Source organism: Acinetobacter sp. 24-47-66, assembly GCF_056779755.1.
In genome coordinates, this window is the sequence record NZ_JBWYIL010000013.1 from 1 (window position 1) to 57,671 (window position 57,671).

Consider the following 57,671-nt stretch of genomic DNA (forward strand, 5'->3'; position numbering starts at 1 on the left):
TCAGAAGTGAAACCTCTTAGCGCTGATGGTAGTGTGGGGTTACCCATGTGAGAGTAAGTCATCGCCAGCTCATTATTCTAAACACCCCCTTCAATAGAAGGGGGTGTTTTTTTATGCAGTAAAGAAAAAAATAAACAAATAAAATTAAGGGAAATGCATGGGGTACTGGAATATATCCGTTAAATACATTTTTAATCTTAAAATTGAAAAAAATAATCATATAGACGATAAATTTTATGTCTTGAACAGTTATAGCAACCTCTCTTATCCATCTGATGCTCAAATTCATAATGTATGATTAGTCTCTATTGGTATACCTGTGTACATAGAAAAATGATCGCATAATCAATTGGTCGTGGTTGTATTTTAATGCTTTAAATAATGAGTGACTAAAATGCATGCGAGATGCAATAGAGGCATTTACATAATAAAAAGTAAGAGTGAAAAATATATTACTTAATTACTCATGAACAGAAGTTGCTTGAGAGGTCATGATATAGTGAATTTAAAAGTTTTAAATCCGAATATATTTAAGGATACGCGATGACCAATTCAGAAAAAAAAATTGAGTGTGATTATTCTCTTTATGTTGCCTCTAAAGCATCCCAAACAGGTCAATGGCTTGAAGTAAAAGATAAATTTAGCCAAAAAACATTTGCCCGAGTAGCCTTAGCAGATGCAAATACTTTAGAAAAAGCAATCCAATCTGCAATTGATGCAGAACAGGCAATGGCAAAATTAGAACCATTTCAAAAGCAAAAGATTTTATTACATTGTGTCAAACGCTTTGGCGAAATGAGAGAGGAATTAACTGCAATTCTGATTGCAGAGGGTGGAAAGCCATTAAAAGCAGCTCAGGCTGAAGTTGAGCGTCTTATAAATACCTTTCAAATCGCTGCTGATGCTGTTACACAAATGGACGATGGGCGTTTAATGCCATTGGCTGTGACAGCTGCTACACAGGGTTATACAGGTATGATTAAACATGTTCCGATTGGTGCTATATCATTAATTAGTCCTTTTAATTTTCCACTTAATTTAACTGCTCATAAAATTGCACCTGCAATTGCAGCAGGGTGTCCTTTCGTACTGAAACCTGCGTCACTTACACCAGTTTCTGCTCTAAAAATTGCAGAAGTATTGGCGGAAACTGATTTACCTCAAGGTGCATTTTCAGTTTTACCTTGTCCTCGCGAACAGGCAGATATCTTGGTAACCGATGACCGATTCAAATTACTCAGTTTTACTGGATCGGATGAAGTCGGTTGGGATATGAAAGCACGTGCTGGTCGAAAAAAAGTCACCTTAGAGCTTGGTGGAAATGCTGCTGTTTTAATTGAACCTGATACTGAAATATCTGATGTGTTAATTGATCGTCTTATTGGGGGAGCTTATAACCATGCAGGTCAAGTTTGTATTAGTGTCCAAAGAATTTTAGTCCATGAAAATATTTATACGGATTTAAAGAAGAAATTAATTTCCAAAATTAAAAAAATCAAAGCGAGCGATCCAAATTCAGACTTGACCTTATGTGGCCCTATGATCAAGGAGGGAGAAGCTAAAAGGCTTAAAAAATGGGTCGATAAAGCGGTAAAGAAAGGCGCCAAAGTTTTAGTCGAAGGTCAGGTAAAAGGGGCTTTATTTGATCCAATATTGCTAGAAAATGTTGATACGTCTTTAGAAATTTATAAAGATGAAGCTTTTGGGCCAGTAGCTATTCTAGAGAAGTATAAAGATTTTGAAAAAGGCATTGCTACAATTAATCAAAGTCGATTTGGTCTACAAGCTGGCGTTTATACACAAAGTCTGAATAAAATGATGTATGCGTGGAATCATTTACATGTAGGTGGTGTCATCATTAATGATATTCCATCATTCCGTGTGGATAACATGCCTTATGGTGGTGTTAAAGATTCAGGTCTAGGTCGAGAAGGGATTCAATCAGCAATTCGAGATATGCAAGAAGAACGATTGCTTGTGATTAAACAAGGATAAATTATTATTTATGTTAAAAGGAGCATAACGCTCCTTTTAAATTATTTAGTTTAGATTAACGCTGTGATTTAAAAATAAACATATTGAGTTAAAATTAATCAATAAGAATAAAAAAATGATGAAACACAGTTTTTTCCTGAATTAATTACAGAAAAATCTGATTAAAAGCGCTATTGTTAATTCATTAAACATCCTTTATTTCATCTTTCTTTAACCAAGAATATTAAATAAGGGGTGGTTTGTAATTCGAAAAAAATGCTCAAAAGGCCATTTCTGATTCAAACAACAAAATTTTAATGGTATGCAATTACTTGCGAGATAACATCAACAATAGCAGTAAGCGTGTACCCATTTACGGATTAGGTACTATATGACAGCTTCACGTGAAAATTGGAGCGCCAGATCAGGTTTTATTATTGCAGCTATTGGTTCTGCAGTAGGTTTAGGCAATATTTGGCGTTTTCCCTATGTCGCATATGAAAATGGTGGCGGGGCATTTTTAATCCCTTATCTGGTTGCAATTTTTGCTGCCGGTCTTCCACTTTTATTTTTAGATTATGCAGTTGGACATAAATACCGTAAGGCCCCACCTACAGCTTACAAGAAGTTGATGAATGGTGAATCATTGGGTTGGTGGCAAGTCGCTGTGACATTAATTATTGGTATTTACTATGCCAGTGTATTGTCATGGGCGGGTAGTTATATGTTCTACTCATTTGGTCAACAGTGGGGAAGTGATACAGAAAAATTCTTTTTCACCACCTATCTTCAGAATGGTGAAGGCTTAGCATTTGGATTTGTTCCGACCTTATTTATAGGTTTGGTTGTCGTTTGGGCGATCGTTATGTTCATCCTGTATGGTGGGGTGAAGAAAGGCGTGGAATTGTCGAATAAGATCTTTATGCCCTTGTTGGTGGTTTTATTTACGATTCTCGTGATTCAAGCTATTCGTTTACCAGGTGCTGTCCAAGGTTTAAATGCATTCTTTACACCAAACTGGGAAGCGATGGGCAACTATAAAGTGTGGTTAGCTGCATTTGGCCATATCTTTTTCTCGTTATCCGTTGGTTTCGGGATTATGTTGACCTACGCTTCGTATTTGAAGAAAAAAACGAATTTAACTGGTTCTGGACTAGTCGTTGCTCTTGCAAATTCATCTTTTGAAATTTTAGCTGGTATTGGGGTATTTGCAGCATTAGGTTTCATGGCCTACAGTGCGGGTGCTTCAGTTGATGATGTGGTATCTGGTGGTATTGGTTTAGCTTTTATCGCTTTCCCTAAAATCATTTCAAGCATGGGGGCTGGCGGAGACTTATTTGGCTTCTTGTTCTTTGCATCTTTAACAGTTGCAGGGATTACATCCATGGTCAGTATTCTTCAAGTTCCAATCGCAGGTTTTCAAGACAAGTTAGGATGGTCTCGTAAGAAGGCTGTGACAATTATTGCAGGTGGTTCAGCAATTGTTTCAACTTTATTGTTCTCAACTCACAGCGCGATTACCTTTGTCGATATTATCGATTACTTTGCCAATAATATTGGTATTGTCGCGGGTGGCTTATTATCAATTGTATTGGTGTCATGGTTCCGTCGACCATTGTTAAAGCAACTTCAAGAGCATGTAAATCAATATGCTAGTATTAAGCTAGGTGTTGGTTGGAACTTCATGTTGACGATAGTCACGCCAATTTCATTGTTAGCTGCGTTATTGCTAACTTTGAACTCAATATTTACTGAAGGCTATGGCGGTTATCCAATTGAGATTCTATTGCCAATTGGTGGCGGTGTAGTTGCAATCTTTGTATTCTGTGCGGTTGTTTTTAGTCGTCTAAAAGACAATGGACCTGAGGAGAAATAAGATGAATACTTCTGCTTTAATGATGCTTATTATCTCAACAGTGCTGTTATGGGGTGGTCTTATTTTAGCCATGATTCATTTGGCAAAAAACCCAGATGAGCTTGAAGATTAAACTACTTCAGATCAATATTAAAAAAGCCATGACACGAGTCATGGCTTTTTTATATGTCGGTAAATTAGAAATAAACTATCTTAAAAAATAGCATTAAATCTTTTGAATTAAACAATAATAGAATCCATCACCATGACCTTGTTGTGGCAATAACTGACGGCCGTGGATTTGTTCAATTCCCCAATTTACATTTAATTTGATTTCTTGAGCATCTGCATGCGTGTTGAAGAAATCAATCATTTGGTGTTCATTTTCAGCTTTCAAAATCGAGCAGGTAATATAAAGCATTGATCCGCCAACTTTGAGTTGTAGCCACATGTGATTCAGAATTTGTTTTTGAAGTTCAACCGTTTGTTGAATATCGGTAGATTGGCGAAGTAAACGAATATCTGGATGACGTCGTACAACTCCAATAGCAGAACACGGTGCATCAAGAATAATACAGTCAGCCTGTTCAGGTGCAGACCATACCGTAGCATCAGCAGTGAGTATTTCCACTGGAGCATACTGATTAAGTGCAAGACGCTCTAAGTTTTCACTTACGCGGCTTAAACGCTTTGTGTCGTGATCGATCGAATACAGCTTTTTAGGACGATAACACTCTAAAATATGTGCTGTTTTTCCACCTGGGGCCGCACATGCATCAATTACGATTTTATCATCAAGATTTGGCAACAAGGTCGCGCAAAGTTGAGCATGTTCATCCTGAACAGAAAAACCACCTTCTTCAAAGCCAGGGAGGTGAGGAATATGCACGGATTGATCTAAGATAATGCCGACATCGGACCATTCACATGGATGAGCATCAATCCCTTCTTCATCAAGAATATCTAAATATTCCTCACGGCTTACCTGTCGTTCATTTACACGTAGTGTCAAAGGCGCAGCCAGTTTAAGCTCAGCTGAAAGCATTTCAAGATACTCTGGCCAATCTTTTTTCAAACGCTTAAATAGCCAACTAGGTAAACCATGGGCTTGGTCTAATGCTTCGCCGAATTCTTCAGTTTCACGTGAAACACGACGTAGAATCGCATTCACGACGCCACTTAAAGCCTCAAAACCAAGTTGTTTGGTGGCTGTTACCGTTTCTGAGATAGCCGCATGTGCTGGAATACGCGTGCAAAGCAGTTGATATAAACCTAAATATAGGCAGCTTTCAACGGTTTCATTGTTGAGCGGTTTAGTCAAAAGAGGGAGAGTAATTGCTTTAAGTGCATGCCATTGGCGTAAAGTGCCTAAAGTCAATTCATGAAATAAGGCCCGATCACGCTCACCAACCAATGAAAGATGTTGGGAAAGAACAGAGGTGAGGGATTGCCCATTCTGAACGGCTAGTAATGTTTTAATCACATGTCCGCGTAAATTTAAATGAGAAGATTGTTGGCTCATGCGAAGATCTGTCCTGGCTGCAATTTTTGACTTTGTAGAATTTGTGCAGCATTGAGCGCTTTACCGCCTGGCCACTGAAGTTGAGTGAGGCAAATCACTTGATGATCACCACACACAACGTGAACACCATCCTGATCGACAGCGATGATTTCACCGATTTGTTGAGTTGATGGAGTGAGTGAAGAAAGTTTCGAATTCCAAATACGTAAATTGTTGGTTTCATCAATAGGAGTGAAAGCTACGGGCCAAGGATTGAAAGCACGGATATTTCGATCAATCGTCACAGCATCATTTGCCCAGTTAATTTGAGCTTCAGCCTTCGACAGTTTATGTGCATACACTGTAAGTGATTCATCTTGAACTTCACGTGTATCTAAATAATGCTTTAAAGTGTCTTCACTTTCTAAAACAGCGAGAGTGGCTTCAGCCCCTTGTTGAGCCAGTTTATCATGTAAGGTTGCGGAAGTATCTTCAGCCGTAATAGGACAGATCGTTTTAAACATCATATCACCAGTGTCTAGACCAGCTGCCATTTTCATGATCGTAATACCTGTTTCAGTATCACCTGTCGCGATAGCACGTTGAATAGGGGCTGCACCTCGCCAGCGAGGCAATAAGGAACCATGAATATTCAAGCAGCCGTATTTAGGTGTATCCAAAACGACTTGAGGCAAGATTAAACCGTATGCTGCGACCACCATCACATCAGCATTGAAAGACTTGAGTTCAGCTTGAGCAGCCAAACCGTCCTCAGTCGACGATTTAAAATGTAAAGGTTGGTAAACAGGAATATTGTGCTCAAGCGCCAATTGCTTTACCGCTGACGCTGTCAGTTTTTGTCCACGTCCTGCTTTACGGTCTGGCTGCGTATACACAGCAACAATTTCATGAGAAGTCTTTAGCAAAGCTGCTAATGCACTCGCTGCAAATTCAGGGGTTCCCGCAAAGATGATTTTCACTCAGACACTTCCAAAACAATATAAAGAACATTATATGCCAAAAGCGATTTTCGCCCAAATAAGGTCGTAATTTGAAACGTTTTCATGTGCATGTTGTGCTTAAGGTGTGATTAATAAAATTTATGTATTTTTAAAAAAAGATTCATGAAAGTTTTGTATTACGATTTCAGATAAGGGTTTATAGTAGATCACATCTCTTACATCGATTTAGATCGTTGAGGGCAAATCAGACCTATACGAACAATTGCAAGCAATGGTTAACTGTTAATCAGAAAGCTGTCATAATAGAAGTAAGGTTCAACTGATTTAGCCTTATATTTCAGTATCATTTAGCCAGATTGAATATATATTCATCGAGCTCAGCTTAAGTTGGAAATAAAAATGCCTGACTATCGTTCGAAAACATCAACACACGGAAGAAATATGGCGGGTGCACGTGGCTTATGGCGTGCAACTGGAATGAAAGACGAAGATTTTGGCAAACCAATTATTGCAGTAGTCAACTCATTCACACAATTCGTACCGGGTCATGTGCATCTTAAAGACTTAGGTCAGCTTGTTGCACGTCAGATTGAACAAGCGGGTGGTGTAGCTAAAGAATTTAATACAATCGCAGTAGACGACGGTATTGCAATGGGTCACGACGGAATGTTGTATTCATTACCATCGCGTGACTTGATTGCTGACTCAGTCGAATACATGGTCAATGCACACTGTGCAGATGCAATGGTTTGTATCTCGAACTGTGACAAAATCACACCAGGGATGTTGATGGCGGCAATGCGCTTAAACATTCCTGTGGTGTTTGTTTCAGGCGGCCCGATGGAAGCTGGTAAAGTCCAAATTCGTGGTGGTGAACAAGCGATTGACCTTGTGGATGCCATGATTGTTGCTGCAGATGACAACTACACAGATGAAGAAGTAAAAGCATACGAACGTTCTGCATGTCCAACTTGTGGTTCATGTTCAGGGATGTTTACTGCAAACTCAATGAATTGTTTGACAGAAGCATTAGGTTTATCATTACCGGGTAATGGTTCAACACTTGCAACGCATGCCAACCGTAAAAAACTATTTGAGCGTGCGGGTCAGTTGATTGTTGAAATCACAAAACGCCATTACGAACAAAATGATTACAGCGTATTACCACGCAACATTGCCCCTAAAGCTGCTTATGAAAATGCCATGACTTTAGATATCGCGATGGGTGGTTCTACCAATACAGTACTTCACTTATTAGCGGCTGCGCATGAAGCAGAAGTTGATTTTACAATGGACGATATCGATCGTTTATCACGTAAAGTGCCTGTACTGTGTAAAGTTGCACCTGCGGTTAAAAATGTTCACATGGAAGATGTCCACCGTGCAGGCGGTATCATGTCGATCCTTGGCGAACTAGACCGTGCAGGTTTGTTAGATACTTCTGTACCAACCGTACACGAAAAAACATTAAAAGACGCTTTAGATAAGTGGGACATTATTCGTACTGAAAATGAAGAGGTATATAACTTCTATAAATCAGCACCGGGCGGTGTACCAACACAAACAGCATTCTCACAAGACCGTTACTACACACGTCTTGATGGCGACCGTGAAAATGGCGTGATTCGTAATGCAGAACATGCTTTCTCTAAAGACGGCGGTTTAGCAGTCCTTTACGGTAACATCGCACTTGATGGCTGTATTGTCAAAACGGCTGGCGTTGATGACTCAATTTTGAAATTCAACGGTACAGCACGCGTATTTGAAAGCCAAGATGATGCAGTTGAAGCAATTTTGGGCGGCAAGATCGTAGCAGGTGATGTGGTTCTGATCCGTTACGAAGGGCCACAAGGTGGTCCGGGTATGCAAGAAATGCTGTATCCAACAAGCTACTTAAAATCAAAAGGTTTGGGTAAAGACTGTGCGCTTGTGACTGATGGTCGTTTCTCTGGTGGTTCATCAGGTCTTTCAATTGGTCACGTGTCTCCAGAAGCGGCTGAAGGCGGTGCAATTGCATTGGTTGAAGATGGCGATCGTATCGAAATTGATATTCCAAACCGTACGATTCACTTAGCAGTTGCTGATGATGTATTGGCAGCGCGCCGTGAAGTGCAAGAAGCTAAAGGTTGGAAGCCTGCGAAAGAGCGTCCACGTAAAGTATCTAAAGCACTTAAAGCGTATGCAATGCATGCAACAAGTGCTGCAAAAGGTGCGGTACGCGATATCTAATCTGCTTATAAACTAGATCAATCATGATTCAAAAGCATCCTTCGGGATGCTTTTTTAATCACGAAAAGTTTGAATTTCATCTGAAAGCGTCAATTACATTAATGACAATATTTGATAGAAAGGTCATAAATATTGATCAATTCTCTTTGTCTTGATATAAGTTTTGCTCGCGTTCAAACTTTTTTAGTTTAGAAAAAGCGATGAATTCGATACTTTGAGCACATAATTTACCAGTAAAATCATCTGAGGCACATCTCATGTCATTGTTACGCCGTTGGTTTGATCCGCTACGATCGAGTTGGTTTTATCAGAAACCAAATCGTCAAGAGGTCTTGTCAACTGAGCAGGGTTTAACGATCTATCTTCGTTTAGATGATGTGTATAGTTATCTTGCAGTCCAGCAATTGGCACAATTAAATGACATTTTAAAAGATGAAATTAAGCCTTTAAAAATTGTTATCTCAGATACTGGTGCTGAAGCTCCAAATGATATGAGTCCTGAAGAGTGGCAAGATTACAGTCTACGTGATGCCCAAATTTTAGCGTACCAGCATCGTTTCGGATTCGATAATGAAAAGCCTGAAATACCAAGTGCTGAAGCGATTCAACAGGCAGAAACGATTTTACGAAATACCCCATTAACAGGTGAAAATTTTCTCTATTTATTGGAAGATGTCTTCCATATGTTGTGGCAACAGCAGTATGGAAAATTACGTACTTTGTATGTCATGGCTAGTCGACATCGAAAAGAACAACAAATCGCTGAGCGAACTTTTGATCACACGCCAGTTTTAGCAAGTTTTTTTGAGCTCGGTAATCGTCGGTATCATGCGGTAGATGATTTATTAAGATTGACCCGCCGTTTAAAACAACAAAGACTCTTGACCGGTAATCCTATTTTTCTCATCAATCATATTGAGTGGCGGGAACACCTAATGAATGATGCTGAAGAATTATCTGAGATTCAGGCGATGAATCCTGAGTTAGACCTCTATATTGCATTAGAAGATCCGATCTCTTGGTTATTATTAGCTTATATTAAAGAGGAACTTGCCGATTATTACGATATCCAACTTACCGTTTATCCATTGCAATATCAGGGACGAGATTTATTTGATTGGAGTTTGGCAACGCGTTTATCTAAACGAACAGAAGTAAAATTTACGCCGTTTTGCCGACCGACTCAGCAGGCGACATATGAAATAGCACGATTGTTTTACAGTGTGCCTGAGGATCAACGTCTTGATGCAATGTATGAAATCTTGCAGGCTGTATGGAGTAAAGGTAAAGATCTATCGTATCGACCTCATATTCAAGCCTTAAAACAGAGCTTGAATATTACGACGCTCACTGAAGAGTCGATCAGTCAAAAGCTAGAAGAAAATCAATTACTCTGTGAGATGAAATCACAACCTGATTTACCAGTGCTTGAGCTTCGTATCGATGGAAAGAGTTATGTGTTTAATAGCTTATATCGTGTATGGATGATTGAAAGTATTTTCAGTAATGTGTTAGAACAAAAGTACAAAAGTGAAAATGAATCTGAACACAGGGATACCGAATCAATTGAAAATCAATAAAGAAAAATGCGAAACCCTTCAGCAAGCTCGAGCACAAATAGATTCAATTGATCAAGCCATAACAGAATTAATTGGTTTACGCCAATATTACGTAGATCAGGCAGTGCGATTTAAAAGAACTATCCAAGATGTACAGTCACCTGAACGTGTTGAAATAGTGATTGAAAAAATACGTGAATTGGCTACAAAGAATGGTGTAGATCCATTACTCATGGAAAAAATATATCGAGAGATGATTCAACACTTTATTCAAAGAGAGTTAAAAGAAATACGACCATAATAGTCGGAATTCTTAATAAGAATGAGGAACTTAGTTTCCTCTTTTATTCATTGAAATTTACAAAATATATAGCCGATTTGTGAACTGGTTCAACAAAGCTTGGTGTTACAAAAAATAATATTAAGTTAACATTTGGATACATCACTTTTTAGACTGACGGTCGAAGGCGCTATGGATACCCAGTTACAATTAGAAAAAATAGTCAAGGATCTTGAAAACTATAAAGTAGCCATTGATGCACATTCAATTGTAGCCATAACAGATGCACGTGGCGTCATTACTCATGTCAATGAGAAGTTTTGTAATATCTCACAGTATTCTTATGAAGAATTGGTCGGATCAACACATAAAATTATTAATTCAGGCTATCACCCGAGAAGTTTTTTTAAATATATGTGGAAAGCCATTTCGAGTGGAGAAATTTGGAAAGGCGAAATTTGTAACCGAGCTAAAAATGGTTCTTTATATTGGGTTGAAACCACGATTGTGCCGCTTAAAGATAATAATGGCGTTTTACAAAACTATATCTCCATTCGAACTGATATCACACAGCTAAAAAATTCCGAAGACCATGCACGTTATATGGCATTACATGATGAATTAACGGGATTGCCTAACCGCCGTTTTATGCAAGAACGCATGTTGGAGGTGATTGAATCATGTAAACAAAATGGTACACATAGTGCACTCATGATGTTGGATTTGGATAACTTCAAAAATATTAATGACACGTTAGGACACGATCGTGGAGATGACCTACTCAAAATGGTCTCGGTGCGCCTTATGGAGTGTGTGGCACAGCAGAATGCAATTGTCCGTCTTGGTGGAGACGAGTTTTTAATTATTCTTTCAGATTTAGATCCAGATGAAACGATTGCTAATCAAGCAGTGATGCAAATCGCTGATAAAGTTCGTGCTGCATTAAATGAGCCTTTCGTATTAAAGGATAATAAAATCCATACTAGCTCTAGTATCGGAATTTTTATTTTCCGTAATTCAAAATTGCCAAAAAATGAGTTGCTTAAGTACGCCGACATGGCGCTGTATCAAGCTAAAGAAAATGGTAAAAATTGCATATGTGTTTTTGATCCTGAAATGGAACAAAGTGTTATTGCTAAAGCTGCTTTATTAAATGATTTAAGATTAGCTTTATTACGAGATGAGTTCCAACTTTATTATCAGATTTTAGTAAATCGTGAAGAGGAAGTGATTGGGTATGAGGCCTTGCTACGTTGGAGTCATCCTGAACACGGTTTGATTTTACCAGGTCGATTTATTGAAGAAGTGGAGAAAACTGATCTCATACATGATGTTGGTAATCGTGTATTAGTATTAGCATGCCAACAGTTAAAAGATTGGAGCCAATACCCAGAATCTTCAAACTGGACGATTTCAGTCAATATTAGTGTCGAACAATTCCGTAAGACTGACTTTGATAAAAATGTGCTTCGGATTATTGATGAAGCAGGAATTGATCCAACATTATTACGTTTAGAACTTACTGAAAGTATGTTCTATACCGATATGCATAACTCAATTGAGAAAATGAAAAAGCTCATCGAGCGTGGATTAAGATTCTCTATGGATGATTTTGGAACAGGATATTCTTCATTGAATTACCTCAAAATGCTTCCACTGGATCAACTCAAAATTGATCGTTCATTTGTAGAAAATATTGTCGGTAATCCACGCGATATTGCTATTGTGAAAACGATTATTGATTTAGCACAAATTCTCGATCTGAATGTGGTGGCAGAGGGTGTAGAAACTGAAGAGCAGTTCCAAGTTCTGAAAGAAAATGGCTGTAATACGTTTCAAGGCTATTATTTTGGTCGACCTCAACCGATTGAAAAAAATCTTAAAATACTTAATTAGAATAAAAAATTAAAAAAGAGAGCATTAAGCTCTCTTTTTTTATATGCGATAGATTTTTAGTTAGACTTTCCACCTAAGCTAAAGAACCAATTCAGGAATAATGCAGCAAAGGTAGCCGTTCCAATACCACCTAAATTGAAGCTACCAAATTGAAGCGCAAAGTCACCAGTACCTAAGATCAGCGTGATCGCAGCAATCATGAGGTTTTTATTTTTAGAGAAATCGACACGATGTTCGATCCAAATTTTAGCACCAGCTATGGTAATTAAACCAAACACCACAATTGATGCACCTGCAAGAATCGCAGTTGGAATGGTTTGAATAATTGCACCAAATTTTGGTGATAAGCCAAGGAAAATTGCGAATACACCTGCGATGGCGAAAATAATCGTGGAATAGACACGTGTCACAGCCATCACGCCAATATTTTCCCCATAAGTGGTCATGCCTGGAGCACCTACACCACCGGCTAATGATGTTGCAACACCATCGGCTACAAACGCTTTACCAATATGTGGGTCTAGATTTTCACCAGTCATGGCAGAGACTGCTTTGATGTGACCTAAGTTTTCAGCCACTAAAATTAAAGCTACAGGAGCAATGATGAGCATCGCGTCCGTACTCAACTCAGGAGCATGAAAGTTAGGCAGACCAAACCATGCAGCTTGTGTAATCGGCGTGAAGTTAATTGGAGTACCGTAACCCATGATATTCGTAATAACAAAGTATACGATATAAGACAGCACCAAACCCACAAGTAAAAGTAGGCGTTGTAGCATCCCTTTGGTGAATACTGCAATTGAAGCCATACACATGACAGTAATCAATGCCATCCACATATTAAATGGATTACCCGCGACACTTTTTACCGTTACCGGTGCAAGATGCAGACCGATGATCATGACCACAGAACCTGTTACGACAGGAGGCATGAGCTTTTCAATCCATCGAGTACCTGTTGCCATCACCAGAAAACCAATTAAGGCATAAAGGACACCACAGGCAATAATTCCCCCAGCAGCTAATGCAATATTCGCATTTGCTCCAGCACCGGCATAGCCCGTTGCCGCGATGACTACACCAATAAAAGCAAAGCTTGAGCCTAAATAACTGGGCACTCGACCGCCAGTGATGAGGAAAAATAACAGGGTACAAATACCTGACATTAATATAGCAAGATTAGGATCAAAACCCATTAATAATGGTGCTAAAACTGTCGCACCAAACATGGCAAAAGCATGTTGAATGCCAAGAACTACACTTTGCGCAGGAGGTAAATATTCGGTCGTGCCAACAGGACGCGTATCAATATCATCCGTGAAGGGACGCCATTTAGGAAACCAACTGGTCATAAAGTGAGCACTCAATAGTTAAATTGTGCACATCATACGCCTGTTTTATGAGAAATCATCTGTTTCTTGAAAAATTATTAAAACTAATGGTCTGACTTTTATTGAATTTTTACCCATCGGTAAAAAAAATATGTTTTAAAAATAAAGTAAAATCAGCCTATTGCAATTCAGCTATATCAAAAAAATCTATATCCATATTGAGTAAAAAATTTATAGGTGCTTTGTTGTTATTACTGAAAATTAGAATAAAGTCTTTAAATTGCTCAAGCCCATAAAGGTACTTGAGCATAGACAGTCGTGAAATCAACCCGTATTACGTAATCCAGCAGCAATACCTGCAATACTTACCATTAATGCATGGTCAACCTCAGTTTGTTCGACAGTTCGTTCAGCTAAATATTCGCGACGTCTTTTCATGAGTTCTGCTTGTAACAGGTGTAATGGAAGAAGATAGGGTTTACGAATCTTCATGGCTTGATCAAGAACTTCATTAGAACTGAGTAATTTAGATTCACCTTTCATTGCCAATAAAGTTTGTACTGCGTCATGTAAGCGTTGGCGTAGTTCCGCACCCAATACTTTAAGATTTTCATCTTGGGTGAGATGAGATTCATAATACAATGCGACATTGCTATCTGATTTAGATAGCACCATCTCCAACATATCAATTAAAGTTTGGAAATAAGGCCATTGTTCTAACATTTCATCTAGCTCAGCTTTGTGACCTTCTGAAATGACTTGATTGATGGCTGCACCAGTACCTAACCATGCTGGAAGCATTAATCGAATTTGAGTCCATGCAAATACCCATGGAATTGCACGTAAGGATTCAATACCACCGCTGATTTTTCGTTTCGCTGGTCTTGAACCCAAAGGTAGCATCTGTAATTCAAGCTCTGGCGTCACGGTTCTTAAGTATTGGACAAAATGAGGGTTTTCGCGGACTGTTTGACGGTAAACATTCACAGAGAGTTCCGTCATCTTGTGCATCAACTCGCGCCATGCTGCCTTGGGTTCTGGTGGTGGGAGTAAAGTCGCTTCTAAGGTAGCTGCGGTATAAATTTCTAAATTTTGCAGTGCGATTTCTTCTAATCCAAATTTGAATCGGATCATTTCGCCTTGTTCGGTCACACGGATTGCACCTGAGATTGAGCCAGGTGGTTGTGAAAATAGTGCTTGTTGGGTTGGAGCACCACCACGACTAATTGAGCCACCACGACCATGGAACAAAGTGAGTTGTATACCATGTTGTTTGGCAATAGCTGTTAACTCTTCTTGTGCACGGTACTGAGCCCAATTCGCAGACATGAAACCTGCATCTTTTGCTGAGTCAGAGTAACCAATCATGACCTCGTGCTTGTTTTGAATATGTTGTTTGTACCAATGCATACTGAATAAAGTATTCATGGTCGAAGCTGCGCCATCTAAATCTTTTAACGTTTCAAATAATGGAACTACACGCAGAGGTTGCTTAATACCTGCTTCTTTTTGGAGTAATAGAACCGCCAAAACGTCACTTGGATATTCCGCCATTGAAATAATATAAGCACCTAGACTTTCAGCAGGTTGTTCTGCCAAAGTTCGCATGGTAGCGAATACTTCTTGAACATCAGGATGCTCAATAAGACTTTGAGCAGATTCATTAAGATGTTTAGGAAGTAAAGGGCGTTTGCTTTGCAGTTCTTGTAATAAGAAGTTTTGACGGGCTTGTTCAGTCCATGTCTCAAAATTGCCAAGTCCAAGATACTCAGTAATCGCTGAAATTGCTTGACGATGACGACCTGACTCTTGGCGAATATCTAGTTTTAATAACTCAATACCGAAACAGTTCACGCGATAAATAAAATCGAGTAACTTTCCTTGAGCGATACCGGAAAGGTTTGAATCGACTAATGAGCGATAACATAACAATAATGGCTGCAACAACTCATCTTTGTGATGAATAATCTGGCTACGATCCACATCAGAATGTTGACCTTGTAATTTTGCAGTGAGCCATTCTCTTGTAATTTTTAAGCGTTCACGTGTTGTTCTTAAATATTCACGATAAGGCTCTGGATGAGGCTGACCTAAGGCAGTCTTTAGTTCATCACTGCACGCCTGAACAGAAAGCTCCCAACGTAAATCTTCAATATCTCGGAGGTAGAGATCCGCGGCTTTCCATCGAGATAACCATAAAACTTCTTGAGTCACTTTGTGTGTGACATTTGGGTTTCCATCCCGGTCACCACCCATCCAAGATGCAAACCGCACAGGTGCAATATCTAAAGGTAAAGCTTGAGAACAATGCTCTTGAACCAATTGATTCAATTCACGGACAAACTTAGGAATAGCGTTCCATAAAGTTTGCTCAATGGTAGTAAAACCCCATTTTGCTTCATCAATTGGGGTTGGACGATGTTGGCGAATTTCATCGGTTTGCCATGCTGAACAAACCAATTGTTTTAATTCAGAAAGAACTTGAGCGCGCTGTTTGGGGGTCAGCTTTTGCTGATCAAACTTAGATAAACACTCGTTGATCCCATCATATTTTTGGATCAAGGTGCGACGACTAACTTCCGTAGGATGTGCGGTGAGTACAAGCTCAATATTTAGCTCACAAATTTGTTGATAAAGGGTTTCCGCTGAAATCAGCTGTTGTTGAAATTTTTCAAAAAGGGGAATAAGGACATTTGCTGCAGCACCGTTTTCATCAAACTCATTTTGGCGACGGCTACGTACCACATGATATTGTTCTGCAATATTGGCAAAGTTCAGAAAATGTGAAAAAGCGCGTGTCAGTGGAAGAATCTCATCATCTTTTAAACTTAAAAATAAACTTTCTAATTGTTTTTCAGCTTCGCTATCACCATCACGTGCACCTTTCGCGAGTGCACGAATTTGTTCAACTTGATTAAACAAATCTTGTCCAGCTTGTTCTTTTAAAGTCTCTCCTAAAAGATTACCGAGTAAGCGTACGTCTTCACGTAATGGAGCATCAATTTGTTGAATCATTTTTTTCTCCTTTTCTTGTTCTTTTGACTATACCGCTTATTCATGACATGCCAAGCGATTGCAAAATAATTTAAAGAAAATTAGGTGAAAAATACGCCATTTAAGAATGGAGAGAGCTATTTTTTGTATTTCAGCATAAATAATTCGATGGCTTGATGAATAATTTCATCACATTCTGCTTCACTGGGAACCTGACGAACACCTAACAATACTTCATGATGTCGATGCCCTAAGAGTAAAGAAAGGAGCAAATGTGTTTGCTTTTCAGCATCATCTTTCTGGATAAATCCGTGCTCAATCGCTTGAGCAAAAAAATCAGTCCAAACCACAAATAACCGCTTATGAGATGCATTATAAAAAGGTTCAGCCAAAGGATTTTGCTCTGCTGCCAATTCTAATAATAAATGCTCAAGCTTAATGGCTTCAGGAAGATTGACAATTTGCAGCGCTAAACTACATACCTGATAGAAGTCTTCTAAAAAATTGGATTCAGGGTGTAATTGGATTCGCCGAGCATTGATTGATTCTTCGCACGTTTCTGCAATTGCATAAGTAAATAACGATTCTTTATCTTGAAAATGGTTATACACCGTCAGTTTAGTCACGCCAGCTTCTTTGGCAATTTGATTCATGCTTGAACCATGAAAGCCCTGTTTTAGAAACAAACGTTTAGCTGCCTCTAATATTTGTTTCTTTTTAACTAAATCCTTAGGACGTCCAATATTCATTTGCACAAAAAAATCCAAAAAAAACAGTTTAGGTCATACCTTGAAAAATGATTTTTAATTACTGTACCATGCGGTATATTAATTAAAAAATAATCAAATTAATATCCCTAATTTGATTTGCCTAAAAATTGACATAAGAGCAGTGCACATGAGTCCTCAAAAATTTGCCACATACAGTTTAATGCTCATTTGTAGCGTGATACTTACCGCGTGTAGTAAGGATAAACCCACAGAGGAACAAATTCCATTTGTGATGGTTGCCCAGCCGAATACGTCCCAAGATGAACTGAAAAGTTATGCAGGAGAAGTTCAGGCGAGACAGCAAACGGCATTGGCTTTCCGTGTTGGAGGACAAATTACTGAACGCTATGTTGATGTTGGGGATCGAGTCAAAGTCGGGCAAGTCTTAGCAAAATTAGATGTGAAAGATGCTCAACTGCAGTTAAATGCTTCAAAAGCTCAGTTAGAAAGCGCGCAATCTGCAGCCAAAATTGCCGAAGAAGAATACAAACGCTTTAAGCAGTTATTACCTATTAATGCGGTGAGTCGTTCGCAATATGATGCCGTAGAAAATCAATATAAATCGGCCATGTCAAATTTAAAACAAGCACAATCAAATTATGCAGTGAGTAGTAATCAGACGGGATATAACCAACTCATTGCCAATAAAAATGGCGTCATCACTGAGCGTAGTATTGAAGTTGGTCAAGTGATCGCTGCAGGGCAGGCAGCATATCAACTGGCGATAGATGGTGATCGTGAAGTGGTGATTGGTGTCCCAGAGCAAGCAGTATCAGAAATTAAAACAGGTCAAAAAGCTTGGGTTACGCTATGGTCAAAACCAGAGGAGCGTTTCGCCGCATATGTGCGTGAAATTTCACCTGCTGCCGACCAATCTAGAACATTTAGTGTCAAAGTTGCTTTGACTGAAGGGCGTTCAGCAATTCAACTTGGACAAAGTGCGCGAGTATTTTTTTCAAATACCAGTTCAAATGTGATTAATGTTCCTTTGACCAGTGTATCTGCAACAGAAGATCAGCCTTATGTTTGGGTTGTGAATCCAGATCACAGTATCCGTAAGGTGAATGTTCAAATAGGTGCTTATGGTCGTGATACGGTACCTGTGACCCAAGGTTTAAAAGCTTCTGATTGGATCGTGGTTGGCGGGGTACACTTACTGCGAGATAAACAAAAAATTAATCCGATTGACCGTCAAAACCGTGCAGTCAATGTAAAAGCAGGACAAGTTGGAGCGAAAATATGAACTTTAACTTGTCAGAATGGGCGTTAAAAAATAAGGGACTGATCCTTTATTTCATGATTTTGATGGGAATATTGGGTGTTTATTCCTACTCAAAACTATCACAAAGTGAAGACCCTCCATTTAGTTTCAAAGTAATGGTGGTTCAAACCTATTGGCCAGGTGCGACAGCGGAAGAAGTTTCATTACAAGTAACTGATCGCATTGAAAAAGAATTAATGAGTACGGGGCTCTATGATCGTATTGCAGCCTATTCTCGTCCTGGTGAATCAATGGTGACCTTTGTTGCCAAAGACTCGCTGCGTTCCCATGAATTACCGAATGTTTGGTATCAGGTTAGAAAAAAAATTGGAGATATCAAACACCAACTTCCTAGCGGTGTTCAAGGTCCATTCTTTAACGATGAGTTTGGTGACACCTTTGGGAATATTTATGTCTTAACGGGTGATGATTTTGATTATGCCGTGATGAAGGAATATGCCGATCGCTTACAGCTGCAACTACAACGTGTGCAAGATGTCGGGAAAGTTGATTTAGTTGGCTTGCAAGATCAAAAAATTTGGATAGAAATTTCAAATACGAAAACCGCTCAATTGGGTATTCCAGTTTCTGCAATTCAAGAAGCACTACAAAAACAAAATACCATGGCGAGCGCAGGTTTCTTTGAAACAGGCTCAGATCGTATTCAAGTGCGTGTCAGCGGACAATTGAAATCAGTCGAAGATCTCAAGAACATGCCATTACTGGTTGGTGATAAGACCATTCAATTGGGCGATGTGGCTGAAGTTTACCGTGGCTTTAGTGAGCCAGCTCAACCACGTATGCGCTTTATGGGCAAAAATGGTATTGGTATTGCGGTGTCTATGCGTAAGGGTGGTGACATCATTGCGCTAGGGAAAAATCTAGAAAAGACCTTTAATGATCTACAACAAACTTTACCTTTAGGGATGGAACTTAAAAAAGTTTCAGATCAGCCTGTAGCGGTGCAACGCAGTATTCACGAATTTATCAAAGTGCTCGCAGAGGCCGTGATTATTGTCTTATTGGTCAGCTTCTTCTCTTTAGGTTTCCGTACAGGATTAGTGGTCGCTTTCTCTATTCCCTTGGTCTTGGCAATGACGTTCGCAGGCATGAATTTCTTTGATGTTGGACTGCACAAGATTTCTTTAGGCGCATTAATCTTAGCACTTGGACTTTTGGTCGATGACGCCATCATTGCAGTTGAAATGATGGCCATTAAAATGGAACAAGGATATAGCAGATTAAAAGCCGCAGGTTTTGCTTGGAAGTCGACCGCATTTCCAATGTTAACGGGGACGCTGATCACTGCAGCTGGATTCTTGCCGATTGCCACTGCTGCGTCGAGCACAGGTGAATATACTCGCTCAATTTTCCAAGTTGTAACCATTGCTTTGGTGGTGTCATGGTTTGCAGCGGTACTGTTTGTTCCTTATTTAGGTGACAAATTACTGCCTGATTTTAATCAAATGAATCAGAAAGCCCCGTGGTATCAACGCTTATGGGCAAGATTACGTCAACAACCAGAGCCACAACCAGTCGTTCAACACCATGGTGAGCATCACGATCCATATCAAACCAAGACGTATCAAAAATTTAGATCTTGGGTTGAGTTATGTATTACTTATCGTAAAACCGTTATTGCTGCGACGGTTGCAATATTTGTCTTGTCAATTTTGATGTTTAAATTTGTTCCACAACAATTTTTCCCACCATCAAACCGTGCTGAAATATTAGTGGATCTAAAACTAGAGGAAGGTGCTTCTCTAACAGCGACAGAAAATGCGGTTAAAAAAGTAGAAAAATTCTTGTCGACTCAAAAAGGGATCGATAATTACGTCGCTTATGTTGGTACAGGTTCTCCACGTTTCTATTTACCACTTGATCAACAATTGCCTCAGGCGAGTTTTGCACAATTTGTGGTTTTGGCTTCCTCATTAGATGAGCGAGATGAGATTAGAAAGAATCTGAGTGAAGAAATTAGTAAGTTATTGCCTGAAGTACGGACACGTGTATCGCTATTGGAAAATGGACCACCAGTCGGTTATCCAATTCAATACCGTGTTTCTGGTGAAGATTTAAATACTGTTCGCCAACGAGCACAATTAGTGTCACAAGCAATCAGTGAAAATCCAAATACCGCCAATGTTCATTTAGATTGGGGTGAGCCGAGTAAAATTATTTCACTTGAAATTGATCAAGATCGTGCGCGTCAGTTAGGCGTATCTAGCTTAGATTTGGCGAATTTCTTAAATAGCTCAATAACAGGGGCTGCGATTAATCAGTATCGTGAGAAACGGGAGTTAATTGATATTCGTTTACGTGGCGATCAAGCGGAACGTGTTGATGTGGCATCGTTACAAAGTCTCGCTGTACCGACGAGTCAAGGTACAACAGTTCCATTGGCACAGATTGCGAATATTCAATATAAGTTTGAAGATGGTCTGATTTGGCATCGTAACCGTTTGCCGACCATTACTGTGCGCGCAGATATTCGGACTAAACTCCAACCAGCTACTGTGGTTGGTGAATTAACTGAATCTATTGAGAAAATTCGTGCCGAACTTCCAAGTGGTTATCTGGTAGAAGTGGGAGGCACTGTGGAGGAATCTGCACGTGGACAAACTTCAGTAAATGCTGGCATGCCGTTATTTTTGGCCGTGGTCTTTACCTTGCTCATGATTCAGCTCAAGAGTATTTCACGTTCGTTTATTGTTTTCTTGACCGCGCCTTTGGGTTTAATTGGCGTGGTATTGTTCCTGTTGATATTCAATAAGCCTTTCGGGTTTGTGGCGATGCTAGGTACCATTGCTTTATCTGGAATGATTATGCGTAATTCGCTTATCTTGATTGATCAGATTGAGCAAGATATCAAAGCGGGTCATTCTCAATGGGAAGCGATTTTAGAAGCGACAGTACGCCGTGCCCGTCCAATTATTTTGACTGCATTGGCTGCTGTGTTGGCGATGATTCCGCTTTCACGCAGTATCTTCTTTGGTCCAATGGCAGTAGCAATTATGGGTGGGCTCATTATCGCAACATTATTAACGCTGTTCTTCTTGCCCGCACTCTATGCGGCATGGTTTAAAGTAAAAAAAGAGTCAAAAACCGCGTAGTTTTATGTGAATACTAGGTGCGAAGCATTGAAAAATTCAATATAGTAGTCCCTAGTTTTTAACACAAAATAACACAGTGGGCTGAGTACATAAAAAAACTGAATGTGCACTCGGTTGAGGTATAAAAAAGCATCCATGGGGCGAGACAATTTAACAAGACATCGTCGATTAATTACGATGTCTTATGTATTCATGTTTCTTGCATTGTTCACTGGTATCAGTGCTGCAATCGCCTATTTTTTAGCGCAAAAAGTGGCTCAAGCGCAAGACGCTGAAGTCTGGATCCATGCTCAAGCATTATGGATTGCACGAAATGTTGTGCTATTCATGATGATGGCCGCATTTGCTGCTCTTTGGTTTATTCCTGCCTGCTTTATCTATTGGGATAGTATGTTATGGGTGAAAGGGTGTACGGTGATTGGTGTCATTTTTACCACAATTGCATGGCTATTTCTCCTAAATGCATGGCTTAAAGGCTTAGTGAAATATCTGCAGAAAAAAGCCGCTTTTTAAAATAATGATTTAATTTACTTGTAATCTCGGAATATGACCCCAACATATTCCGCAGAGAAGTCATATCAAATTTTTTTGTGGAGCATCGCCAGACATGGCTAAACGTGATTATTATGAGGTTTTAGGGGTTTCTAAAACAGCTAGTGATGATGAAATTAAAAAAGCCTACCGTAAGTTGGCGATGAAATATCATCCAGACCGTAACCCTGATAATGCTGAAGCAGAAGAAAAATTCAAAGAAGCTGCTGAAGCGTATGAAGTTTTATCTGATAGTGAAAAACGCAGCATGTATGACCGCATGGGACATAATGCGTTTGAAGGCGGCTTCGGTGGTGGCGGCGGTGGTTTCGGTGGCGGTTTTAGCGCTGAAGACATTTTTAGTCAGTTTGGTGACATTTTCGGTGGCGCGTTTGGTGGCGGCGGTCGCCAACAGCGTCAAAGACGTGGTTCAGACTTACGTTATGTGCTTGAGCTCAGCTTAGAAGAAGCTGTACGTGGCGTAAAGAAAACAATTACTTTTACTGCGCCAGCACCATGTGAAGTGTGTGATGGTAAAGGTTCTAAAAACCCGAATGATGTTGAAACCTGTAAAACTTGTCACGGGGCTGGCCAAGTCCGTATGCAACAAGGTTTCTTCTCAGTTCAGCAAACGTGTAGCACTTGTCGCGGACAAGGTAAGATTATTAAAAATCCTTGTGGCACTTGTCATGGTTCAGGTGTTAAAGATCGTCAACAGACACTTGAAGTTACCATTCCTGCAGGCGTAGATAATGGCGATCGCGTTCGTTTAACTGGAAAAGGTGAAGCGATTCGTGATGGTCAATCAGGTGATCTATACGTAGAAGTTAATGTTCGTGAACATGAAATCTTCCAACGTGATGGCGCGGACTTGTATATGGATGTGCCGATTAGTATTGCTGATGCTGCATTGGGTAAAGAAATTGAGATTCCAACCCTTGATGGTCGTGTGAACTTGAAAGTACCTGAGGGAACACAAACAGGTAAAATGTTCCGTCTACGTGGCAAGGGTGTAAAACCAGTACGCACAAGTATGCAAGGTGATTTACTTTGCCGTATCGTGATTGAAACACCAGTCAACTTAACTGCACGTCAACGTGAACTTTTAAAAGAGTTACAAGAATCTTTAGATGGTGCGGACAGTAAATCTTCACCTAAAAAGAAATCATTCTTCGATCGTTTATTTGACTGATCAGAATGAAATAAAAGCCCGACATTATTGTCGGGTTTTTATTAAGTTATAAATACTTAAGACGCTTAAAGCAAAGTAAGTGATACTACTATTAGATAATTTCTTAGTTTATGGGTGTATTCAAAAGTTGTTGAGACTTATTTGTTTAAGCTTTTAAAATCTAAAGGTAAATTTTTTAATAGGTTTTGTTAGAACTATAATTTAAAAAAAGAGGATCTGACGATCCTCATCATGTAATTTTGAAAAAACTAATCCTGAGCATCAATACTCTGACCATTCATACCTATACTGTCTTCGCCCATTAAATATAAATAAGCTGGCATGATTTGTTCAGGCGTTGCCAATACTTTCGGATCTTCATCAGGATATGCTTTAGCACGCATAGCTGTTCGTGTTGCACCAGGATTAATGCAGTTATAACGGATATTTGGATAGACATTTTCTTTTGCAAAAATTTGACTGACCGCTTCAATGGCAATTTTTGAAACTGAGTATGCGCCCCATTTCGCACGTGCTTCACGACCGACACCTGAGCTTGCAAAAACAACAGAGGCATTTTGAGATTTTTCTAATAATGGAAGTAAATGTTGAGTAAGAACAAAAGGTGCTCTTAAATTTACAGCCATTACATCATCCCACACTTCAGCAGGGTAGTGGGCCAATTCAACGCGCTCACCTAAAATCCCAGCATTGTGCAAAATCCCATCTAAACGACCAAATTGTTGGTCAAGCGTTTCCACAAGACGTTCGTAATCATATGCTGTTGCAGTAGAAAGTTGCAGTGGCAAAATTGCAGGTTGAGGAGCACCTAAACTTTCAATTTCGTCATAGATCACTTCTAACTTGTTCAGCGTTCTACCATGAAGAACGACGGTCGCACCATGTAAAGCATAGCTCAACGCTGCTGCGCGTCCAATGCCATCACCTGCACCCGTAATTAAAATTACTTTATCTTTTAATAAGTCTGGGCGAGGTTGATATTCTGAATATTTCATGTGCGACCTCCTTCATTGTTCTAATTAAGCTGTTTTTTGGTGAGATTCGATCAATTCGATTAAGTGTTGATGTAATTCTTGTACATCATTCACTATACAATCTGCCTGCCAAGAATCTAAGTCATCTTTGTGTTCTAATGGTAAATATCCGTAAGCAGCCAAAATCGTGTACATATTTGCGCTTCGACCTGCATCAATATCACGTGGATGATCACCAACATAAATGCATTGTTCAGCTGGAACATTAATTTGTTGAGCAGCGAGATACATTGGTTCTGGGTCAGGTTTAGTGTGCTTAACATCTTCTGGGCATACGAGAACGGCACAACGTTCAGTTAAGTTTAAGGCTTGAAGTAGTGCCTCACTCAGCCAACGAGGTTTGTTTGTCACAATTCCCCATGGAATATCCCGTTGTTCCAAGTCCTCAATTAAAGGATACATTCCTGCAAAAAGGTCTGTATCCACAGCAATATCAGCACCATAGATATCTAGAAAGCGCTGACGATGTGCAAGGAAAATAGGATCATCAACCTGTAATTCAGGATAAACCAATTTCACCATCGCCCGAGCCCCCTCGGAGACCTGAGTTCGGATCAGGGCTGCATCTACGATCTCTCGACCTTCTTCACGACACATTGCTTGAATAATACGAATAAAATCCGCAGCAGTGTCAATTAAAGTCCCATCTAGGTCGAAAAGTACGGCCTTCATTCATTCACCTCATTATGGGTGTAAACCATATAGTTCACATCGACATTTGGGGCTAACCAATAATGTTTAGTTAATGGGTTGTAATGTAAGCCTGTCATATCTTTAAGTTTTAAACCTGCGTTACGAATATCATGCGCTAATTCAGAAGGTTTAATAAATTTATGATAGTCATGAGTTCCTTTTTTCAAAAGACGTAACACATACTCTGCACCGATAATCGCAAATAAATATGATTTTGGATTACGGTTAATTGTGGAGAAGAATACATGACCGTTTGGTTTCACCAGTTTTTGGCATGCTTGAATGATTGACGCTGGATCTGGTACATGTTCCAACATTTCCATACAAGTTACGACATCGTATTGACCAGCTTGTTCTTCAGCCAATTGCTCAACTGGAATTTGACGATATTCGATATTGGTGACATTTTCTTGTTCTGCATGCAGACGTGCGACATTTAATGGTGCTGCGCCCATATCGATACCGAGGACATCGGCACCACGGCGTGCCATACTTTCAGCCAAAATGCCGCCGCCACAGCCCACATCTAGTACTTTCTTGCCACTAAGACCACCTGCATGTTCATCAATCCAATTCAATCGTAGTGGATTGATTTGATGGAGAGGGCGAAACTCAGAGTGTTGATCCCACCATACCGCAGCAAGTGCTTCAAATTTAGCAATTTCTTGTGGGTCAACATTCAGTTGAGTCATTACAGCCACCTTAGCAAAGTTCGTTTTAATGGGTAGAATCTATATCAGATCTTAGTGTATCGCTAATTCCAAAAAAAGCGATAAATCTTGTAAAAAAGTTCACATAATCAAAACGATTTTCTCATATTTGTTTTATAGTGAAACCATATGCTAATCAGAATGATTTAGAGGATAAAAACTTAATGAAAAAGGTGGTTTTTAGTGGCGTTGCCGCTGCGGTGCTGATGGCACTTTCAACTGGTGCAATGGCGAACTTTGTTGAAGGCAAAGATTATACGGTCGTGCAAAACCCTGGAAAGGTTGATGTCGCTGGTAAATTGGAAGTACGTGAATTCTTTTGGTATGGCTGTGGTCATTGCTTTACTTTAGAGCCTCATATGCAATCTTGGTTACGTAAAATTCCAAAAGATGTGAATTTTGTCCGTACACCTGCTGCAATGAACAAAGTATGGGAACAGAATGCACGTGGTTACTACATTTCTGAAGCACTTGGTGTTCGTAAACGTACCCATTTGCCTTTATTCCACGCGATCCATGACAAAGGTCAGCAGATTTTTGACCAAAAATCACAAGCACAATTCTTTACGAAGTATGGTATCCCAGAAGCGAAATTCAATAGTTTATATAATTCTTTCGCAATTACTGCCAAAGTCTCTCAAGCGAATAAATTAGCGCAGCAATATCAATTGACGGGTGTGCCAGCTGTTGTAGTAAATGGGAAATATGTCGTACAAGGTGATAATGGCCGCGTGTTACAAGTGGTCGATTATCTATTGGATAAAGAGCGTAAAGCTAAATAATAGAAAACCCGCATTGAGCGGGTTTTTTTATGCCTCAGTAGTATTCCAATTCAAAATCCCTTTAAAGATTAATCGTATTTGGGTAATGGACTGTTTTTTGAGTACTAATTTTTGTAATTCAAGCTCCATACCTGAATATTGACGGCCCAAGCTAATCCAAGACATTGCCCATGTAAAACATAAATTAATTAAAATATTCGACAACATTTTTAGATCATCAGCTTGATGAAAATTTTGTACGATTTCGAATTTTTGTAGGTCATTGGCCAAATCAGAATTTAGAAACTCAATTTCACGAGCAATCGCACGTCTTACCACTTCAGAACCCCCCCAGCGCTCTGCGATCATAAAAATCCAAGGTTGGGTATTTAAATCGATGGCTTCAAAAAAAAGTTCCATGCTGGTTTCGGCTTTCGCATCAGGGTGGGCTAAACCTTGACCGAGCTGATGAAGTACGGTTTTCAAATATAACGCGACTTGATCCACCAACTCTTGGCCTAATTCATCCATATCTTGAAAATGTCGATAAAAGGCTGTTGGCACCAAACCAACCTCACGTGCAACTTCACGCAGACTAATACTGCTAAATGAACGACCAGATGTGCTTAAGCGCAAAGCGGCATCCAGTAAAGCCTGACGACTTTGTTGTTTACGTTCATCGCGTATAGACATCTTAAAACCTGAGAAGTGAAGTCGAGATGAGTCTATCAAAAAAATATAAAAATTAAACGACGAATGTCAGTGAACATGTGTTGACTCAATTTCAAAATCAATATAGTGTACACATGTTCACTATTAGAACACTTGTTCACTCAATTAAATTGAAATACAAAAGAGGAACGTTTGAGATGAGTAGTTATCTGTCATATCGTCCTGAATGGATTCGAGAAGATTTCGTCGATTTTATCGCTGAAAAAATACATCCCACTTTGGCTTGGAAAAAAGTCAAAGCATCGCTCGTGAGTCGTCAGGCACTTAGTCACGATTTCTATGAGATTCATTTATGTCCAAATCACAATTTCGATTTTCAACAGATTGAGGCAGGGCAAAGTGTTTTAGTGACAGTCGTAATTGCAGGCGTGCGTCTACAACGTAGTTATTCGATTGTGGAAATTTCTGCGACAGGTAATCTGGTGATTGCTGTCCGAGCTCAAGGAGTAGTGTCGAATCGTTTAAGCCAATTGGCGATAGGTTCTGTTGTGGAAATTTCTCAAGCGCAAGGTGAATTTACGCTTGAGCCGACTCAACAGCCAATTGTGTTATTGGCGTCGGGGAGTGGCATTACCGCCATTTATGCATTGCTTACGAAGGCTTTAAACACATTATCTGTACCTATCTATTTGATTTATTTCTGTCGAGATGACGCGTTCCACGTGAAACTACAACAGCTCGCTTCAAAACATGATCATTTTAATTATCACTATTTTAATACACGCCAACATAAACAATATCTGACATTGGCGTTGTTAGAGCAGTTAGTACCAAGTTTTAGGCAAGCACAGATTTATGCATGCGGTGCAACTTCGATGATGCAAGCTGTAAATCAAATTTGTCATGAAGAGGGGATCATCAATCAGCTCAAACAAGAGTTTTTTCAAATCCGTGTAGATGAAGAATTTGAAAAACAATCCGTCACGTTTATCCGTAGTCAGAAATCGTTTGAAGCTCAAAAAAGTTTATTGGTGAGTGCTGAAGAGGCTGGATTAAGACCCGCTCATGGATGCCGAATGGGTATTTGTAATGCATGTGTCTGTAACAAAGTCAGTGGCGCTACTAAAAATATGCTCACAGGTGAAATTGAACATGAGCCAAATCGACAAATTAAATTATGTATTAGTCAGGCAGTAAGCCCTGTTGTGATTAATTTGTAATTTAACGGTATCGTATAAGACTGGAGAAAAATAATGAATATGTCACTTAATACAACATGGCAATCAAAATCTAAACATCTGACCGCTGAGCAAATTGAAGCATTTGGACAACGCGTTGAGCAGATTCGACTCAGTATTATGAATGATTTGGGTGAACAAGATGCCAAATATATATATAAGATTCGCAACTTTGTTCGCTATAGCGAGATTGGCTCACGTGCATTGCTGATGTTTGGTGGTTGGATTCCACCTGTTTGGTTGGTGGGTACAGGATTACTGGGTGTGTCCAAAATTGTTGAAAATATGGAACTTGGACATAATGTGATGCATGGTCAATTTGACTGGTTGAATGATCCTAGTTTAAACGGTGCGACATATGACTGGGACACCATCTCAACAGGCGATGACTGGAAATATACCCATAACTATGTACATCACACCTATACCAATATTGTGGGTATGGATCATGATGTAGGTTATGGTCTACTTCGTGTCTCAGCATCTCAACCGTGGGAACCAAGATTTTTGTTTAATATTCCATTAGCAATTCAATTGATGGTGTTTTTTGAATGGTATGTCGGTGTTCAAAATCTACACTTGGAAGACGCGCTTGTTTATAAAACCAAATCTTGGAAACAAGTGTGGAAAGATGCTGAAAAATTAAGAAAAAAAGTACGACGTCAGGTGGTGAAAGATTATGTCTTTTTCCCGATTATCGCTGGTCCAAATGCGCTTCCTGTCTTCGTAGGAAATGCAGTTGCAAATGTGATTCGTAGTTTATGGTCATCTGCAGTGATTTTTAATGGTCATTTTACTGAAGATGCAGAAACATTTGAGATGGATAATACCGAATATGAAACGAGAGCAGAATGGTATTTACGTCAAATTCGAGGTTCAAGTAATTTTACGGGAACTTCATGGCTGCATATTTTGAGTGGTAATTTGAGTCATCAAATCGAGCATCATTTATTCCCTGATATGCCTGCAAATCGCTATGCAGAAGCTGCGCCAAAAATTAAAGCATTATGTGAGGAATATGGCATTCACTATAATGAAGCTAACTTTATGAAACAATTCTGGAGCGTTTGGGTTCGTTTAGCTAAATGTTCTTTACCAAATGATAAAACAGCTAAAATTTCTCAATCTATAAGAAAACTAAGAGGAATATTTGCTTGAGTACTATCATCTAGTTAAATTCATGAAATACGTGAAGCATTAATCAAAATTTATGCGTGGAGCGTGAAGAATCAAAAAAAGCCCGATTGGTGAGAATTGGGCTTTTAATTATGCTGTAAATATATCATTTATATAAAATAAAAGTATATTTACGCATAAGGTAAAATATATTAATTTAACTTTAAACATTGAGATCCATTAATTAAATCTGGATCATTTTTTAAAAGATTTAAATATTCACTTTGCAACACAAAAGTTTTATTCAAAGTTGTATCATATCGTTTTGCTAATTCTTTTCTTTCCAAATGATTCTGATATTTTTTCAAAAATTTATTAATAATACACATTGAATCAATAGCATCCCCCGATATTAACCTGTAACTTGTAATGTCTTTCTTATAGTCTAACCCCCCCATATCATAAGTATTAAAAAGTGATTCAATTTCACTCAAAGCATATAAATATAAGTGATCGTTAACTTCCGAAGGGTTTTCTGAATTTTTATATGCAGCTCTATAAACAAAGCTTGCACTTTCTAAACTACTTGAAATAGCCATAATTTTTGTTTGTACTATTTGTTTATCTAACTCGTCTTCATCAATTGTATTTTTTTTAGCATTAGAGCAAGAAGAAAGAAGCAGAGAGCAAATTAATAGAGAGAAGATCTTTTTCATTAATACGTTCCATCAAATTTTTCAAATTCTTCTTTTCTAGGAGTTCTGTAGCCTTCTGAAACAGCAAAACTATGAGCTTGTTTATTCCATCGTTTTCCAAAAATCATCGTATACAATCTTTCACTAATCATAAAAGGACCACCATTTTTTAGAATTTATCCGACTTTACCGACATATTCTGCTTTTGAAAACATACCATAGCCAGTTGGCGTAAGCTGAATGATTAGAGATCCTTTCTGATTAAAGATATAATAAAATTTATTTTATATCACGACAGTCATCCTGAATTTTTTCATTACCATATATCTTATTTAGCTTTTCTTTCCACTTTAACTGTTTTGTCTCAATCCACGAGTAAATATCACTGTAATCAATTTCTTTAGGAAGATTTTTCTTATATTCTAGTAGAAAGTTTCCCATCCAACACATCTGATTGACCTCAGCAATACTCATTTGCTCTTCAATTTCATATTTATCACCCGATGTCTTTTCAAAACCTTTTATGACTGCTACCTTTTGGATAGTTGATTGTAATAACGCTTGCGTAATAGGCGTTAAATCAGAATTTATAGCATTTTTATATACTAAATAATCTAGATATATCATGCTTCTAGCGCCTATATTTGCATTTTTGATATCATCCTGATAATTAGCTGGATTTGTACATCCAGAAATTAAACTTACAAAAAATATAAGACTATAATTTTTTAAATTTTTCATACATAACATTTTTAGGATCACCACGATATACTTTCTGTTCTTTCATAATATCAACCATCTTTGGATGGAAATCTTGATTAAAGACGTTGATAAACATTTTTCTGTTAATTGTTAGCGGTCCAGCATTTTTATTTATTAAAAACATATCACGAGTCGTTTCAATCACATTGATTGAAACTATACTTTCAACTAAGCTAAATATAATTTAAAAAACAAGCCTATCAGAAACTTGAAAAATTAAAAAAATTTTTAATTTTTTTAATAATTTTTTTTAATTCTACGGAAAGGCTAAAAGGGTTGGCATATTCAGATTTTTGACATTGTAATTGGCTACCCAACTTGTGAATTGATATATTTTTTTGATCATGAAGATTGATGCAAAAATCAGTAGCGTATGTTTTATCCATATCAAGAATTAGAGAATAGGGCCCTGATTCTTTAATATCTTTTAATGAAAATAGTAGGCAATTCTCTTCGTAAATAGGAGGAGTTTTAAGTTTTTCAATAACGACCTCTGAAACAGATCTTGCATTATAACCAGGGATACCTAGAGTTATGAGCGCTATGTGATCATCGCGTAACTTGGAATTAGGATTGTTAGTATAAATACATAAAGAGTTTTGTTTTTTTGTCAAATACAGTGGTTCATGTAATTGATGAGCTAAAACATTCGTTGAAAAAAGTAAAATAAAAAAGCTTAATTTGTTCATGCTTTATCTACCAATTGCGATTGTGGTAAATGCTTTTTATCATAAGGATTTAATAGGAATTCTCGTAAAATTCTTTCTACGTAACCTAATAATTTAATACTTTGAATATGATGTCTTCTCTTAGGTACTTTATTTTGCATATAAACAGCATCATGCCAAAATTCAATAATGCGACCTTGTTGCTCTAGGTTAAATTCATTAAATTTTCGGTCTGTATGTTTACCAGCTAAATCAGTAAAGTATGCGGTATAATCATCTCCATAATCAGGGCTGACGTTACTGCATATATACCCTCCTTGTCTAAAAAGCATTGCAGCTTGTCCAATATGTCTAACTCCTCCTCCTAATTGATATTGCCAAATATGAGTCATTTCATGAATAAAGTGATGTTCTGCCGAATAATCATTTTTACAATTGCTGAAATCAGGAAATTTATCAAATAAACTGCTAGTTAAGTTAATAGCGCCCATAGGGGAAAAAGTATTGCCTGTTAATCCTGGAACACTCCATGTTGAACTTCTTTTAATAATAACTTTCGTATAATCTATCGAATCTTTAAAGATTTTTTTACACATCTCAATTTCGCCTGTAGTTAAAAGGCGTCTATGTTTTATCGCAACTTGACTAGTCCTAACTTGAGTTTTTTTTGCACTTAGATGTGTATTATGGCTATGAATAACATTTTTAGTGTTCATGCTTATGATCCTCATCACATAAGATATTTATAGTTATTTTTGAGGGTTCTGTATCTTCAATAATTTCTGTATATCCATGTTCATCTGTTATACCTTCAATTTTTTTAGTTGGTGTAATAATTTCATAGAGTACGTTGCTCAAAGGACTATTATCTAGATCATCGATAATTTGAAACTTATGAGCATAGTTAGATGTTTTATGAGTAAATGTTGATAAATTATTAGCTATATTTGATCCAGATATAGCTCCACCATTCTCCCCAACAACATGAACTTGTTTTGGCATCAAAGTAGCACCACACGTGAACTTATCACCGACATAAGCGACTGCTCTACCATCAAAAATTACATGGTCATTGCTTTTAATCAAAGTGGACCAGGTTTTGCATTTAGGGCAAGCAAAACCATCTCCCGCACGAAGAAATAGGTTTCCCATTTGAGAACTTCGAGATTGAGTGGATAACACTGTTCCACCGTGGCTTGTGGTAGAGCCATGAATGCCAAAACCTTTAGACATTCTTTGATCCCCCAATTATAGAAATCATGAAATCTTTGGGTAAAGCGGCATCATGATACAAACGTAAGACGTGAGCGGTTATTGGACTATCGATAATTTCATCACCATTTTCTAATGGTGAGCCAATAAGTGCTGCGGATCGATTATGAACAGTGATGGCACTACCAGCACCAGAGATAATTTTTGCTGTTGAACCATCAGTGTATATCGCTTCATCACCTACTAAAGCTAAAGAAATACCTTTGACCTTATAGGTATCAGTAGAGGCTCTTACTAAACCACCTTTTTTCGTTTTAGAACCATTAAATGCAGCATAAACTTTGGTATACGGCTTATTATTCCAGTAGAGTTGCTCTGCTTGGTGAATCTTTTGAATATCATCTTGGGAAAGCTTTTTTAGCTGCTCTTCTGGCAGTTCATGCAAAAAATAGGGCTAGTCATGCTAGATCCAATTATTCTAATTCAATAAAGAATAACAAAATACAGAATGAAGAAAAAGTTCAAAATGTAATCACACATTATCAAGAATAGTGATCATTATACATATGGGCGTTATACGACGTCTGATCATTTTTTATGTCAACTCAGTTCAAACCAATGCATGTTTTTAAATGAAACTGCAATTTTAAAACACGGACTTATAACAAAGTCAGATGCCATCAATCTGCTATAATGTGCCCAATCTTTTTTTAAGTAAAAATTAGGACGTATTATGCGTATTGACCAGCGTGCATTAGACCAGTTACGTGACGTTAAAATTACTCGAAACTATACACGTTATGCAGAAGGTTCAGTTTTAGTTGAATTTGGTCATACCAAAGTTCTTTGTACTGCCAGTGTTGATAATTCAGTACCGCGCTTCTTGAAAGGAAAAGGCCAAGGTTGGGTGACTGCTGAATATGGCATGTTGCCACGTTCAACCCATACACGCAGTGACCGTGAGGCAGCTCGTGGTAAACAAAGTGGACGTACTCAAGAAATTCAACGCTTAATCGGTCGTAGCTTACGTGCTATGGTGGATTTGAAGAAATTGGGTGAAAACACGATTACAATCGACTGTGATGTTATTCAAGCCGATGGTGGTACACGTACAGCGTCTATTACAGGTGCTGCGGTAGCCTTGATTGATGCTATGAATTCATTACTTGAGAAAAAGAAAATCAAACAAGATCCACTCAAAGGTTTGGTGGCTGCAATTTCTGTTGGTATTTATCAAGACGAAGTACTACTCGATTTATGTTATGAAGAAGATTCAAACTGCCAAACAGACTTGAATGTGGTGATGACTCAGGCGGGTGAGTTTATTGAAATTCAAGGTACTGCGGAAGATAAACCGTTCACGCGTACGCAATGTAACGCAATGCTTGAAATGGCTGAGAAAGGCATTCAAGAGTTAATTCAAAAGCAACAACAAGCACTAGGCTGGTAATTCGCATCTGATTGCATGCGTTGATTGTAAAAAAGCACCTTGATAGAGGTGCTTTTTTTATTTCATAGATTTGCAATTGAAGCTTCATTGCAGCGTCACGAAAAAAGCGTATCACTGAGTTCGCATAAAACGAGAAGGATAACTACATGCGAGCTTATTTTTTTATACTCATCCTTACACCAAGTATTTTGTTAACAGCTTGTGGGGGAGATGATGATTACCAACCATCCAAACCGCAACCTTCAGATCCAAGCTGTGAAATCTATTGTGCTCCATAACCATAACAAGAATAAAAACAGGATAACTGTATGAATCGTCGTGACTTTATTTTAAATTCGACCAAGACATTATTGGGCGCATCTGCATTAGCGAGTTTTCCGCTGAGTATTCAAAAAGCTTTAGCAATTGATGCAAAAGTGGAAACTGGCACTATTCAAGATGTGAAACATGTGGTGATTTTGACTCAAGAAAATCGTTCTTTTGATAACTATTTTGGAACATTCAAAGGGGTACGTGGTTTTGGTGATCGATTCACCATTCCATTGAGTGGTAAAAGAGCGGTGTGGGAACAGTATGATGCCAACAAAAATAAAATTTTGCCTTATCACCTAGACAGTTCATTGGGCAATGCTCAACGTGTTTCGGGCACACCTCATTCATGGAAGGATGGTCAAGCTGCCTGGGATCGTGGGCGTATGGGTAATTGGGTGGAACATAAACAACCTCAATCCATGGGTTATTTTAAGAAACAAGAGCTCGAGTTCCAGTTTGCGCTGGCAGAAGCATTTACTTTATGTGATGCCTATCATTGTGCCATGCACGCGGGAACTAATCCTAATCGTAAATTTATTTGGACGGGGACCAATGGGCCAACTGCTGCAGGTGTCGCGAGTGTAGTCAATGAGTTTGATAGTATTGGCTCATCAATGATCGGTTACGACTGGACCACGTATCCTGAACGATTACAGCAGGCTGGGATTAGTTGGAAGGTTTATCAAAATATGCCCGATAATTTTACGGATAATCCTTTGTCGGGATTTAAGCAATATCGCAAAGCCAATGAATTATCTGGTAAGCCAGTTAGCCATGCCAATATTTTGTCGCCTGAATATGATGAGCGTATTGATCAACGACAACCTCTCTATAAGGGGATTGCCAATACGATGCCTAAGGACGGCGGTTTATTAGGACAATTTAAACAAGATATCTTAGACGGTAAATTGCCACAGGTGAGCTGGGTGGTCGCACCGGCAGCGTATAGTGAACATCCGGGACCATCAAGTCCTGTTCAAGGCGCGTGGTACATTCAAGAACTGTTAAACACTTTAACGGCAGATCCAGAGTTATGGAGTCAGACGGTTTTACTGGTCAATTTTGATGAAAATGATGGTTTCTTTGATCATGTACCATCGCCATCTGCACCATCAAAAGAAATCAATGAAGCAGGTGATATCGTTAAAGTTCATGGTAAAACCACGTTATCAGAACAAGAGATATCATATGAATATTTCAATCACCCACGTGTATCAGGTTCGACAGCACAGCCTGAATTAAAAATGAAAAATGGTAAGAATGAAAACTTCTGGCATGGTGTGTATGGTCCAGGAGTACGTGTTCCTATGTATATCATTTCACCATGGAGTCGTGGGGGATGGGTCAACTCTCAAGTCTTTGATCATACTTCAATTATTCAATTTCTCGAGCAACGTTTTGGCGTGCAAGAGCCTAATATTAGCCCTTATCGTAGAGCGGTCTGTGGTGACCTTACGTCGGCGTTTGACTTTAAGACACCTAACTTTAATGTTCTGCCAACACTCAATGGGCAAAGAACAAAACAAGAAGCTGACAATACGCGTCATTCGCAAGAGCAACTGAGCAAGGTTCCAGTCCCAGCAAATCAACAATTTCCTGTGCAAGAATCTGGAATACGTCATTCTCGAGCATTACCTTATTTATTACATACCAGCGCGCGCGTACAGGTTGCAACCCGAAACATACAATTGATTTTCGCAAATGGTGGAGAACAAGGTGCGGTTTTCCATGTCTATGACAAACTAGATTTAAATGCCATTCCTCGACGTTTTATGGTGGAGGCAGGGAAACAGCTGGAGGATGTTTGGGAGCTAGTAGATGATCAATATGATCTTTGGGTACTTGGACCAAATGGTTATCATCGAGCATTTAAAGGAAATCTTCACCATCAAATTGAAAGAGATCATTTGCCGGAAATTCGAATTTGCTATGAAGCCTGTCAACCTAAAATAATTTTAAAAATACGGCATGATGGGGCTGAAACTGTGGAGATGATGGTCAAGGACAATGCGTACTACAATCAAAAAGTGTGGACTGTCAAAACTCAATCGAATGAGGCTGAACTTCATCTCGATTTAACGGAGTCTTGGGGATGGTATGATTTTAATGTGGTAATCGCCCAACAGCAGGGAGAGCAGGCTTATGAACGTCGATTTGCTGGACGTATTGAAACAGGGCAGCATACATGTACCGATCCTATGATGGGATTATTGCAACCTAAACCTTAAACATGAAGTAAAAAAAGCCGTGAATATTCACGGCTTTTTTCAGAATTGAAAAATTCAGGTATTAAGACAGTTGAAATGAATTAGAGATCCAACCCTTCGGAAGTTGAGGCATTATAAGCTCCTCAGGGCGATTTGGATCTTCATCCAGTTGCTTACCACCATAAATGACATCATTGTTCTGTCCATTTTGATTTTGATACGTTAACCACGGATAGGTTTTACCAAACCCAACAGGATCTTGGGTGTAATCACAAACACCATCTGGAAAAACTTTTTGTAATCGAGTCCATTGCTCATCTGTAAAGTTAATATTGGGGTAAAGACGACGTGTGAGTGGTTGTAGTTTACATTTATTGGCGTAGGTACTAATTTGATCACCTGCTACCATTCGCGGTGTTTTATAGACCGGTACACGAAGGTTATTGCAGAACCCAGATCTTCGAATCGTTCCTAATGTGATACATGAGTCGTTAAGATTTACTTTATTGCGTGTGAGTTTCTGTGGCAGAGGTAAATTGCTTATATCATTTTTTACGCGATCCAACCATTGGTTCATATCATTGAAACTGATTTCTAAACATTTAAGATCGCCAATCATAATGGTATCACCTCCATAAAGAAGCTGATTGTTATGATGTCCGTGTGCTTTGTCTAAACGTGCTCTAATCGCGAATGCTCGGTAAGCATCATGGAAGATCGCTGGATCTGGACCACGACAATCAATAATCGCCACTTGATCTAAATTATTGGCAACATTGATTAAACCAGTTCGATAAGCATTTTTTAAACCTTGCTCCGTGGCATATAACCGTTCGGGAATTGGATTAATATCAATATCAACTCCACCGAGGCGTTCATTTAATAAAACAAATTTTTCAGCATTGATCACACCATCAAATAAGGTTTGAAGCCCGTATTGCACACCGACATTATCAATTGGCAGGTTTGCAAACCCGACATTGCGTTGATTTTCGACGGGACTCCAAATTTGTCTAAGCTGTTGTGTATTTGGATCAACTTCAGTTGGATTTCTGAGACCCAACAAATTTACAGCAGCCTCTTGAATTGAACAGCGTGTCCCATTCGGATTTGAGGTGGCATTGTACAGTTGTGTTTCTGATATTCCGCTACAAATTGTATTTGGTCGAGCAACATCGAATTGCGCAAGTTCACTGACATAACCATTAATCTCAGAAATATGACCTTGAATATGGTTAATTTGATGAGGGAGGAAAGAGCGGCCTTCTGCTGTTTTAAAATAATTGATCATAATATGATAATCAGCAAACTGAGACGCTGTACTCCATGCATCAGGGAAGGAGCACGTTACTAACAAACCTTGGTATACACCTGGATAGGCGTTGGCTACCCATTGAGATGCGAGTGCGCCACCTGAACAGCCTTGTCCAATCGTGTAGTCTAAAGTGCCGTATTGTTCGATAAAACGTTCTTTGGCCATAATGATTGATTCAGCTTGAACCGCCAAATTACAGTTATGTCCACTGTTGGATAGCGCCGTAGACATGACGCCATAACCTTTGCCCAAAGCCTTGATGGTAATATCAGGCAAAATAGAAGTTGATGTCGCAACCACGGTAGGGGCGGTTGCAGACTGATAATCATTTCCGCAACTTTGCCCATGGGTTACTAACAGCTTATTATTAAATTGGGGTTGTGGATTGAGCGCAGTCCAAGGCTGATTAGGATTAAACAATACAGCAAATCGATATTCATCGCGATTTTGATAACCGACTTCTTCTCGAATGATAAATGGCACTTCTACGCCTGTATCGGTCTTAATTTTGGAAATCAGACCCGCCGAAGGTGGTTTATCAGGATTATAGGTTTGTAAAGTTCCGATTAAATTCCGATAGTAGTAATTATATTGAATAGGTTTACGGCAAAATAAATCAGTCGAGCCGTTGGTACAGGTCCATGGATTAATTTGAGGTCCAGATAAAAGAGGACCTGTGGTACTGAAATTTTTTAAATATAAATTTTGAATTGCGTTTGGTGTTTCAATTTTTAGTAGATTTTCCCCTAACTGTAATCCATCCAATAGCACTCTATTTTGAGCATTGGAAAAGCGAGATTTGATGTCCTGTCCATTTAAATGAATGCTTATATTTGCGTCATTAAAATTAATCGATGAGTCTAATTCGATCAATACATCATTATCTGTCACAAGATCGGGGCGAGTAGATAAAACAGTCACGAATTCTTTTTCAAGTTTATTCGTTGGATTGTCAGGATCAGTTGGATTGGTCGGAGTTGGCTGTGATCCATTACCACCGCCTGAATTCCCCCCAGATTCGTTGGAGCTTTTACAACCGACGAGTAAGCTGCTACTAATCGCGACGCTTAAAAGCGTATAGATCATTTGCGTTTTCATGTGATTTCCCTAATGTACAACATGGTGGATGCAATCGATCCGATGACTGCATTTCTTTTTATTTATTCACTGACATTCAGCATGGTCTATGCTCTGACACCCTCCTATTATTTAGACAATGCGAACTCATGGGATTAATTGTATTTATTGGCTTCACTATGAATGAAAATCGAACAGTATTCCATGACAGAAAATTGAATAATTGTAAAATTACGGCAAATAAATAATTGAAATTTAATGATTTACTTTGCATTCTATAAGTTTATTATGATTTTGATTAAAAAATAATCTGAAAGCGTGGAGGGTATCAACTAGGACCATATAAATTCAAATTTTTTTGTATTCTTGCGATAAAGTTAATGTAGCATCACAGTTTTAAGCAAATAAAAAAGGAGCAAAGCCCCTTTTTTATTGAGAGATAGGATTGAATCGATTAAGCGTTAAAGCGCATAGATAAATCGATGGCTTTTACATCTTTAGTCAGTACACCCATTGAAATAAAGTCGACGCCTGAAGTAGCAACTTCACGTAAGTTGTCGATGGTAATATTACCTGATGCTTCCAGTTTACAACGACCAGCCACATGCTTGACTGCATCAATCATTTGTTGTTGGCTGAAATTGTCCAACATGACGATATCGGCACCAGCATCTAAAGCTTGGTTTAATTCATCCCAAGTTTCAACTTCGACTTCCACAGGTTTACCTGGTGCAATGGCATGTGCTTTGTCGATTGCTTGCTGAATGCCACCTGCAGCCATAATATGGTTTTCTTTAATTAAAAAAGCATCGAATAAACCTAAACGATGGTTTTGACCACCACCTACGCCCACCGCATATTTTTGCGCAATACGTAAGCCAGGTAATGTTTTACGTGTATCCAGTAGTTTGGTATTTAAACCTTCTAAATGTTTCACATATTCAGCCGTTTTTGTAGCAACAGCAGAAAGGGTTTGTATAAAATTAAGTGCTGGGCGTTCAACGGTTAACAGACTGCGTGCTGAGCCGGCAAGTTTTAAAAATGCCTCATTGGCTTGAACTTGATCGCCATCTTGCTTTAACCAAATCACATTAACGCTTGGATCATAGGCTTTAATTAGAGCATTGACCCACGGTTGCCCTGCAAGAATCATCGTTTCGCGACTGATAATGGTTGCTGTTGCTTGTTCATCTTCAGGTGTCAGCAATGCGGTGATATCACGCTCACCAATATCTTCTTGCAATGCTTGTTGGATATTGATTTGAATTGATTGTTCAAGCAAAGATTGCGGTATGCTCATAAAATCCCTATTGTAGGCACCAGAAAAATGAGCAATATATTACCATTGCACCTCAAGTAATGGTGCTGTTTTTTTCGTCCAAGTCTTTTCCAAAGATGAGCGTGGATGAATTGTCATAAGTTGCAAACACGGATTGAGATCACACATGTCGAATGTACCCAAGCTTCAAGTGGTAGATGGTGTATTACAAGGTGCAAGATTTATTGCTTCACCAAATTTTAATCAAAGACCAGACCATACTGACATTCAACTGGTGGTCATCCACAATATTAGCTTACCGCCCTCACAGTTTGGAGGAGGCTATATTGAGCAGTTTTTCCAAAATAAATTAGATTGGGATGCACACCCTTATTTTAAAACCATTGAAGGGATGCAGGTCTCAGCACACTTATTGATTTTAAGGTCAGGCGAAATTTTACAGTTTGTTAATTTTAAAGACCGTGCTTGGCATGCAGGACGCTCTACGTACATGGCAAATCCAGAATGCAATGATTATTCGATTGGCATTGAACTCGAGGGTAGTGATGATCAAGATTATACGGAACAACAATATCAAGCTTTAGTTGAGGTCGTGGCAACACTTCAACACGCTTATCCTAAAATTAAAAGTCATATCGCAGGGCATTCAGATATTGCACCTGGACGAAAGACCGATCCAGGACCGCATTTTCAATGGTGTTATTTTAGAGCTCAATTAAAACAACGAAAATATAATGCTTTGTCGAATGAAATAACAATTTAAAAGCAAAGTTTTATTACAATATCGTCAATCTTTTTAAGTGGTGAATATGATGGCGCTTTGGCGATCCACCTTTATTGTGAGTGCAATGACCATGTTGTCTCGTGTCATGGGGCTTATTCGAGACATGGTGCTGTTAAATGTGTTCGGGGCAGGTAAAGACTTCGATACTTTTGTCGTAGCGTTTCGTATTCCCAACTTTTTTAGGCGTCTTTTTGCCGAAGGTGCATTTTCCCAAGCATTTATTCCTGTTCTCACAGAATATAAAACCACCAAACTCCATGCTGAAGTTCAGATCCTAATTAGTCGGGTATTTGGATGTTTGCTTACCGTGATGACTGCATTAACTTTGCTGTGTATGATTGTTGCACCTGCGATATTGTATGTTTATGCGCCAGGATTTCATGCCGATGCAGCCAAATTTGATTTATCAGTCGACTTATTCCGTCTCACCATTCCCTACCTGATGTTTATGTCGCTGACGGCATTTGCCAGCAGTATCTTAAACAGCTATGGCTCGTTCACCACACCGGCATTCGCGCCAGTATTGTTGAATATTGCAATGATTGCAGGGGCTTTGTGGCTGTCACCATATATGGAAACACCCATTATGGCATTGGGTTGGGCAGTGGTGTTTGCTGGTATTTTGCAATTAGCCCTACAAATTCCGGAGCTTTGGCGCAAAAAACTCCTGATTCCACCCAAAGTTGATTTTAAGCACGAAGGTGTCGAGCGTATTTTAAAACTAATGTTGCCTGCACTGTTTGGGGTTTCAGTCACACAAATTAATTTGCTGCTCAATACCATTTGGGCGTCTTTTATGCAAAATGGTTCTGTGTCATGGCTTTATACAGCAGAACGGATGACCGAATTGCCTTTAGGCTTAATTGGTGTAGCCATCGGAACGGTGATTCTGCCTGCACTCTCTGCGCGTAAAGCTGAACAGGATCAAACTAAATTTAAGGCCATGTTAGATTGGGCTGCACGTGTCATCGTATTTGCAGGTATCCCAGCCAGTATCGCTTTATTTATGTTGTCTACACCGATTATTCAAGCGCTGTTCCAACACGGTGCTTTTGATGCACGAGCGACAGAAATGACCGCTTTGGCATTACAATGTATGAGTGGTGGTGTTTTGGCATTTATGTTGATTAAAGTCTTTGCTCCTGGATTTTATGCGATTCAAGATACCAAAACCCCAGTACGTGTTGGCCTAATGGCAGTTGCAGCCAATGCCATCCTCAATGTGGTTTTTATTGGTATCTTCAAATGGATGGGCTGGGAAGAACTCCATATGGCATTGGCGTTGTCATCTACAGGTTCTGCTTTAGTCAATGCAGGGATGCTATATTTCTATTTACACAAACGTGAAATATTCCGATTTGGTCCGCACTGGAAAAAATTATTTTTCCAATTTATGGTCGGTAACGCCGTGATGATCGCAGCTTTATGGTATGGTCTAAGCTGGTATAACCCAGATGTAGCACCGTGGATTCGTGTATTTGAAGTGCTTGGTCTCTGTGTATTGGGTGTGGTTGCTTATGTATTGGGTTTATTTACGACTGGCTTTAGACCAAGACAGTTAAAACACGGCTAATGCTTCAAACAGACTCTCAATAAAAACATAAAAAAAACATCGCGGAAGCGATGTTTTTTTATAAGTCATGTGAACATTAAGGCAAAACTTTTAAAAGTTCGACATCAAAGATTAAGGTGCTGTTCGGCTCAATCGCATCGCCCGAACCGATCTCACCATAGGCCAAATCAGCAGGAATAAAGAAGCGATATTGAGCACCTTCCTTCATGAGTTGTAAGCCTTCAGTCCAACCCGGAATGACTTGACTCACTTGGAATTCAACCGCTTGATTACGCGCGATTGAACTATCGAATACTGTGCCATCGATCAAACGCCCTTCATAATGAACTTTCACTTTTGACGTCGCTTTAGGTGTTTTGCCTTGACCTTGCTGAATCACTTGATATTGCAGCCCTGTTGGTCGTGTGACAATACCTGCTTTTTTGGCATTCTCTTGTAAAAATTGCTGCCCAGATTTTAAATTTTCTGCAGCCAATTTTTGAAATTCAATCAGCTGTTTAGATTCGCTTTGCTTTTTGTATTTGGTTAAAGCCTGCGCCATTTCTTGATCGGTTAAACTCGATCTTTGACCGGTTGATCCTTGTTTCAATCCTTCAATAAAAGCATCCAAATTAATATCTTTTAATGTATCCGCATTAGTACGTCCCATTACGTAGCCATAGCTATATCCGAGCTGATCTTTTTCAGTACTTTTATTGCTAATGTTTGCCGCAAATGAGCCAGAGCTGAGGATCAGCAGACTGCTTAATATAGAGATTTTTTTCATCATTCAAATCCAAAAAAGGAGAGCTGCAGGCTCTCCTTTTGATTAACTTATTTGACTTCGATTAATTCAACATCAAAAATGAGCGTGCTGTTTGGTGGAATCGTACCAGGAACACCCTGTTCACCATAAGCCAGATTTGATGGAATGTATAAGGTTGCTTTACCGCCTTCCTTCATCAATTGTAGGCCTTCTGTCCATCCAGGGATGACCTGATTCAACGGAAATTCAATCGGTTCGCCACGTTCAACCGAGCTATCAAAGACTTTGCCATCAAGTAATTTACCGGTGTAATGCACTTTAACCACAGAACTTGCAGCAGGTTGTTTGCCTGTACCTTCTTTGCTGACGAGATACTGCAAACCAGAAGCAGTTGTTTTAACATTCGGTTTTTTTGCATTTTCAGTAAGGAAGCTATTGCTTTGTGCATTGGCAGCTTTAGAGTCCTCGACTTTCTTTTCTTCTAATTCTTTTTGTAAAGCCACATAGGCAGTTTGCAGTTCTTCATCGGTATAGGCACGTTCTTTTTTAGCATGCGCTTCACGGACACCGACAATAAACGGATCAATGGCAACTTCAGGAGGAGTTTGGCTGGCAACTTCATAACCCAGTGCATAACTGATTTTATCAATCGGTTTTGCATCAGCAGTCATGCTAGAAACTGTCGCAGATGTTGGATGTTGACTTGCATAATAAACAGGGACGAGCGCAGCACCGCCTAAAACGACAGCAACAGCGATGGGTAAAGCTTTACTCATGAGATTTCCAATTTTTTTCAATTCTATGTGCGACATTCTAAAATCGCGGAACCAAAACAGCATAGCGTCAATTCACTTTCAGCGATATAGAATTTCAATGAAATCAACAAAATTTCACAAATATACAGTGTTTGATCGGCATAAAAAAAGCCTGAATAGATCAGGCTTTTTTTTCAACAATAATTAATCATTGTCCTTTGAGGCTTTATACGCATACGCATAGTTATAACCATAGCCATAACCCGCTGCATTACGTTGAATGTCATTTAAGATAAAGCCATTCACTTTAACACCGGCTTGTTCGAAACGATTGACTGTGATTTCGAGTTCTTTCATTTGTGTCTTCGCATAGCGAGCAATGACCAAATTCACACCTGCATATTGCGAAATGATAATACCATCAGTCACTGCAAGCACAGGTGGCGTGTCAATAATCACATGATCAAACTGTGTTGAAAGTTGTTCAAGCAATTGTTTGAATTTTTCAGAACTCAACATCTCAGATGGATTGCTCGGACTCTTACCACGAGTGATCACACTTAAACCAGCGACTTCAGTGTCTCGAATAATATTTTGTAGAGAGTGCTGATCAGTCATGTAATCAGTCAAACCTGGCTGTGTTTCAATATTGAAATATTTGTGTAGATAACCACGACGTAAGTCAGCATCAATAATCAAAACACGTTTGTCGGCTTGCGCTAAAATTGTTGCTAAATTGGTTGAAATAAATGATTTACCCACTTCAGGTGCAGGACCAGAAATCATAATCACATTATTGCGAGCTGAACTCAGCGCAAAATGAATCGCCGTGCGCATACTGCGTAAACTTTCAATCGCAATATCATCGCTATTCTTAATGGCAAGAATTGGGATTTTCTTATGCTTTTTCAGCATCTTAATTCGGCTTTCTTGCACTGGCGAACGCGGTACCGTTGCATAAACCGGCAGATCCAATTCATTTTCAATTTGACTAGAATCTTTGATGCCTGAACGCATCATATTACGTAACAGCGCCAGAAGTGTCCCGAGGAAACCACCAAGGAAAATGGACAAAATTAAAATCTGTAATTTTTTAGGCTTAATTGGTTCAATCGGTTCTACGGCAGTATCAACAATACGAACATTACCAATTTCCCCCGCTTTCGCAATGCGAAGTTGTTGGTACGAATTAAGCAAAGCTGTATATAACTGTTGTTTGACTTCAACTTCACGGAATAACTGTAGATAGCGACGTTGCAAGTCTGGGAGTTGTTTTAATGTGCCATCCAATTCATTAATTTTTTTATTGATCGCGCCTAGTTGAGCGTTCATTTGTTGCATGATTGGATGTTCATTGGTGTATTTCGCACCCGCTTCAGCGACTTTTTGCTCAAGTTCAGCTTTTTGTGTTTCTAAGGCAACACTTTGCGTTAAATACAATTCAGATTCTTTGGTGACATCAACCGTATTAAAGCCTTGACGGAATTTGTTAAATTCACGTTCGGCGACATCCAGTTGTTGTTTTAGTTCTGGGAGTTGTTCGTCCAAGAATTTGAGCGTTTGCGCAGTTTCGGCAGAACGACGTTCTACATTTTGCTGACTATACGCATTTAAAATCGTATTCAGGACTTTTGTAATGTGCTCTTTATCTTGACCTTGATAGTTTAATCCTAAAACACCAGTCATTTTCCCTTTTTCAGCCACTGAATAGTTGGCCAAAAGCGATTTCATCGCAGCTGGTAAAGATTGTTTGGTGATGATATAGCGGTCATTCAATTGATCTTGTGTGCGAATCTCAACTTTCCATACGCCATCACGCGTAGAGATTTGATTGAGTTGGTTTACTGAACCTTTTAGCACCACTTCTTCAGTTCTTAAATCCGTCAGCGTAAACTGTTTCTCAGTAAAATTAAGTTCTAATGCACGGTCACGAAATTTCTGAGGAACATGGAAATGGGGAATCGCAAAAGATTTTTCGTCATCGTTAAAAATCACAGATTGACGTGAATAACTGGTCGAATAGTCATGTGGTGAAAATAAACGATCAAAGAAAGAGTTTTGCGTACCAGACACTCTAAGATCTAGATTTAAATTCTCAATCACTGAACCGAGGACTAATCGAGATTTCAAGATTTCAATTTCTGCTTGAGCGGGTTGTTTCTGCTCAATCATACTTGAGAGATCACCCAAAAGTGCAGCTGATGTACCTTTACTTTCTTCAACTTGGACCAAAGCATCAACAGCGTAGGTATCTGGTGTTGTACGCAAGTAGAGTAGGGCACAGACCAGACTCAAAATCACACACAAGGCAATCAGTTTCCATTGTGCGATTAATGAAAAAAATAATTCTTTTAAATCAATTGTATCTTCGGTATTCGCGGTTTGACTCATAATCTTTATTCAAAATATTAAAGGTGTTTTTTCCAATCAGCGATACAATCCTGAATCAACTGACAGGTGTCATTAAAGAATGCTTGATCGTGTTGGTAAGGATCCGCAATATTTTTTTCACGCCAGTGCCCCAAGCGAAAGGTTTTTCCTTTTGCGTATGGCCATGTTTGTTCGATATGCTTCTGTTGGTTCTGGCTCATGACAAGAATCAAATCCGCATTTTTGACCAATTCAGCATTCAGTTTGCGCGCCACATGATCTTGCATATTTATACCGAAATTTTGCATACATTGTAATGCTTTATCATCTGCAGGATGACCAACTAGACCAGAAATACCAGCAGAGTGAATTTTTCGATTTGGGTATGCATCTTTTAGGAAATATTCTGCCATGGGGCTTCGACAGATATTTCCAATACATACCACTAAAATATTTTGAAAATTCATCAATTCCCCAAACGATCTAAATTATATAAAGCATTGGAGAAAGGAATAACCTGGTTGACCACACGTTGCCAGCGCGTTAGACCCGTTGCATCGACATAAACAATATCATTACTTTGCATTTTAAACTGATTAGCGAGACCAAAATTAGCAATGCTAGACAGATCCATATGGAAGATTTCAGTCATAGGTGAGTCACTTTGACTTCTAACGACGTAAATTTTACTGCTGCTTGCAGACAATGGATTCAGGCCTAAGCTCTCCCCAATCACATCACTCAAAGTCATGCCTTGGTCACGCATTGGTAGGGATTGGTTTTTACCCGATTCACCCATCACATAAATTTTTTGATTTTCGCGTGAATTCACATATATGGTATCGTTGGCTTGAACCAAAAGGTTGTGCAGTGAAAAGCCCGCTTTCTCAAGTTCAATCGAATTTAAATTATAAGTTTGACCATTTCGAACGAGGCTAATCGATGTATTCGCACCAAATTGTGTGTTGACGCCACCAGCTAAGCCAAGCGCCGTATAGATACTGGTGGGTTGATCATTTAATGTATATTGACCACCTTTCATGACATTGCCCTGTACTGAATAACGTTGACCTTGGTAAGACAAAACTCGAGCAATAACATCAGGCGTTTTTAAATAACGGGCAAGTAATTGACGAAGTTCCTGATTCACTCGATCTAAACTTTTGCCAGCCGCTTTATAGCGCCCAATAATCGGGAACTGAATATAGCCACGAGAGTCGATTTGGTAGCCATTTGCTTTAATCGCTTCTTCGTTGCTAATAGTATTGGTGGGGGGAGTAATTTCTGGATATGCCCATAGATAAATGGATAATACGTCACCAGGACTAAGTAGATATTGTTTTTGATTTTGTAAAAACAAATGTCCTAAATCTTGGTGGACATTGACTTGTGCTGGTTGAACAGCAAAAAGGGACTCTTGAGTGAGTTTGATGACATTGACTTGAGTCCCCAAATCCGTCTGAAAAACACCTTCTTCAGGCAAATCATAGGTTTGCAGACCTGAAGTCACAGCACAACCTGTAAAACTTAAGCTGAGTGCTAATAATAAACTATAGCGGTAGTAACTCACTCGAATTCCTATCATTTTTTAATTAGTAGAATATTTAAAATAGATTCAAAAATCTAAGCTGATATTTGTTTAGCTATATTATAGGAATAAACCTATAACGCCTAGCGCCAATGTGAATATAAAACCCTTTTTTGTTGCTTGATTGTGATTAAGATCATGGAGTTATGTAATTATTTTTTTCAATTGTGATCATTTTACATCAATATTTAATTTGGGATCTGTTATATTAGGCGCCGTTAAATTGATATTAAATAATATAAGGTATAACGGATGCTGAATGTATCGAATTTAAAAATAGCGGTGATTGGTTTAGGTTATGTAGGCCTGCCATTAGCAGTAGAATTTGGGAAGAAAATACCTGTTGTAGGATTTGATATTCAGCATAAACGCGTTGATGAGTTAAAAAGTGGTCAAGATCACACATTGGAAGTTTCACCACAACAATTATCGGAATCAAAACAATTAAGTTTCTCAGCGGATTTAAAAGATTTAAAACAATGTAACTTTTTTATTGTGACAGTCCCAACGCCGGTGGATGAAGCAAACCGTCCTGATTTAACTCCTCTAAAAAAAGCCAGTGCGAGTTTGGGGCAGGTGATTAAAAAGGGGGATGTAGTCGTCTATGAATCTACTGTTTATCCAGGAGCTACAGAGGAAGTTTGTATTCCAGTATTAGAGCAAGTGTCTGGCTTGAAATTCAACCAAGACTTCTATGCCGGTTATAGCCCAGAGCGGATTAATCCGGGTGATAAAGTCAACACCCTGACCAAGATTAAAAAGATTACCTCCGGTTCTACCCCAGAAGTCGCTGAGCTGGTAGATCAGGTGTATAGCAGTATTATTACTGCGGGTACGCATAAAGCTTCAAGTATTAAAGTCGCAGAAGCAGCAAAAGTGATTGAAAATACCCAGCGGGATTTAAATATTGCCTTGGTGAATGAGTTATCAGTTATTTTTGATCGGCTTGGCATTGATACCTTAGATGTACTGGAAGCCGCAGGCAGTAAGTGGAACTTTTTGCCATTCCGTCCAGGTTTGGTGGGTGGGCATTGTATTGGTGTAGACCCGTACTATTTAACTCATAAAGCTGAAGAGGTGGGTTACCATCCACAGGTGATTTTGGCGGGTCGTCGTATTAATGACAATATGGCACGTTATGTGGCGCGTAATACAATTAAACATATGCTTAAAAATGGTATTGATGTTCCGCGCGCAAAAATTGGTGTATTAGGGATTACCTTTAAAGAGAACTGTCCAGATATCCGTAATAGCAAGGTTGAAGACTTGATTAAAGAGTTTCAAACTTGGGGTGCGCAGGTTGTGGTCTGTGATCCGTGGGCAGATGTGGAAGAAGTACAACAAGAGTATGGGGTAGAGCTGTCAATCATTGATGCAGAACACCCTGTAGACAGTTTGGTTGTTGCTGTCGGACATAATGAGTTCCGCCATCTTAGCCCAGAGCAATTACGCAGCTATGTCAATAATTCTAAGCCTGTGATTGCAGATGTTAAAAGTCTGTTTAGCCGTGAAGAACTAACAGCACAAGGTTTTACTGTATTCCGCCTTTAACATAAATTAATCAATTGTAGTGAACAACATGAAAAAATTTGCCCTGATTGGTGCTGCAGGATATATCGCACCACGTCACTTAAAAGCAATTAAAGAAACAGGTAATACCTTAGCAGTTGCTATGGATGTGAATGACTCTGTTGGCATTATGGATAGTCATTTCCCTGAAGCCGAGTTTTTTACCGAATTTGAAGAGTTTGAAGCCTATGTAGAGGATCAAAAACTCAAAGGTGAAAAGCTAGATTATGTTGCAATTTGCTCACCAAACTATTTACATGCACCACATATGAAATATGCGCTTAAAAATGGCATTGATGTGATTTGTGAAAAGCCATTGGTATTGAATTCAGAAGATTTAAACCTTTTGTCTGAATATGAAAAACAATATGGTGCCAAAGTAAACTCAATTTTACAGTTACGTTTGCACCCTTCCATTATCGCACTGCGTGATAAAGTCCAGGCTGCACCTGCAGGTAAAATTTTTGATGTAGATTTAACGTATTTAACCTCACGTGGTAAGTGGTATTTAAAATCATGGAAAGGGGTAGATAATAAATCGGGTGGTGTAGCCACCAATATTGGTGTGCACTTTTATGACATGCTGCATTTTATTTTTGGCAAAATTGTGAAAAATGAAGTGCATTATCGTGATGAAAAAACCGCATCGGGTTATTTAGAATATGAGCGTGCTCGTGTACGTTGGTTCTTGTCGATTGATGCTAACAATTTACCAGAAAATGCTGTGCAGGGTGAAAAATTAACCTACCGTAGTATTACCATTGAAAATGAAGAACTTGAATTTTCAGGCGGTTTTACCGACTTACACACCCAAAGTTACCAACGTATTTTAGCTGGTCAAGGTTATGGTGTAGAAGAAAACCGTGCTGCAATTGAGACTGTTGAGGTGATTCGTGTCGCGCCAATTGTTGAAAATCCAAGCAACTCACATCCTCTATTAGCAAAAGTAAAATAATAAGGTAGAACATGAAGAGTTTTTATCAACATGAAAGTGCAATTGTCGATGAGGGTGCTCAAATTGGTGAGAACTCTCGTGTTTGGCATTTTGTACATGTCTGTGGCGGTGCCAAAATTGGAAAAGGCGTATCTTTAGGTCAGAATGTTTTTGTGGGTAATAAGGTCGTAATTGGCGATCATTGCAAAGTACAAAATAATGTTTCGGTTTATGACAATGTTACCCTTGAAGAAGGGGTGTTTTGTGGACCAAGCATGGTCTTTACCAATGTCTATAACCCACGCTCACTCATTGAGCGTAAAGATGAATACCGTAACACCCTTGTGAAAAAAGGTGCAACCTTGGGTGCTAACTGTACCATTGTGTGTGGTATCACGATTGGGGAATATTCATTTGTAGGTGCAGGCGCAGTGGTAAATAAAGATGTACCTGCCTATGCACTGATGGTGGGTGTACCTGCAAAACAAATTGGCTGGATGAGCGAATTTGGTGAGCAATTAGATTTACCACTAGAAGGTGAGGCACAAGTTGCATGTGAGCATACAGGGGCAATTTACCGACTGAATGGTAAGGTTGTAACAAAAGAGCAGGTTGCAGCATGATTGAATTTATTGATTTAAAGGCACAGCAGTCACGTATTAAAGCTGAAATTGATGCGGGTATTCAGCGAGTATTGGCACATGGTCAGTATATTTTAGGGCCAGAAGTTGCAGAACTCGAAGAAAAATTAGCAGCTTATGTTGGGGCTAAATATTGTATTAGCTGTGCCAATGGTACTGATGCTTTACAGATTGCTCAAATGGCGTTTGGTGTCGGTCCGGGTGATGAAGTGATTACGCCCGGATTTACCTATATAGCTACAGCTGAAACAGTTGCAATATTGGGTGCGACTCCAGTATATGTTGATGTAAACCCAAATACATATAATTTGGACGTTGCACAATTAGAGGCAGCGATTACACCACGCACTAAAGCAATTATTCCAGTAAGTCTGTATGGACAATGTGCTGATTTTGATGCAATTAATGCAATCGCTGCTAAGTATCATATTCCAGTCATTGAAGATGCCGCACAGAGTTTTGGTGCGACTTATAAAGGGCGTAAAAGCTGTAATTTAAGTACTGTGGCATGCACTAGCTTTTTCCCAAGTAAGCCTTTAGGTTGTTATGGCGATGGTGGTGCTATTTTTACTAATGATGAAGAGCTGGCGAAAGTGATTCGTCAGATTGCACGTCATGGTCAAGACCGTCGTTATCATCACATTCGTGTTGGGGTAAACAGTCGTTTAGATACGTTGCAAGCGGCTATTTTATTGCCAAAGCTGGCAATTTTGGACGATGAAATACAGGCGCGTCAGCGTGTAGCAGAAACATACACAAAATTATTCAATGAAGCGGGTTTTTTAACAACTCCGTTTATTGAAGAGCATAATCAGAGTGCTTGGGCGCAGTATACCATTCAGATAGAAAACCGTAGTGAGGTTCAGGAAAAGTTAAAAGCTCAGGGTATTCCAACTGCTGTGCATTACCCAATTCCGTTAAATAAGCAGCCTGCTGTGGCAGATGTAAATGCAGTATTACCTGTGGGGGACGCTATCGCTGAGCGTGTAATGAGTTTACCTATGCAACCTTACTTGACTGAAGAAGCTCAAGCAAAAATTGTTGCAGCGCTGTTGAGTAACTAAGTTGTGAAAAGCCTTCTTGATAAAATTAATGCAAAATTAAATGCTCAAGGAGGCTTTTTAAAAGCCGTGTCTGTGTTGGTAGGCGGGACGGCTTTTGCTCAAGGTGTAGCAATACTTGCATTGCCAATTTTGACGCGCTTATATACTCCTGAAGAATTTTCTCTATTTGCGATCTATACGTCTTTACTATTAATTTTATCCGTTGCTAGTTGTTTACGTTTTGAAATAGCAATTCCTATACCAGAAAATAATAATGAAGCAATTCATTTAGTTTTGCTTGCTCTATTAAGTAACCTCATAATTAGTTTATTAATAGGCCTAATTATCTGGATCTTTCATTCAGATATTATTTTTATTTTAAGGCAGCCAGATTTTGTCAGTTTAATTTGGTTAGTACCTATTGGTATATTCTTTTTAGGATCATATAATTCATTACAATATTGGGCTACTCGGAAAAAAAATTTTTCTCTAATTGCAAAAACACGCATGGTTCAATCTATAAGTGGCGTATCCATACAAATAATTATGGGATTAATGGGATTTTCTGTACTTGGATTAATTGTGGGACAAATTGTCAAAGTTTCTTCTGGAATTAAAAGTTTGGCATTAGGTTTCTATAAGGAAGCATATCATCCTATCCAAGACTTGAACTTAAAGACATTAAAACAAGTTTTTAAGAAAAATGATAAATTTCCGAAATATTCTGCATTAGAGGCTTTAGCTAACTCGGCGGCTATTCAGTTACCTATTATTTTAATTGCCGCCCTAGCTTTAAATGCTGAAGCTGGATACTTAATACTAGCAATGCAGATCATGGCAATACCACTAGGATTTATTGGCGGAGCAGTTGCTCAAGTTTATTTATCTCATGCATCAGAAAAATATAATCAGGGAGAGTTAACTCAATATACTTATAAATGTATGTTTCAGTTGCTAAAGATTGGAGTAATACCACTTTTTGTCATCTGTCTTTTAGCTCCGAGTATAGTGCCACTTATATTTGGTGAAGCCTGGCTGCGTACTGGTGAAATGATGCTATGGATGCTTCCTTGGTTTGTTATGCAGTTTTTGGTATCACCTATTTCTATGTCATTACATATTACGGGGAATCAGAAAGTTGCATTGCTCTTACAAATTTTTGGCTTAGGTATTCGAGTTGGGGGAATGTACCTGTTTAGTATATTCATAAGTAATTTTATGTTCGAATATTATGCATTATCAGGGTTTATTTTTTACAGCTTATATTTGCTTATAATTTTTTTGATTGTTAAAGACTCTGATAAAGAGTTTAAAAGAGTGAAGGTATGAAGATTTTAACAGTACTAGGGGCTAGACCTCAGTTTATTAAAGCCGCAGCATTTTCAAGAGCTGTTGATAACATTGATAATATTAAAGAAGTGGCAAATAAACTTAAAGATATGATTGATCAAGAATGTTTTCTTGGAGATGAGGATTCTGAAAATATAAAAAAATTTATTAAAGAGGCTTCTAGTTGGTCGTCAAATATAAAAAATGGGATTTAGCTTTATTTGGAGCTGATACATTAAATGAATCTTAGAAAAATTTTATCATTTGCTTTAGGGCCTTTGGGGAGTGCTTTAATTGGTTTTATTACTTTGCCTTTACTGGCAAGGTGCAGCAATAGCTACCGCCTTGGCATTTTGGGTATTATTTTTTGCTAGAACAGAGTTATCAAGTTTTTTATGGAGAAGTATACCAAGATTTAAAATGTATTTGTTTACTTTTACACTTTGGATATATAGTACTCTTTTTGCAATATATGGAGAGGCTGAGAGCTTTTTAATATACGGGTGGATTGCATTATTTTTATTGGGATTCATAGTTTTCAGAAAACAGTACTTTTACTGCTATTCATTAATTTCTAAAAAAGGACGAAATTTTGAAAATTGATTTAATAATGATCTCCAAGTTGAGCAAAAGTGATGGCGGAAGAGAAACATGGCTGAAAAATTTTTTACATGAAATCGAAAGCCGAGATTCTTCAAAGAAAATTTTATTTAATTTGATAACTTTGAAAAATAATGAAGATAGTATTTTGGAAAAAGATAATACTATTGTAAATAATCATATTCAATATAATAATAGTTATAGGTTTTTGCCTATATCAATCCAATTTATTTTTTTTTGTTTTTTTAAATTTTTTTTAAAAAGAAAAGATGCAGATCATGTTTTAGCAGTTGGCGGTTTAGAAGAGTCTTTAGCAGCTGTTGTAGGATATATATTTAAAAATATAAAAGGGAAAAGGATTCTATGGCTAAGAACTATCTATACTAAAGAAAAAGGTTATTTATTAAATCGATTTACCCAGAAGGTATTGTTGAAGTTTGAAATTTTTATAATAAAGAGTTTTTTTGATCTCGTTATAGCAAATGGAGAAGACACCGCTGAATTTTATCGCAATCATGGTGTTGAGTGTCATGTTATCAAAAACTCAATAGACTTAGAGCGCTGGAATTGCCCTATGGTAACTGATATTAATAATAAATTAAATATTGCTTTTATTGGAAGGTTAGCTGAAGTCAAAGGTATTAAATCTTTTTTAGAGAGTATTATTTTATTAAATAAAAAATATCCTAACAATAATTTTAATTTCCATGTGGTTGGTGACGGGCCTTTTAGAAATCAAGTTGAAGATTTAGCAGGAAAAAATCTGATCAATTTTTATGGAGCTATTCCTAATGAAGAACTACCAAAGTTTATGCAAAAATTTGAGGTTTGTGTAGCTTTAACTTTTCTTAGTGATTTTATAGGAGGAGGGGGGGTGTCAAATGCCTTAATTGAGCAGATGGCCGCTAAAAAGGTAATTGTATGCTGGGATAATAATATTTTTCGCTATGTCTTAGAGGATGAAAGTTGTTACTTTGTAAGGCAAGGGGACGCAGATGCATTAGCAGAAGCTTTTTTGGAGATTTCCTATAATCGGGAGGTGGCGAAGAAAAAAAGCTGTAAATCTTATCTTTTAAGCCAAAACTATTCAATCCATAATCACGTAAATTCTTTCTTTGATTTGGTTGAGAGCTGTAAATGAAAATTGAGCACTTAGCATTAAAAAAGATGGCTATATATTTAATATTACTAAGTATACCATTTTCATATTTTACTATTTTAAATATAAGAGTCTTACCAATATTAGTGGTAATGGCTGTTATATTATTGGTGCCAAAATCCTTGGAAATTAATTTTGATCAAAGTGCTCTTGTATTTACTTTGATGATCTTAGTTGTTTTCTTTATGTCTTTGCTAAGTAGCGATTTTAATTCTTTCTTTTCTCTTATAGTTTTTTTTATTACGGCATATTGGCCATTTTTGTTAAAAAGGGAATATCTTGATCAAAAAAAATTGGATAGGCTTATTAAATTTTATATTTTAATAGCATGTTTAATGTCTTTAGGAGTGATTTTACAGTCAATTTTATATAACAAATTTGGTATTGTTATAGGAAAAGTTGATGAAATGTATGAGCGTATAGGATTTGGTTTTATTTGGTCAGACTATAGTTTTTTTTCTTTATATTTGGCTTCTGTTATACCGTTGGTTTGGTATAAAAATCGTATTTTACCCTCTATGGTTCTTTCCTTATTTTTGTTATTAGGGTCTCTTGTTACTACTGCTAGGACTGGTTTTTTTGGTCTTTTAATATTTTTAATATTTTTAATATTTTTAATATTTTTCAAAACGCTAGTATTAGGGAAAATAAATTTAAAAAAATTTGTTGGTGGTTTTGTAATTATTGGATTTTTAGCTATTATTTTTCTAAAATTTTTCTTAGAAAATTTTAGTCGTTTACTTGATTTAGATTCAAGTGGTAGGTTTGAGGGGTATTATAATAGTTTAAATTATTTTCTAAATAATGTTTTTGTAGGCTCGTACTATAGTATAGATATCTATAAAAGTAATGTAGGTGTCATTCCTCATAATTTGTTTTTATATAATTTGGCTTTGGGTGGGGTTGTTTTTTTTACATTATTTATTTTTTGGTTATTTTTATTAATAAGAAAAACTAGCTATGGTAATAAATTTATTAGTTACTCTTTATTTGTGGTTGTAATTGGATTTCAATTTATTCCGGCTATTTTTACAGCATATTTTTTTGCTTTTTTAATTTCACTACTGTTATATTCTAATCGATTAAACATTTATGAAAAAGGACGCATGAAATGAAAATTTTATATGTCATTACAGGCTTAGGGCAGGGCGGAGCTGAGCGTGTAGTATGTGATTTAGCGGACAAAATGTATGAAAATGGTTTTGAGGTTAAAATTGTTTATTTAACTGGTGAAATATTAGTTCGTCCTAAAAATATTAATGTGGATATAATACCTTTAGATTTGAATAATCTATATGGGTTATACTCAGCATCGAATAAATATAAAAAACTGATTCAAGATTTTCAACCTGATGTTGTGCATGCACATATGGTACATGCTAATATTTTTGTACGTATCAATCGTATTGGTTGTGCTGTGCCAAAGTTAATTTGTACTGCTCATAATTCTAATGAAGGTGGAAAGTTTAGGATGATGGCTTATCGATTAACAAACTTTTTATCTGACTTTAATACTAATGTTAGTCAAGAAGCTACAGAATCTTTAATTAGCAAAGGTGCTTTTAATATAAATAATTTAACCACAGTCTATAACGGTATTGACTTAAGTAAATTTAAATTACTTAAAGCGGACAAAAAAAATGATGAAATAATGTTTTTGTCTGTAGGTCGGTTTAATGAGCAAAAAGATTATCCAAATTTATTACATGCAGTTACTATTTTTCATAAAAGCCTAAAATACAAAAAGTGTATATTTAACATAGCTGGGGATGGCGAACTTAGACCGCAGATAGAGGCATTAATTGAGCAGCTCGGTTTAAAGGACCATGTAACTTTGCTTGGGCGTAGAGATGATATACCACAATTGATGCAAGAGGCAGATTTCTTTATTTTGCCATCAGCTTATGAAGGATTTGGTTTAGTTGTTGCTGA

50 protein-coding genes (1 of these 50 running past the window's edge) are annotated in these 57,671 nt (G+C 38.3%); 28 read left to right on the forward strand and 22 right to left on the reverse strand.

Translation table 11 applies throughout. The features are described from left to right. The first annotated feature begins 543 nt into the window (after nucleotides 1-543). The 3 genes from AC1M84_RS11475 (at nucleotide 544) to AC1M84_RS11485 (ending at nucleotide 3,962) form a co-directional block, all read left to right on the forward strand. Nucleotides 544-1,995 (forward strand): aldehyde dehydrogenase family protein, encoded by a 1,452-nt coding sequence (locus tag AC1M84_RS11475; RefSeq protein WP_481595013.1) that lies wholly within the window; start codon nucleotides 544-546, stop codon nucleotides 1,993-1,995. Between the two features lie 370 nt (nucleotides 1,996-2,365). Continuing rightward, a complete protein-coding gene (locus tag AC1M84_RS11480; RefSeq protein WP_481595014.1) occupies nucleotides 2,366-3,850 on the forward strand; it encodes a sodium-dependent transporter in 1,485 nt (494 codons plus the stop codon). A 1-nt stretch (nucleotide 3,851) separates the two neighbouring features. Beyond that, complete coding sequence (locus AC1M84_RS11485; RefSeq protein WP_081403317.1) at nucleotides 3,852-3,962, forward strand: methionine/alanine import family NSS transporter small subunit; 111 nt, start codon at nucleotides 3,852-3,854, stop codon at nucleotides 3,960-3,962. 93 nt (nucleotides 3,963-4,055) lie between these two features. Here AC1M84_RS11485 and rsmB read toward each other — a convergent pair whose 3' ends face one another. Together rsmB and fmt are read right to left on the reverse strand one after the other, a co-directional pair. Continuing rightward, entirely contained in the window at nucleotides 4,056-5,351 is a 1,296-nt protein-coding gene (gene rsmB / locus AC1M84_RS11490; protein ID WP_481595015.1) for a 16S rRNA (cytosine(967)-C(5))-methyltransferase RsmB, read from the reverse strand. Further along, nucleotides 5,348-6,310 (reverse strand): methionyl-tRNA formyltransferase, encoded by a 963-nt coding sequence (gene fmt / locus AC1M84_RS11495; RefSeq protein WP_481593775.1) that lies wholly within the window; start codon nucleotides 6,308-6,310, stop codon nucleotides 5,348-5,350. The genes rsmB and fmt overlap by 4 nt, the downstream gene beginning before the upstream one ends. A 381-nt stretch (nucleotides 6,311-6,691) precedes the next feature. Between fmt and ilvD the strand changes: the two genes are divergently transcribed. The 4 genes from ilvD (at nucleotide 6,692) to AC1M84_RS11515 (ending at nucleotide 12,256) form a co-directional block, all read left to right on the forward strand. Beyond that, nucleotides 6,692-8,521: a dihydroxy-acid dehydratase gene (ilvD, locus tag AC1M84_RS11500; protein WP_081403313.1), complete on the forward strand. Its 1,830-nt coding sequence runs from the start codon at nucleotides 6,692-6,694 to the stop codon at nucleotides 8,519-8,521. A gap of 257 nt (nucleotides 8,522-8,778) precedes the next feature. Next, on the forward strand, nucleotides 8,779-10,101 hold the full coding sequence (locus tag AC1M84_RS11505) for a hypothetical protein (protein ID WP_481595016.1): 1,323 nt from the start codon (nucleotides 8,779-8,781) through the stop codon (nucleotides 10,099-10,101). Then, complete coding sequence (locus AC1M84_RS11510; RefSeq protein WP_035270424.1) at nucleotides 10,094-10,381, forward strand: chorismate mutase; 288 nt, start codon at nucleotides 10,094-10,096, stop codon at nucleotides 10,379-10,381. The genes AC1M84_RS11505 and AC1M84_RS11510 overlap by 8 nt, the downstream gene beginning before the upstream one ends. 171 nt (nucleotides 10,382-10,552) lie before the next feature. Then, a complete protein-coding gene (locus AC1M84_RS11515; protein ID WP_092768001.1) occupies nucleotides 10,553-12,256 on the forward strand; it encodes a putative bifunctional diguanylate cyclase/phosphodiesterase in 1,704 nt (567 codons plus the stop codon). Between the two features lie 56 nt (nucleotides 12,257-12,312). Here the strand turns inward: AC1M84_RS11515 and AC1M84_RS11520 are convergent, their stop codons facing one another. The 3 genes from AC1M84_RS11520 to AC1M84_RS11530 form a co-directional block, all read right to left on the reverse strand. Next, nucleotides 12,313-13,608 (reverse strand): solute carrier family 23 protein, encoded by a 1,296-nt coding sequence (locus tag AC1M84_RS11520; protein ID WP_481593772.1) that lies wholly within the window; start codon nucleotides 13,606-13,608, stop codon nucleotides 12,313-12,315. 303 nt (nucleotides 13,609-13,911) lie between these two features. After that, entirely contained in the window at nucleotides 13,912-16,602 is a 2,691-nt protein-coding gene (gene ppc, locus AC1M84_RS11525; RefSeq protein WP_481593771.1) for a phosphoenolpyruvate carboxylase, read from the reverse strand. 116 nt (nucleotides 16,603-16,718) lie between these two features. Beyond that, on the reverse strand, nucleotides 16,719-17,336 hold the full coding sequence (locus tag AC1M84_RS11530) for a TetR/AcrR family transcriptional regulator (protein ID WP_035268797.1): 618 nt from the start codon (nucleotides 17,334-17,336) through the stop codon (nucleotides 16,719-16,721). 142 nt (nucleotides 17,337-17,478) lie between these two features. Between AC1M84_RS11530 and AC1M84_RS11535 the strand changes: the two genes are divergently transcribed. From AC1M84_RS11535 to dnaJ, 4 genes are all read left to right on the forward strand, one after another. Further along, nucleotides 17,479-18,594, forward strand: a complete 1,116-nt coding sequence (locus tag AC1M84_RS11535; RefSeq protein ID WP_035268798.1) for an efflux RND transporter periplasmic adaptor subunit — start codon at nucleotides 17,479-17,481, stop codon at nucleotides 18,592-18,594. Next, nucleotides 18,591-21,725 carry an efflux RND transporter permease subunit gene (locus AC1M84_RS11540; RefSeq protein ID WP_481595017.1) on the forward strand — a complete coding sequence of 1,045 codons (3,135 nt, stop codon included), beginning with the start codon at nucleotides 18,591-18,593 and terminating at the stop codon, nucleotides 21,723-21,725. Before AC1M84_RS11535 ends, AC1M84_RS11540 begins: the two co-directional genes overlap by 4 nt. Nucleotides 21,726-21,860: 135 nt before the next feature. Next, the gene (locus tag AC1M84_RS11545; protein ID WP_481595054.1) at nucleotides 21,861-22,238 is read left to right on the forward strand and encodes a hypothetical protein; all 378 of its coding nucleotides are present in this window, start codon (nucleotides 21,861-21,863) and stop codon (nucleotides 22,236-22,238) included. A gap of 94 nt (nucleotides 22,239-22,332) precedes the next feature. Beyond that, a complete protein-coding gene (dnaJ, locus tag AC1M84_RS11550; protein ID WP_035268804.1) occupies nucleotides 22,333-23,448 on the forward strand; it encodes a molecular chaperone DnaJ in 1,116 nt (371 codons plus the stop codon). A gap of 248 nt (nucleotides 23,449-23,696) precedes the next feature. Here dnaJ and AC1M84_RS11555 read toward each other — a convergent pair whose 3' ends face one another. Genes AC1M84_RS11555 through ubiG form a run of 3 tightly spaced genes read right to left on the reverse strand, consistent with a single transcriptional unit; the run spans nucleotide 23,697 to nucleotide 25,867 of the window. Next, nucleotides 23,697-24,443, reverse strand: coding sequence for a YciK family oxidoreductase (locus AC1M84_RS11555; protein WP_035268812.1), 747 nt, complete (start codon nucleotides 24,441-24,443; stop codon nucleotides 23,697-23,699). Between the two features lie 24 nt (nucleotides 24,444-24,467). After that, nucleotides 24,468-25,154 carry an HAD family hydrolase gene (locus tag AC1M84_RS11560; protein ID WP_035268813.1) on the reverse strand — a complete coding sequence of 229 codons (687 nt, stop codon included), beginning with the start codon at nucleotides 25,152-25,154 and terminating at the stop codon, nucleotides 24,468-24,470. Then, nucleotides 25,151-25,867 (reverse strand): bifunctional 2-polyprenyl-6-hydroxyphenol methylase/3-demethylubiquinol 3-O-methyltransferase UbiG, encoded by a 717-nt coding sequence (gene ubiG, locus AC1M84_RS11565; protein WP_035268814.1) that lies wholly within the window; start codon nucleotides 25,865-25,867, stop codon nucleotides 25,151-25,153. Before ubiG ends, AC1M84_RS11560 begins: the two co-directional genes overlap by 4 nt. Nucleotides 25,868-26,049: 182 nt before the next feature. Here ubiG and AC1M84_RS11570 point away from each other — a divergent pair, with 182 nt between their 5' ends. Then, nucleotides 26,050-26,667 carry a thiol:disulfide interchange protein DsbA/DsbL gene (locus tag AC1M84_RS11570; protein WP_092767991.1) on the forward strand — a complete coding sequence of 206 codons (618 nt, stop codon included), beginning with the start codon at nucleotides 26,050-26,052 and terminating at the stop codon, nucleotides 26,665-26,667. A gap of 27 nt (nucleotides 26,668-26,694) precedes the next feature. On the opposite strand, the gene AC1M84_RS11575 is transcribed toward AC1M84_RS11570, so the two are convergent. After that, nucleotides 26,695-27,339 carry a TetR family transcriptional regulator gene (locus tag AC1M84_RS11575; RefSeq protein ID WP_180000353.1) on the reverse strand — a complete coding sequence of 215 codons (645 nt, stop codon included), beginning with the start codon at nucleotides 27,337-27,339 and terminating at the stop codon, nucleotides 26,695-26,697. 176 nt (nucleotides 27,340-27,515) lie between these two features. Here AC1M84_RS11575 and AC1M84_RS11580 point away from each other — a divergent pair, with 176 nt between their 5' ends. Both AC1M84_RS11580 and AC1M84_RS11585 read left to right on the forward strand, forming a co-directional pair. After that, nucleotides 27,516-28,538 (forward strand): flavin reductase family protein, encoded by a 1,023-nt coding sequence (locus tag AC1M84_RS11580; protein ID WP_481595018.1) that lies wholly within the window; start codon nucleotides 27,516-27,518, stop codon nucleotides 28,536-28,538. A 33-nt stretch (nucleotides 28,539-28,571) separates the two neighbouring features. Then, the gene (locus AC1M84_RS11585) at nucleotides 28,572-29,714 is read left to right on the forward strand and encodes a fatty acid desaturase family protein (RefSeq protein ID WP_481595019.1); all 1,143 of its coding nucleotides are present in this window, start codon (nucleotides 28,572-28,574) and stop codon (nucleotides 29,712-29,714) included. 170 nt (nucleotides 29,715-29,884) lie between these two features. On the opposite strand, the gene AC1M84_RS11590 is transcribed toward AC1M84_RS11585, so the two are convergent. The 6 genes from AC1M84_RS11590 to AC1M84_RS11615 form a co-directional block, all read right to left on the reverse strand. Continuing rightward, entirely contained in the window at nucleotides 29,885-30,388 is a 504-nt protein-coding gene (locus AC1M84_RS11590; RefSeq protein ID WP_180000349.1) for a hypothetical protein, read from the reverse strand. A gap of 258 nt (nucleotides 30,389-30,646) precedes the next feature. Next, on the reverse strand, nucleotides 30,647-31,108 hold the full coding sequence (locus AC1M84_RS11595) for a hypothetical protein (protein ID WP_481595020.1): 462 nt from the start codon (nucleotides 31,106-31,108) through the stop codon (nucleotides 30,647-30,649). Nucleotides 31,109-31,329: 221 nt separating this feature from the next. After that, complete coding sequence (locus AC1M84_RS11600; RefSeq protein ID WP_179999982.1) at nucleotides 31,330-31,818, reverse strand: NF045616 family extracytoplasmic (lipo)protein; 489 nt, start codon at nucleotides 31,816-31,818, stop codon at nucleotides 31,330-31,332. After that, a complete protein-coding gene (locus tag AC1M84_RS11605; protein ID WP_481589397.1) occupies nucleotides 31,815-32,513 on the reverse strand; it encodes a zinc protease in 699 nt (232 codons plus the stop codon). Before AC1M84_RS11605 ends, AC1M84_RS11600 begins: the two co-directional genes overlap by 4 nt. Further along, a complete protein-coding gene (locus AC1M84_RS11610) occupies nucleotides 32,503-33,030 on the reverse strand; it encodes a PAAR domain-containing protein (RefSeq protein ID WP_481595021.1) in 528 nt (175 codons plus the stop codon). Before AC1M84_RS11610 ends, AC1M84_RS11605 begins: the two co-directional genes overlap by 11 nt. Continuing rightward, nucleotides 33,023-33,454 carry a PAAR domain-containing protein gene (locus AC1M84_RS11615; protein WP_481595022.1) on the reverse strand — a complete coding sequence of 144 codons (432 nt, stop codon included), beginning with the start codon at nucleotides 33,452-33,454 and terminating at the stop codon, nucleotides 33,023-33,025. Before AC1M84_RS11615 ends, AC1M84_RS11610 begins: the two co-directional genes overlap by 8 nt. A 288-nt stretch (nucleotides 33,455-33,742) precedes the next feature. Here AC1M84_RS11615 and rph point away from each other — a divergent pair, with 288 nt between their 5' ends. From rph to AC1M84_RS11630, 3 genes are all read left to right on the forward strand, one after another. Next, nucleotides 33,743-34,459 carry a ribonuclease PH gene (rph, locus tag AC1M84_RS11620; protein ID WP_035270511.1) on the forward strand — a complete coding sequence of 239 codons (717 nt, stop codon included), beginning with the start codon at nucleotides 33,743-33,745 and terminating at the stop codon, nucleotides 34,457-34,459. A gap of 146 nt (nucleotides 34,460-34,605) precedes the next feature. After that, entirely contained in the window at nucleotides 34,606-34,737 is a 132-nt protein-coding gene (locus AC1M84_RS11625) for a hypothetical protein (RefSeq protein ID WP_481592139.1), read from the forward strand. Between the two features lie 30 nt (nucleotides 34,738-34,767). Continuing rightward, nucleotides 34,768-36,999, forward strand: coding sequence for a phosphocholine-specific phospholipase C (locus AC1M84_RS11630; protein ID WP_481595023.1), 2,232 nt, complete (start codon nucleotides 34,768-34,770; stop codon nucleotides 36,997-36,999). A 61-nt stretch (nucleotides 37,000-37,060) separates the two neighbouring features. On the opposite strand, the gene AC1M84_RS11635 is transcribed toward AC1M84_RS11630, so the two are convergent. Further along, nucleotides 37,061-39,391 (reverse strand): DUF6351 family protein, encoded by a 2,331-nt coding sequence (locus AC1M84_RS11635; RefSeq protein ID WP_481595024.1) that lies wholly within the window; start codon nucleotides 39,389-39,391, stop codon nucleotides 37,061-37,063. Nucleotides 39,392-39,824: 433 nt separating this feature from the next. Then, a complete protein-coding gene (gene nadC / locus AC1M84_RS11640) occupies nucleotides 39,825-40,670 on the reverse strand; it encodes a carboxylating nicotinate-nucleotide diphosphorylase (protein WP_481595025.1) in 846 nt (281 codons plus the stop codon). A 145-nt stretch (nucleotides 40,671-40,815) separates the two neighbouring features. Here nadC and ampD point away from each other — a divergent pair, with 145 nt between their 5' ends. After that, nucleotides 40,816-41,412 (forward strand): 1,6-anhydro-N-acetylmuramyl-L-alanine amidase AmpD, encoded by a 597-nt coding sequence (gene ampD, locus AC1M84_RS11645; protein ID WP_481593759.1) that lies wholly within the window; start codon nucleotides 40,816-40,818, stop codon nucleotides 41,410-41,412. A 40-nt stretch (nucleotides 41,413-41,452) separates the two neighbouring features. Continuing rightward, on the forward strand, nucleotides 41,453-43,006 hold the full coding sequence (gene murJ / locus AC1M84_RS11650) for a murein biosynthesis integral membrane protein MurJ (protein ID WP_171260721.1): 1,554 nt from the start codon (nucleotides 41,453-41,455) through the stop codon (nucleotides 43,004-43,006). 76 nt (nucleotides 43,007-43,082) lie between these two features. Here murJ and bamJ (AC1M84_RS11655) read toward each other — a convergent pair whose 3' ends face one another. From bamJ (AC1M84_RS11655) to AC1M84_RS11675, 5 genes are all read right to left on the reverse strand, one after another. Further along, a complete protein-coding gene (bamJ, locus tag AC1M84_RS11655) occupies nucleotides 43,083-43,772 on the reverse strand; it encodes a BamJ family beta-barrel-assembly machinery protein (protein ID WP_481595026.1) in 690 nt (229 codons plus the stop codon). Nucleotides 43,773-43,819: 47 nt separating this feature from the next. Beyond that, the gene (gene bamJ, locus AC1M84_RS11660) at nucleotides 43,820-44,527 is read right to left on the reverse strand and encodes a BamJ family beta-barrel-assembly machinery protein (protein ID WP_481595027.1); all 708 of its coding nucleotides are present in this window, start codon (nucleotides 44,525-44,527) and stop codon (nucleotides 43,820-43,822) included. A 183-nt stretch (nucleotides 44,528-44,710) separates the two neighbouring features. Beyond that, entirely contained in the window at nucleotides 44,711-46,897 is a 2,187-nt protein-coding gene (locus tag AC1M84_RS11665; RefSeq protein ID WP_481595028.1) for a polysaccharide biosynthesis tyrosine autokinase, read from the reverse strand. 17 nt (nucleotides 46,898-46,914) lie between these two features. Next, nucleotides 46,915-47,343, reverse strand: coding sequence for a low molecular weight protein-tyrosine-phosphatase (locus tag AC1M84_RS11670; RefSeq protein ID WP_481587740.1), 429 nt, complete (start codon nucleotides 47,341-47,343; stop codon nucleotides 46,915-46,917). Beyond that, on the reverse strand, nucleotides 47,343-48,446 hold the full coding sequence (locus AC1M84_RS11675) for a polysaccharide biosynthesis/export family protein (RefSeq protein WP_481587739.1): 1,104 nt from the start codon (nucleotides 48,444-48,446) through the stop codon (nucleotides 47,343-47,345). Before AC1M84_RS11675 ends, AC1M84_RS11670 begins: the two co-directional genes overlap by 1 nt. Before the next feature lie 270 nt (nucleotides 48,447-48,716). Here AC1M84_RS11675 and tviB point away from each other — a divergent pair, with 270 nt between their 5' ends. From tviB to AC1M84_RS11720, 9 genes are all read left to right on the forward strand, one after another. After that, nucleotides 48,717-50,015 (forward strand): Vi polysaccharide biosynthesis UDP-N-acetylglucosamine C-6 dehydrogenase TviB, encoded by a 1,299-nt coding sequence (tviB, locus tag AC1M84_RS11680; protein WP_481595029.1) that lies wholly within the window; start codon nucleotides 48,717-48,719, stop codon nucleotides 50,013-50,015. A 28-nt stretch (nucleotides 50,016-50,043) separates the two neighbouring features. Next, nucleotides 50,044-50,988, forward strand: coding sequence for a Gfo/Idh/MocA family protein (locus AC1M84_RS11685; RefSeq protein ID WP_481595030.1), 945 nt, complete (start codon nucleotides 50,044-50,046; stop codon nucleotides 50,986-50,988). Nucleotides 50,989-50,999: 11 nt separating this feature from the next. Next, nucleotides 51,000-51,590: a UDP-2-acetamido-3-amino-2,3-dideoxy-D-glucuronate N-acetyltransferase gene (gene wbpD / locus AC1M84_RS11690; RefSeq protein WP_481595031.1), complete on the forward strand. Its 591-nt coding sequence runs from the start codon at nucleotides 51,000-51,002 to the stop codon at nucleotides 51,588-51,590. Further along, a complete protein-coding gene (locus AC1M84_RS11695; protein WP_481595032.1) occupies nucleotides 51,587-52,672 on the forward strand; it encodes a DegT/DnrJ/EryC1/StrS family aminotransferase in 1,086 nt (361 codons plus the stop codon). Before wbpD ends, AC1M84_RS11695 begins: the two co-directional genes overlap by 4 nt. 3 nt (nucleotides 52,673-52,675) lie before the next feature. Continuing rightward, a complete protein-coding gene (locus AC1M84_RS11700; protein ID WP_481595033.1) occupies nucleotides 52,676-53,980 on the forward strand; it encodes a lipopolysaccharide biosynthesis protein in 1,305 nt (434 codons plus the stop codon). Further along, nucleotides 53,977-54,195, forward strand: a complete 219-nt coding sequence (locus AC1M84_RS11705; RefSeq protein WP_481595034.1) for a hypothetical protein — start codon at nucleotides 53,977-53,979, stop codon at nucleotides 54,193-54,195. Before AC1M84_RS11700 ends, AC1M84_RS11705 begins: the two co-directional genes overlap by 4 nt. 377 nt (nucleotides 54,196-54,572) lie before the next feature. Continuing rightward, entirely contained in the window at nucleotides 54,573-55,721 is a 1,149-nt protein-coding gene (locus AC1M84_RS11710) for a glycosyltransferase family 4 protein (protein WP_481595035.1), read from the forward strand. Beyond that, a complete protein-coding gene (locus tag AC1M84_RS11715; protein ID WP_481595036.1) occupies nucleotides 55,718-56,854 on the forward strand; it encodes a hypothetical protein in 1,137 nt (378 codons plus the stop codon). The genes AC1M84_RS11710 and AC1M84_RS11715 overlap by 4 nt, the downstream gene beginning before the upstream one ends. Next, nucleotides 56,851-57,671 carry the 5' portion of a glycosyltransferase gene (locus tag AC1M84_RS11720; RefSeq protein WP_481595037.1) on the forward strand. Its footprint extends 247 nt past the window's final position, so only the first 821 of its 1,068 coding nucleotides appear in the window; its start codon is at nucleotides 56,851-56,853; its stop codon lies off the right edge, out of view. Before AC1M84_RS11715 ends, AC1M84_RS11720 begins: the two co-directional genes overlap by 4 nt.

Coding starts and splice junctions, on each gene's coding strand:
- AC1M84_RS11540 (WP_481595017.1), top strand. CDS start 18,591: ATGAACTTTAACTTGTCAGAATGGGCGTTAAAAAATAAGGGACTGATC.
- ampD (WP_481593759.1), top strand. CDS start 40,816: ATGTCGAATGTACCCAAGCTTCAAGTGGTAGATGGTGTATTACAAGGT.
- AC1M84_RS11705 (WP_481595034.1), top strand. CDS start 53,977: ATGAAGATTTTAACAGTACTAGGGGCTAGACCTCAGTTTATTAAAGCC.
- AC1M84_RS11505 (WP_481595016.1), top strand. CDS start 8,779: ATGTCATTGTTACGCCGTTGGTTTGATCCGCTACGATCGAGTTGGTTT.
- AC1M84_RS11590 (WP_180000349.1), bottom strand. CDS start 30,388: ATGAAAAAGATCTTCTCTCTATTAATTTGCTCTCTGCTTCTTTCTTCT.
- AC1M84_RS11670 (WP_481587740.1), bottom strand. CDS start 47,343: ATGAATTTTCAAAATATTTTAGTGGTATGTATTGGAAATATCTGTCGA.
- AC1M84_RS11695 (WP_481595032.1), top strand. CDS start 51,587: ATGATTGAATTTATTGATTTAAAGGCACAGCAGTCACGTATTAAAGCT.
- AC1M84_RS11535 (WP_035268798.1), top strand. CDS start 17,479: ATGAGTCCTCAAAAATTTGCCACATACAGTTTAATGCTCATTTGTAGC.
- AC1M84_RS11515 (WP_092768001.1), top strand. CDS start 10,553: ATGGATACCCAGTTACAATTAGAAAAAATAGTCAAGGATCTTGAAAAC.
- AC1M84_RS11570 (WP_092767991.1), top strand. CDS start 26,050: ATGAAAAAGGTGGTTTTTAGTGGCGTTGCCGCTGCGGTGCTGATGGCA.
- tviB (WP_481595029.1), top strand. CDS start 48,717: ATGCTGAATGTATCGAATTTAAAAATAGCGGTGATTGGTTTAGGTTAT.
- AC1M84_RS11520 (WP_481593772.1), bottom strand. CDS start 13,608: ATGACCAGTTGGTTTCCTAAATGGCGTCCCTTCACGGATGATATTGAT.
- ubiG (WP_035268814.1), bottom strand. CDS start 25,867: ATGACTCAACTGAATGTTGACCCACAAGAAATTGCTAAATTTGAAGCA.
- rsmB (WP_481595015.1), bottom strand. CDS start 5,351: ATGAGCCAACAATCTTCTCATTTAAATTTACGCGGACATGTGATTAAA.
- bamJ (WP_481595027.1), bottom strand. CDS start 44,527: ATGAGTAAAGCTTTACCCATCGCTGTTGCTGTCGTTTTAGGCGGTGCT.
- AC1M84_RS11715 (WP_481595036.1), top strand. CDS start 55,718: ATGAAAATTGAGCACTTAGCATTAAAAAAGATGGCTATATATTTAATA.
- bamJ (WP_481595026.1), bottom strand. CDS start 43,772: ATGAAAAAAATCTCTATATTAAGCAGTCTGCTGATCCTCAGCTCTGGC.
- nadC (WP_481595025.1), bottom strand. CDS start 40,670: ATGAGCATACCGCAATCTTTGCTTGAACAATCAATTCAAATCAATATC.
- AC1M84_RS11635 (WP_481595024.1), bottom strand. CDS start 39,391: ATGAAAACGCAAATGATCTATACGCTTTTAAGCGTCGCGATTAGTAGC.
- rph (WP_035270511.1), top strand. CDS start 33,743: ATGCGTATTGACCAGCGTGCATTAGACCAGTTACGTGACGTTAAAATT.
- AC1M84_RS11625 (WP_481592139.1), top strand. CDS start 34,606: ATGCGAGCTTATTTTTTTATACTCATCCTTACACCAAGTATTTTGTTA.
- ilvD (WP_081403313.1), top strand. CDS start 6,692: ATGCCTGACTATCGTTCGAAAACATCAACACACGGAAGAAATATGGCG.
- dnaJ (WP_035268804.1), top strand. CDS start 22,333: ATGGCTAAACGTGATTATTATGAGGTTTTAGGGGTTTCTAAAACAGCT.
- AC1M84_RS11605 (WP_481589397.1), bottom strand. CDS start 32,513: ATGAACACTAAAAATGTTATTCATAGCCATAATACACATCTAAGTGCA.
- wbpD (WP_481595031.1), top strand. CDS start 51,000: ATGAAGAGTTTTTATCAACATGAAAGTGCAATTGTCGATGAGGGTGCT.
- AC1M84_RS11610 (WP_481595021.1), bottom strand. CDS start 33,030: ATGTCTAAAGGTTTTGGCATTCATGGCTCTACCACAAGCCACGGTGGA.
- AC1M84_RS11480 (WP_481595014.1), top strand. CDS start 2,366: ATGACAGCTTCACGTGAAAATTGGAGCGCCAGATCAGGTTTTATTATT.
- AC1M84_RS11665 (WP_481595028.1), bottom strand. CDS start 46,897: ATGAGTCAAACCGCGAATACCGAAGATACAATTGATTTAAAAGAATTA.
- AC1M84_RS11580 (WP_481595018.1), top strand. CDS start 27,516: ATGAGTAGTTATCTGTCATATCGTCCTGAATGGATTCGAGAAGATTTC.
- AC1M84_RS11595 (WP_481595020.1), bottom strand. CDS start 31,108: ATGAAAAATTTAAAAAATTATAGTCTTATATTTTTTGTAAGTTTAATT.
- AC1M84_RS11600 (WP_179999982.1), bottom strand. CDS start 31,818: ATGAACAAATTAAGCTTTTTTATTTTACTTTTTTCAACGAATGTTTTA.
- AC1M84_RS11485 (WP_081403317.1), top strand. CDS start 3,852: ATGAATACTTCTGCTTTAATGATGCTTATTATCTCAACAGTGCTGTTA.
- AC1M84_RS11560 (WP_035268813.1), bottom strand. CDS start 25,154: ATGAAGGCCGTACTTTTCGACCTAGATGGGACTTTAATTGACACTGCT.
- AC1M84_RS11585 (WP_481595019.1), top strand. CDS start 28,572: ATGAATATGTCACTTAATACAACATGGCAATCAAAATCTAAACATCTG.
- AC1M84_RS11575 (WP_180000353.1), bottom strand. CDS start 27,339: ATGTCTATACGCGATGAACGTAAACAACAAAGTCGTCAGGCTTTACTG.
- AC1M84_RS11555 (WP_035268812.1), bottom strand. CDS start 24,443: ATGAAATATTCAGAATATCAACCTCGCCCAGACTTATTAAAAGATAAA.
- ppc (WP_481593771.1), bottom strand. CDS start 16,602: ATGATTCAACAAATTGATGCTCCATTACGTGAAGACGTACGCTTACTC.
- AC1M84_RS11630 (WP_481595023.1), top strand. CDS start 34,768: ATGAATCGTCGTGACTTTATTTTAAATTCGACCAAGACATTATTGGGC.
- AC1M84_RS11545 (WP_481595054.1), top strand. CDS start 21,861: ATGGGGCGAGACAATTTAACAAGACATCGTCGATTAATTACGATGTCT.
- AC1M84_RS11685 (WP_481595030.1), top strand. CDS start 50,044: ATGAAAAAATTTGCCCTGATTGGTGCTGCAGGATATATCGCACCACGT.
- AC1M84_RS11475 (WP_481595013.1), top strand. CDS start 544: ATGACCAATTCAGAAAAAAAAATTGAGTGTGATTATTCTCTTTATGTT.